General features: G+C 61.7%; 52 protein-coding genes, 3 tRNA genes and 1 pseudogene (1 of these 56 running past the window's edge). 37 read left to right on the forward strand and 19 right to left on the reverse strand.

Annotated elements, in window-relative coordinates; genetic code table 11:
• Positions 1–264: 264 nt before the first annotated feature.
• Positions 265–510: a DUF3302 domain-containing protein gene (locus AC1RT2_RS27755; RefSeq protein WP_493107332.1), complete on the forward strand. Its 246-nt coding sequence runs from the start codon at positions 265–267 to the stop codon at positions 508–510.
• Positions 507–1448, forward strand: coding sequence for an HlyD family secretion protein (locus AC1RT2_RS27760; protein WP_493107186.1), 942 nt, complete (start codon positions 507–509; stop codon positions 1446–1448). The genes AC1RT2_RS27755 and AC1RT2_RS27760 overlap by 4 nt, the downstream gene beginning before the upstream one ends.
• Before the next feature lie 135 nt (positions 1449–1583).
• Here AC1RT2_RS27760 and AC1RT2_RS27765 read toward each other — a convergent pair whose 3' ends face one another.
• Entirely contained in the window at positions 1584–1799 is a 216-nt protein-coding gene (locus AC1RT2_RS27765) for a hypothetical protein (protein WP_493107188.1), read from the reverse strand.
• 547 nt (positions 1800–2346) lie between these two features.
• Here AC1RT2_RS27765 and AC1RT2_RS27770 point away from each other — a divergent pair.
• Positions 2347–2589: a hypothetical protein gene (locus AC1RT2_RS27770; RefSeq protein WP_150129847.1), complete on the forward strand. Its 243-nt coding sequence runs from the start codon at positions 2347–2349 to the stop codon at positions 2587–2589.
• Between the two features lie 73 nt (positions 2590–2662).
• On the opposite strand, the pseudogene AC1RT2_RS27775 reads toward AC1RT2_RS27770, so the two are convergent.
• A pseudogene (locus AC1RT2_RS27775) lies at positions 2663–2761 on the reverse strand (DUF982 domain-containing protein); the annotation flags it as partial.
• 591 nt (positions 2762–3352) lie between these two features.
• Between AC1RT2_RS27775 and AC1RT2_RS27780 the strand changes: the two are divergent.
• Together AC1RT2_RS27780 and AC1RT2_RS27785 are read left to right on the forward strand one after the other, a co-directional pair.
• Positions 3353–3547: a hypothetical protein gene (locus tag AC1RT2_RS27780; RefSeq protein WP_493107334.1), complete on the forward strand. Its 195-nt coding sequence runs from the start codon at positions 3353–3355 to the stop codon at positions 3545–3547.
• A 158-nt stretch (positions 3548–3705) separates the two neighbouring features.
• Positions 3706–4047 carry a hypothetical protein gene (locus AC1RT2_RS27785; RefSeq protein ID WP_493107190.1) on the forward strand — a complete coding sequence of 114 codons (342 nt, stop codon included), beginning with the start codon at positions 3706–3708 and terminating at the stop codon, positions 4045–4047.
• A 161-nt stretch (positions 4048–4208) separates the two neighbouring features.
• On the opposite strand, the gene AC1RT2_RS27790 is transcribed toward AC1RT2_RS27785, so the two are convergent.
• Positions 4209–4463 carry a hypothetical protein gene (locus tag AC1RT2_RS27790; RefSeq protein WP_493107192.1) on the reverse strand — a complete coding sequence of 85 codons (255 nt, stop codon included), beginning with the start codon at positions 4461–4463 and terminating at the stop codon, positions 4209–4211.
• A gap of 887 nt (positions 4464–5350) precedes the next feature.
• A tRNA-Val gene (locus tag AC1RT2_RS27795) sits at positions 5351–5426 on the reverse strand.
• 243 nt (positions 5427–5669) lie between these two features.
• Between AC1RT2_RS27795 and AC1RT2_RS27800 the strand changes: the two genes are divergently transcribed.
• The 27 genes from AC1RT2_RS27800 (at position 5670) to AC1RT2_RS27930 (ending at position 31274) form a co-directional block, all read left to right on the forward strand.
• Positions 5670–5746: transfer RNA gene (locus AC1RT2_RS27800), tRNA-Asp, on the forward strand.
• Positions 5747–5793: 47 nt separating this feature from the next.
• Positions 5794–5870 (forward strand) — tRNA-Asp (locus tag AC1RT2_RS27805).
• Positions 5871–6028: 158 nt separating this feature from the next.
• A complete protein-coding gene (locus AC1RT2_RS27810) occupies positions 6029–6916 on the forward strand; it encodes a prohibitin family protein (protein ID WP_493107194.1) in 888 nt (295 codons plus the stop codon).
• Positions 6917–7182: 266 nt separating this feature from the next.
• On the forward strand, positions 7183–7548 hold the full coding sequence (locus AC1RT2_RS27815) for an NADH-quinone oxidoreductase subunit A (protein WP_069059123.1): 366 nt from the start codon (positions 7183–7185) through the stop codon (positions 7546–7548).
• Positions 7539–8120, forward strand: a complete 582-nt coding sequence (locus AC1RT2_RS27820; RefSeq protein ID WP_069059122.1) for a NuoB/complex I 20 kDa subunit family protein — start codon at positions 7539–7541, stop codon at positions 8118–8120. Before AC1RT2_RS27815 ends, AC1RT2_RS27820 begins: the two co-directional genes overlap by 10 nt.
• Positions 8121–8138: 18 nt before the next feature.
• Positions 8139–8744, forward strand: a complete 606-nt coding sequence (locus AC1RT2_RS27825) for an NADH-quinone oxidoreductase subunit C (RefSeq protein ID WP_069059121.1) — start codon at positions 8139–8141, stop codon at positions 8742–8744.
• A gap of 48 nt (positions 8745–8792) precedes the next feature.
• Positions 8793–9983, forward strand: coding sequence for an NADH-quinone oxidoreductase subunit D (locus AC1RT2_RS27830; RefSeq protein ID WP_493107198.1), 1191 nt, complete (start codon positions 8793–8795; stop codon positions 9981–9983).
• The gene (locus AC1RT2_RS27835; RefSeq protein ID WP_493107200.1) at positions 9983–10225 is read left to right on the forward strand and encodes a hypothetical protein; all 243 of its coding nucleotides are present in this window, start codon (positions 9983–9985) and stop codon (positions 10223–10225) included. Before AC1RT2_RS27830 ends, AC1RT2_RS27835 begins: the two co-directional genes overlap by 1 nt.
• Before the next feature lie 16 nt (positions 10226–10241).
• Positions 10242–11378 carry an NADH-quinone oxidoreductase subunit E gene (locus tag AC1RT2_RS27840; protein WP_493107202.1) on the forward strand — a complete coding sequence of 379 codons (1137 nt, stop codon included), beginning with the start codon at positions 10242–10244 and terminating at the stop codon, positions 11376–11378.
• Positions 11379–11390: 12 nt separating this feature from the next.
• Complete coding sequence (locus AC1RT2_RS27845) at positions 11391–12017, forward strand: hypothetical protein (protein WP_493107204.1); 627 nt, start codon at positions 11391–11393, stop codon at positions 12015–12017.
• Positions 12018–12022: 5 nt separating this feature from the next.
• The gene (gene nuoF / locus AC1RT2_RS27850; RefSeq protein WP_493107206.1) at positions 12023–13327 is read left to right on the forward strand and encodes an NADH-quinone oxidoreductase subunit NuoF; all 1305 of its coding nucleotides are present in this window, start codon (positions 12023–12025) and stop codon (positions 13325–13327) included.
• 4 nt (positions 13328–13331) lie between these two features.
• Positions 13332–13979, forward strand: coding sequence for a helix-hairpin-helix domain-containing protein (locus AC1RT2_RS27855; RefSeq protein WP_493107208.1), 648 nt, complete (start codon positions 13332–13334; stop codon positions 13977–13979).
• A gap of 123 nt (positions 13980–14102) precedes the next feature.
• Positions 14103–16181, forward strand: a complete 2079-nt coding sequence (nuoG, locus tag AC1RT2_RS27860; RefSeq protein WP_493107210.1) for an NADH-quinone oxidoreductase subunit NuoG — start codon at positions 14103–14105, stop codon at positions 16179–16181.
• 20 nt (positions 16182–16201) lie between these two features.
• On the forward strand, positions 16202–17248 hold the full coding sequence (nuoH, locus tag AC1RT2_RS27865; RefSeq protein WP_069059114.1) for an NADH-quinone oxidoreductase subunit NuoH: 1047 nt from the start codon (positions 16202–16204) through the stop codon (positions 17246–17248).
• 36 nt (positions 17249–17284) lie between these two features.
• Positions 17285–17776, forward strand: coding sequence for an NADH-quinone oxidoreductase subunit NuoI (nuoI, locus tag AC1RT2_RS27870; protein ID WP_069059113.1), 492 nt, complete (start codon positions 17285–17287; stop codon positions 17774–17776).
• Between the two features lie 101 nt (positions 17777–17877).
• Positions 17878–18492, forward strand: coding sequence for an NADH-quinone oxidoreductase subunit J (locus AC1RT2_RS27875; protein ID WP_069059112.1), 615 nt, complete (start codon positions 17878–17880; stop codon positions 18490–18492).
• A gap of 27 nt (positions 18493–18519) precedes the next feature.
• Positions 18520–18828, forward strand: coding sequence for an NADH-quinone oxidoreductase subunit NuoK (gene nuoK / locus AC1RT2_RS27880; RefSeq protein ID WP_069059111.1), 309 nt, complete (start codon positions 18520–18522; stop codon positions 18826–18828).
• Positions 18829–18835: 7 nt separating this feature from the next.
• Positions 18836–20833, forward strand: coding sequence for an NADH-quinone oxidoreductase subunit L (gene nuoL, locus AC1RT2_RS27885; protein WP_493107213.1), 1998 nt, complete (start codon positions 18836–18838; stop codon positions 20831–20833).
• The gene (locus AC1RT2_RS27890) at positions 20833–22344 is read left to right on the forward strand and encodes an NADH-quinone oxidoreductase subunit M (protein WP_069059109.1); all 1512 of its coding nucleotides are present in this window, start codon (positions 20833–20835) and stop codon (positions 22342–22344) included. Before nuoL ends, AC1RT2_RS27890 begins: the two co-directional genes overlap by 1 nt.
• A 16-nt stretch (positions 22345–22360) precedes the next feature.
• Positions 22361–23803, forward strand: coding sequence for an NADH-quinone oxidoreductase subunit NuoN (gene nuoN / locus AC1RT2_RS27895; RefSeq protein ID WP_069059108.1), 1443 nt, complete (start codon positions 22361–22363; stop codon positions 23801–23803).
• 23 nt (positions 23804–23826) lie between these two features.
• Positions 23827–24567, forward strand: a complete 741-nt coding sequence (locus AC1RT2_RS27900; RefSeq protein WP_493107215.1) for a biotin--[acetyl-CoA-carboxylase] ligase — start codon at positions 23827–23829, stop codon at positions 24565–24567.
• Between the two features lie 15 nt (positions 24568–24582).
• Positions 24583–26250, forward strand: coding sequence for a ribonuclease J (locus tag AC1RT2_RS27905; protein WP_069059106.1), 1668 nt, complete (start codon positions 24583–24585; stop codon positions 26248–26250).
• Positions 26251–26445: 195 nt separating this feature from the next.
• A complete protein-coding gene (gene mce, locus AC1RT2_RS27910) occupies positions 26446–26850 on the forward strand; it encodes a methylmalonyl-CoA epimerase (protein WP_069059105.1) in 405 nt (134 codons plus the stop codon).
• A gap of 77 nt (positions 26851–26927) precedes the next feature.
• A complete protein-coding gene (locus AC1RT2_RS27915; protein ID WP_069059104.1) occupies positions 26928–27197 on the forward strand; it encodes a DUF1467 family protein in 270 nt (89 codons plus the stop codon).
• Between the two features lie 716 nt (positions 27198–27913).
• Positions 27914–29242 (forward strand): proline--tRNA ligase, encoded by a 1329-nt coding sequence (gene proS / locus AC1RT2_RS27920; RefSeq protein WP_493107218.1) that lies wholly within the window; start codon positions 27914–27916, stop codon positions 29240–29242.
• 30 nt (positions 29243–29272) lie between these two features.
• Positions 29273–30574: a lipoprotein-releasing ABC transporter permease subunit gene (locus AC1RT2_RS27925; RefSeq protein ID WP_069059102.1), complete on the forward strand. Its 1302-nt coding sequence runs from the start codon at positions 29273–29275 to the stop codon at positions 30572–30574.
• Between the two features lie 13 nt (positions 30575–30587).
• Positions 30588–31274, forward strand: coding sequence for an ABC transporter ATP-binding protein (locus AC1RT2_RS27930; RefSeq protein ID WP_069059101.1), 687 nt, complete (start codon positions 30588–30590; stop codon positions 31272–31274).
• A 49-nt stretch (positions 31275–31323) separates the two neighbouring features.
• Here the strand turns inward: AC1RT2_RS27930 and AC1RT2_RS27935 are convergent, their stop codons facing one another.
• Positions 31324–31914, reverse strand: coding sequence for a hypothetical protein (locus AC1RT2_RS27935; protein WP_493107221.1), 591 nt, complete (start codon positions 31912–31914; stop codon positions 31324–31326).
• Between the two features lie 345 nt (positions 31915–32259).
• Here AC1RT2_RS27935 and dnaE point away from each other — a divergent pair, with 345 nt between their 5' ends.
• Entirely contained in the window at positions 32260–35757 is a 3498-nt protein-coding gene (dnaE, locus tag AC1RT2_RS27940; RefSeq protein ID WP_493107223.1) for a DNA polymerase III subunit alpha, read from the forward strand.
• Positions 35758–35856: 99 nt separating this feature from the next.
• On the opposite strand, the gene AC1RT2_RS27945 is transcribed toward dnaE, so the two are convergent.
• Both AC1RT2_RS27945 and AC1RT2_RS27950 read right to left on the reverse strand, forming a co-directional pair.
• Positions 35857–37008, reverse strand: a complete 1152-nt coding sequence (locus AC1RT2_RS27945; protein ID WP_493107225.1) for a DMP19 family protein — start codon at positions 37006–37008, stop codon at positions 35857–35859.
• 75 nt (positions 37009–37083) lie between these two features.
• Positions 37084–38397, reverse strand: coding sequence for a L,D-transpeptidase family protein (locus tag AC1RT2_RS27950; protein WP_493107227.1), 1314 nt, complete (start codon positions 38395–38397; stop codon positions 37084–37086).
• Between the two features lie 517 nt (positions 38398–38914).
• Here AC1RT2_RS27950 and AC1RT2_RS27955 point away from each other — a divergent pair.
• A complete protein-coding gene (locus AC1RT2_RS27955; RefSeq protein ID WP_493107229.1) occupies positions 38915–40141 on the forward strand; it encodes a hypothetical protein in 1227 nt (408 codons plus the stop codon).
• 9 nt (positions 40142–40150) lie between these two features.
• Here AC1RT2_RS27955 and AC1RT2_RS27960 read toward each other — a convergent pair whose 3' ends face one another.
• Complete coding sequence (locus tag AC1RT2_RS27960; RefSeq protein WP_493107231.1) at positions 40151–41437, reverse strand: DNA polymerase IV; 1287 nt, start codon at positions 41435–41437, stop codon at positions 40151–40153.
• Positions 41438–41560: 123 nt separating this feature from the next.
• Positions 41561–41860 (reverse strand): DUF3572 domain-containing protein, encoded by a 300-nt coding sequence (locus AC1RT2_RS27965; protein ID WP_493107233.1) that lies wholly within the window; start codon positions 41858–41860, stop codon positions 41561–41563.
• Between the two features lie 141 nt (positions 41861–42001).
• On the opposite strand from AC1RT2_RS27965, the gene AC1RT2_RS27970 reads away from it, so the two are divergent.
• Both AC1RT2_RS27970 and AC1RT2_RS27975 read left to right on the forward strand, forming a co-directional pair.
• Positions 42002–42373, forward strand: a complete 372-nt coding sequence (locus AC1RT2_RS27970) for a response regulator (protein ID WP_493107234.1) — start codon at positions 42002–42004, stop codon at positions 42371–42373.
• Between the two features lie 9 nt (positions 42374–42382).
• Positions 42383–43750: a PleD family two-component system response regulator gene (locus AC1RT2_RS27975; RefSeq protein ID WP_069059093.1), complete on the forward strand. Its 1368-nt coding sequence runs from the start codon at positions 42383–42385 to the stop codon at positions 43748–43750.
• A 692-nt stretch (positions 43751–44442) separates the two neighbouring features.
• On the opposite strand, the gene rpmG is transcribed toward AC1RT2_RS27975, so the two are convergent.
• From rpmG to topA, 6 genes are all read right to left on the reverse strand, one after another.
• Positions 44443–44610, reverse strand: coding sequence for a 50S ribosomal protein L33 (gene rpmG / locus AC1RT2_RS27980; protein ID WP_069059092.1), 168 nt, complete (start codon positions 44608–44610; stop codon positions 44443–44445).
• Between the two features lie 94 nt (positions 44611–44704).
• Entirely contained in the window at positions 44705–45889 is a 1185-nt protein-coding gene (locus AC1RT2_RS27985; protein WP_069059091.1) for an MFS transporter, read from the reverse strand.
• Positions 45890–45902: 13 nt separating this feature from the next.
• Positions 45903–46565 carry an NUDIX hydrolase gene (locus tag AC1RT2_RS27990; protein WP_493107237.1) on the reverse strand — a complete coding sequence of 221 codons (663 nt, stop codon included), beginning with the start codon at positions 46563–46565 and terminating at the stop codon, positions 45903–45905.
• Entirely contained in the window at positions 46562–47038 is a 477-nt protein-coding gene (locus AC1RT2_RS27995; protein ID WP_069061434.1) for a DUF983 domain-containing protein, read from the reverse strand. The genes AC1RT2_RS27990 and AC1RT2_RS27995 overlap by 4 nt, the downstream gene beginning before the upstream one ends.
• Positions 47039–47072: 34 nt before the next feature.
• A complete protein-coding gene (rnr, locus tag AC1RT2_RS28000) occupies positions 47073–49424 on the reverse strand; it encodes a ribonuclease R (RefSeq protein ID WP_493107239.1) in 2352 nt (783 codons plus the stop codon).
• 4 nt (positions 49425–49428) lie between these two features.
• Positions 49429–52080 carry a type I DNA topoisomerase gene (gene topA / locus AC1RT2_RS28005; protein ID WP_069061433.1) on the reverse strand — a complete coding sequence of 884 codons (2652 nt, stop codon included), beginning with the start codon at positions 52078–52080 and terminating at the stop codon, positions 49429–49431.
• A 257-nt stretch (positions 52081–52337) separates the two neighbouring features.
• Between topA and AC1RT2_RS28010 the strand changes: the two genes are divergently transcribed.
• Entirely contained in the window at positions 52338–52592 is a 255-nt protein-coding gene (locus AC1RT2_RS28010; protein WP_069059088.1) for a hypothetical protein, read from the forward strand.
• Here AC1RT2_RS28010 and dprA read toward each other — a convergent pair.
• The 4 genes from dprA to AC1RT2_RS28030 form a co-directional block, all read right to left on the reverse strand.
• Positions 52524–53675 (reverse strand): DNA-processing protein DprA, encoded by a 1152-nt coding sequence (gene dprA / locus AC1RT2_RS28015; protein WP_493107242.1) that lies wholly within the window; start codon positions 53673–53675, stop codon positions 52524–52526. The genes AC1RT2_RS28010 and dprA overlap by 69 nt on opposite strands.
• 2 nt (positions 53676–53677) lie before the next feature.
• Positions 53678–54283, reverse strand: coding sequence for a glycerol-3-phosphate 1-O-acyltransferase PlsY (gene plsY / locus AC1RT2_RS28020; RefSeq protein WP_150130035.1), 606 nt, complete (start codon positions 54281–54283; stop codon positions 53678–53680).
• Between the two features lie 99 nt (positions 54284–54382).
• Positions 54383–55675 carry a dihydroorotase gene (locus AC1RT2_RS28025; RefSeq protein ID WP_493107244.1) on the reverse strand — a complete coding sequence of 431 codons (1293 nt, stop codon included), beginning with the start codon at positions 55673–55675 and terminating at the stop codon, positions 54383–54385.
• Positions 55672–56291 carry the 3' portion of an aspartate carbamoyltransferase catalytic subunit gene (locus AC1RT2_RS28030; protein WP_493107246.1) on the reverse strand. Its footprint extends 322 nt past the window's final position, so 620 of the gene's 942 nt are visible here — the last part of the coding sequence; its start codon lies beyond the right edge, outside the window; its stop codon occupies positions 55672–55674. The genes AC1RT2_RS28025 and AC1RT2_RS28030 overlap by 4 nt, the downstream gene beginning before the upstream one ends.

Raw genomic sequence — 56291 nt, forward strand, 5'->3', positions numbered from 1 at the left:
CCCGCACAAAAACTGAAGAGGGCTGCGTGAATTCTACCGTAGAGCCCCGTTAAAAACGGGAGGATTACCAGAGCCCGTGCAGATTTTCGTAAATCCGTACTTTGTTACCGTAACGTACTTTCGCCCGGCGAGACTTTGGTGCCTGCTCCCGTTCACCACATCCGGAGTGACACTTATGAATTACGGCGGCCCAACTTTTCCGAGGACGCGCTGGGAGATAAGGTGCTCCCCTCCTGGCTCAGCATCGGCGATGAGCGCAACGTCATGAGCGGCCTTGATATATTTGCCTGGATCGTCCTGATCGTACTCGTCCTCAGCACGGCGGCGGTCGTCGTTTTCCTAGCCATGCTGCCCGGCATGATCGCGCAGCGGCGCAATCATCCTTGGGCCCAGGCAATAACCGTGGCTGGGTGGGTGACGTTGTTTCTCGGTTTCGCGCTTTGGCCGATCATTTTGATCTGGGCCTATGTCGACGTCCCTCGGGTCGAGAGCGCGGAGAACGCCCAATGATCGTCGTCCTTCTGAACGTCTATCTCGTTATCCTCTTCTGCCTGGTCAAGTTTAGGGTCGTGCGGTTCAATCTGTTCTGGAAAGTCTCGCCGGTGCTTGTCCTCTTGTTGCTTTTGATCGGTCTGTTCATTCCGATGGGCTGGGGAGCACCTCAAGGAACGGCCCTGGCCGTCCGCAACTCCGTTGCCATCGTTCCTGAAGTCGCGGGCGAAGTCATAGAGGTACCCGTCACCGCGAACACGCCGCTCAAGGCAGGTGATGTCCTTTTCAAAATCGACCCCGTACCGTTTAAGGCGAAGGTGGACGCTCTGGAGGCGCAACTGGACCTCGCACAGCTTCGGTTGTCCGAAACGTCAAGTCTGTCGTCAACAGGAGCTGGCCGACGGTTCGATGCCGAACAAAGCCAGGCCGCAGTCGAGCAACTGCAGGCCGAACTTGTGGGTGCCAAGTGGGATCTGGAGAAAACGGTGGTTCGCGCTCCGGCGGACGGCTATGTTACAAATCTCGCTCTTCGGAAGGGCGCTCGTGTGAGCAGCCTGCCGCTTTCTCCGGTAATGGCGTTCATCGACACGGCGGACACGATCATCGGTATTGAGGTACCGCAGATCAATGCCCGCTATGTCGAACCCGGCCAGCCGGTCGAGGCCACCTTCAAGTTCATGCCGGGCAAGGTTTTTCCGGGAAAGGTCGAGAGCGTGCTGCAGGCGGTGGCTTCTGGTCAGGCGAGGGTTTCCGGCAACGCCGTGACACCTGAGTTGATCCAGAGTCTTCCCATCGTCGTGAGGATTAAACTGGACGATGTCGAGCTTGCCGACAGCCTGCCGGCTGGAAGCACTGGTACAGCCGCAATCTTCACAGACCACGTCCAGGCGGCCCACGTGATACGCAAAGTCCTTCTGCGGCAGGTGGCCATCACGAACTACGTCAACCCGTTCTGACCGCACATCACAAGCCGATGGCCTGCCGGAAGGAAGGGTTTTGCCATGATGGCAACACCCTCACTTCATCCCCGGTCGCCCGCTCACCTGAGGGCCTACCGCCACGGACTGAAACAGTTCGCGCCGGACGATGGGCTAACGTTTAGATACGATGGCTTTCATGAGTTTGCCGATGTAGCCAGCATCCTCACGAACGGTTGCTGTCCTAAGGGATGGCTTGCCTTCCTGGTTTTCGGCGCTGATCGTGAGGGTGATGTGTGCCCCCACAACGTGTGGTTTGATGAGCAGTATTTTCTCGGAATCAAGCAACATGGGGGAGTTGTTCTGCGTCGTTAACTGCAACCAGGCCATGCATCGGTCTCCGTAATGAGTTTCTAGCGGTTTCGCAAGATGATTTTCACTTCGCGATGCCGATTGACGATACTCTTACGGTTAAGGCGGGGAATATATTCGAGGGCTAATAATTTTTTGTTAGAAGACTAGTGCGTTATTGTTCAGGACGTGCCGCTGCGCACGGATTTGTTTCGGCATGCAACAGATGCTCATGAGGGTGGGAGCCCTTGACGTTATCGGCCTTGTCGCCGTGACGCTGGGTGTGACGTTCAGCGAGGCCCGAAGCGCTTAGGAATGGTGCTGATTAGCAAGGGAAGAGGCGAGTAAGGAATCTTGGAGGGTTGTGTCAAAGTTAATAGACGCGCTCGCTGTATCCCGCGAAGGTGTCGAGTGTCATCCGGGGGTGGATAGGACTCGGCTCAGAAATGGGCCGGGTCCTTTGGGCATGTCGTTGCTTTGATTGTTGAGCCATCCCTCTAATATTATTGCATTTATTGATAACGCAGCCGGAACCCTAGAAGCACTCCATCCGTTTTCAAGAATATATGAAACAGTGGAGGGTGAGATGTTCCAAGCATCTCTCGGCGGCGGCTTCGGCGCACAAGGGTACGGCCTGCGCGCGTCCATAAATGCTGCGGTCGCATATGATGCACTCTGCGCTCAATATCAGATCGATATCCGATACGAGCCGCAGGCGATCATCATCCAGGGGCGGGTTCCGCCGGCAGTGGTTCAGCGCGTTCGCACCATCATTTTCGAGGTTGCTGGGTCGGTCCCGGTCTGGGATCGAACGTTCTGGCTGGGGTGACTGCTTCAGTCTCTGATAAATTCCCCGGCTTCTTTCGCCGTCTTCATAAAGGCCTTGCTCGCCGCCCCTCTCCCTACAGTACAGCCAGACACGTTTCCCGCCCTTTTATGAGCGCCTCGCCGGTGTTTACGGGCCATCTATCCATTAAAGCTCCTGCAGCTTCAGTAGTGCTGGTTACGACTAGCGCTTCCCGAGCTTGCTAGTCTCAAGAGTGATCGGCTCGTCCAATCCCAGATCCTGCCCCTACAAGCGATCACTCATCCAGGAGATGTAGCAGCATACAGTTGTAAGTCACTTGTAATTGTAGCCAGCAGCGCTCAACGTCATCCTGACGAAGTCTGCAGGGAGTGCAAGAAGGGCAATTTCGTGGTAAATGACGCAGTAAACAGGCGAAATATTGGCATACAAACGCTTCGGCCATCTGAGGATAGCTCATTTTGGGGAGTCGAGAGAACCGACATCGACAAAATACACAACGATTTTTGAGTTTGCGTTGACCTATGGCTGGAAGTATGAAGCCTATAGTCGCCAATTAATTCACGTGGGAACCACCACTTCCGGAATAGTGACTGGTTTTAGCCATACGTCTATTGGAGCATCTCTCAGCGGTGAGCTCTGCCCGGCGACTGGCTCATCACCAAGATCGATCGACGTATAGGTGTTCGCGAAGACAAAAGCCGAAACATTGGCCACTATCTTCGTCGGCGACGACACGATCAAAGGCTTCGGGTAACAATGATGCTCTTATGTTTCGCCGGGGACGATCTACTACGGGAATGGTGGAAAGGACCTCATCGACGGAGGTGCCGGATCCGACATCATGATCGGCGGCAGGGAAGACACCACCTACTACGTGGATAACGCTTACGATGTGACGATCGAGTTTGCGGGTGGCGGGACCGATATCGTTTACAGTTCAGTGAACCATGTGCTCGGCCAGTACGTCGAGAATCTCTAGCTTACGGGGAATGCGACATCAGGCACGGGGAACCGCTTCGGTAACGTCATTCGCGGTACGGGCAGCAAGAACATTCCAGTTGGGGCGGAGGGCGGCGACACGCTTGATGGCGGGGCGGGAGACGACATACTCTACGGTGGGTATGGCGTGGACTTGACGTGTTGCTTGGTATCAATGGAAAAGGTGGTGTGTCGGGTGGCATGGGTGCCGACGCTTTCAGCGGTGGAGCCGGAACGGACGTAGTGACCTATGTCGGCGCATCGAAGCGGGTGACCGCCAGGCTAGGCAATCTCTCGCTACGAGCCGGCGAGGCAGTTGGCGAGACATTCGTTTCGATCGAGAACCTCATCGGGTCTGATTTTGCCGACTACCTGGCCGGCAATTCTTCGGCCAACAACATTTCTACCGGAAGAGGGAACGATCGGCTCAAGGGCGGGGCCGGGAACGAGAGGCTTTCCGGGGGATCTGCGAGCATTTCGAACTTGCAGATCCTGCCGTGACGTTCCACCGACGGAAGCATGGTGCGCAACTAACTTTGGACCCGAGAAAGGCACCACTTGTGATGGCGAACCTATGATGGGAGCCATTCGGTGAAGCATCTTGTCCTGTCAGCGGCTCAAGACCGAACAGCCCATATTACGCGCGTTCGCACACAGAGGTGCTAGGAGGGGTCTTCCTCGTGGTGATCTGCCAAAAGGTCGAGCATTGTCAATCCATCGTGTTCGTTTATTGGGGCATCGACCGAGGGCGTCTTGAAGTGGTCGAACTCGCGAATAGGAGCAGTAAGAAAGTGGCGTGCTTCCGCCTCGATATTCTCGATAAACAATTTGCCCTCTAAAACTGTAAGGCACATCGTCGAAATCACTTCGTCGCGCACAAACGGTGGCAAGGCTTTTGATGAGGCCTTGTCGATCATCGCGAATATCGCGACAGGAGAACGGGTTATTGTTCTCTTCGCCCTGTTTGCTTTATAGGAGCGAATCTTGCGTGCTCGTTCCTTGTCGCGGTTCCATTGATGTTTCTCGCGGTCCCGAGCCCTAGTGGCCTCTACATCGCGCCAATATCGTTCGCGTGCTTTTGCTCGGAACGGCTCGGGCTCTCATCGAAGCGCTCGCTCAATCGTTCTCGGGTTTTGACTTCTCTCTCTTTGTGGTGCGTGAGTAGTACTGGATTGGTCTTCATTCTGCGGTACAGGCCCCGAAGGCGTATCCGCTACCGGCCCTTTTCCGGCATGGATGTCGACGCGTCAACTGGAACGCTAAACTCGTTTATTGCACCGGATATGCCGCTTTCTCCGCGGGCACTTCGGAACGCTTCCAGCCAGTGTTTCTGTCCAGCGCTCGGGCTCTCTCCGGTCCTCTCGCGGGCGATATTTAGTAGGATCGCTGTGGTGATCTTCTCCAGTTGCTGGTGGTTGAGAGCGGTCACGTCCATACCTGTTTGCTGGGGTCGAGCGCTAAAGCCACGAATAACGCTATCTCCAACACCGGCAGGAATGGGTCCACGGGACCAGTCTCTGCGAGGCAAATAGAGACTGTCATGTCTTTTTTGGCTATCGCTGGCCAAGCATGTGGCATTGCTGCGGCAATCAGTTTGGGGGCGTCAGATCCGCGAAGCGTGTTCAACTGGATCGCTTGCGAGAACAAGCAAGCCCGTATCCAAGCGACTCTATATGCATGCCGCGAGCCTTGGAGCCGTCAGAAGGTGAGGGGGGAGCGTACCGGGTTTCCCAATAGAATCAACGGTTTTGAACCGTAGGAAAGCAAAAAGCCCCGCCTGAACAGGGCTTTGCAAGAAATAGTATGGTGGGCGATGACGGACTCGAACCGCCGACATCCTCGGTGTAAACGAGGCGCTCTACCAACTGAGCTAATCGCCCGCCGGGTTGGTGGCCGTGATCTATGCGGAACCGGATCAATCCGCAAGAGGCTATCGCAAAGTTTTTGCATTTTTTTGAATGGACCCATGGAGATGCGGCGGGCTGTGGAAACATTTCGCCGTGCGTCATTCTTTTGTCTTGAAAGCTGCTTGACACCCACAGGCGAACCCCTTAGTTAGCCGCTCATCGAACGGCGCAGGCCGCTCGGTACGGATGCTTCGCCATCCGGTTGCTTTCGAGGATGCGGGTGTAGCTCAGTTGGTTAGAGTGCCGGCCTGTCACGCCGGAGGTCGCGGGTTCGAGCCCCGTCACTCGCGCCACTCGAAAGGCCGGACGAACATTCGGGTCCGCAAGGAAAAAAAGATGCGCGGGTGTAGCTCAGTTGGTTAGAGTGCCGGCCTGTCACGCCGGAGGTCGCGGGTTCGAGCCCCGTCACTCGCGCCATTTCTTTTTCCTTCCTGCATTTAGTGCCGTTTTCTCATTCGGCACTTGATGCGCGCTTCGGCGCTATATCTTCCAGGATTTTTACCACCCACGCTGAATGTTTGCCGCCTTCGCTCCGTCTTCGTTATAGTTTTGCCTGATCGAAGAGGGGGATTCGCATGCGTTACGTCACCATGGTTCTGAGCGGTTTTGCCGTGCTCGTCGCGCTGAGCGTCGTCTTCGGCTCGTGGTTCACCGTCGACCAGGGCGAGCGTGGCGTGATTCTACGCTATGGCGCGGTGGTGGGCACCGCCGAACCCGGGCTCGGCTTCAAGCTGCCGCTGATCGATTCGATCGTGCGGGTCTCCGTGCAATCCAAGGCGGCCGTCTACGACAAGATGGAGGCCTATAGCCGCGACCAGCAGCCGGCCGATATCCGCCTGTCCGTGAACTACCGCATTCCCGCCGACCGCGTGCAGGAAGTCTATGCCAATTATGGTGGCGAGGACGGCCTGTTGTCACGCCTGATCGAGCGCAAGGTTTTCGAGGAAACCAAGACGGTTTTCGGCCGCTTCAACGCGGTCACCGCCATCCAGGAGCGCGGGCGACTCAACGCCGAGGTCGCCACCGCGATCCAGGAAGGCATTTCCGGACCCGTCACCATCGACAGCGTGCAGATCGAGAACATCGATTTCTCCGAAGCTTACGAGGCGAGCATCGAACAGCGCATGCTGGCGGAGGTCGAGGTGCAGCGCCTGCGGCAGAATGCCGAGCGCGAAAAGGTGCAGGCCGAGATCACCGTGACGCAGGCCCGTGCGCAGGCTGATGCCCGCCGCGCGGATGCGCAGGCGCAGGCCGATGCCGTGCGTCTGGCGGCGCAGGCTGAGTCGGAGGCGATCACGCTGCGCGGCGAGGCGGAAGCTGGTGCGATCAAGCTGCGCGGTGATGCGCTGAAGGACAATCCGGGCCTGGTTTCGCTGACGCAGGCGGAAAAATGGGACGGCCAGCTGCCGCGCACCATGCTGCCCGGTGGTTCTGTCCCGATGCTCAACCTCAATGCGAACTAGGCGGGAAAAGGCTTTCGCTTTGGTACTGCGGCGAAACGTCCCGCACCCTGTCATCCCTGAAATCGTAACGATTTAAATGGCTTTGCCGCTGGGCTTTCCGAGTGATCGCGAAAAGAACACAATGATTGCGGCGAAAGCCGGACAAAGCCTTGCGCAGGGACGCTCACTGCGCTAACCACTTTGGCGTTGCAACATACTTTTTCGGCTTGCAGGTCTTGGACCAACAGGCGTCTCTCCGGCGCCGTTAGCAGGCAGGATGGACGCCAATGACTGAACTTCTCGGTTCCTATATTCCGATCGCCATCTTCATCGGTATCGCGCTCGTGATCGGCATTGCACTGCTGGTCGCGCCGTTTGCCGTCGCACACAAGGCACCGGATTCGGAAAAGCTCTCTGCTTACGAATGCGGCTTCAATGCGTTTGACGATGCGCGCATGAAATTCGACATCCGCTTCTATCTGGTGTCGATCCTCTTCATCATCTTCGATCTTGAAGTGGCCTTCCTCTTCCCGTGGGCCGTTTCGTTCGGCGACATGGGCTGGTTCGGCTTCTGGTCGATGATGGTCTTCCTCGGTGTCCTGACCATCGGCTTTATCTACGAATGGAAGAAGGGAGCACTCGAATGGGAGTAGCTCATACCAGCACCACGCTCGTTGCGCAGCAGCCGAAGGGGATCATCGATCCCTCGACCGGCAAGCCCATCGGCAGCAACGATGCCTATTTCGGCGAGATCAACAACGAACTCGCCGACAAGGGTTTTCTCGTCACGTCGACGGACGAGCTCATTACCTGGGCCCGTACCGGCTCGCTGATGTGGATGACCTTCGGTCTCGCCTGCTGTGCGGTCGAGATGATGCAGCTTTCGATGCCGCGTTATGACGTCGAGCGTTTCGGCTTCGCACCGCGCGCCTCTCCGCGGCAGTCCGACGTCATGATCGTCGCCGGCACGTTGACCAACAAGATGGCGCCCGCGCTCCGCAAGGTCTACGACCAGATGCCGGAGCCGCGTTACGTCATCTCGATGGGCTCCTGCGCCAATGGCGGCGGATACTATCACTATTCCTATTCGGTGGTGCGCGGCTGTGACCGCGTGGTACCGGTCGACATCTATGTACCAGGCTGTCCTCCCACGGCGGAAGCGCTCCTTTACGGTGTGCTCCTGCTGCAGAAGAAGATCCGCCGGACCGGTACGATCGAGCGTTAAGGGTAGGGGACTTTACACATGAGCGAAGCCCTCCAGGAGCTTTCTTCCCATATCGGCGAAGCGGCAGGCCACCTTATAGCCTCCGCCGACATCGCCTATGGCGAACTCACCCTGAAGACGGACGGTGCGCGCATCATCGGTCTTCTGACCTTCCTGCGCGATGACGTGCAGTGCGGGTTCATCAACTTCGTCGATATCTGCGGCGTGGACTGGCCGGCGCGCGCCGACCGCTTCGACGTGGTCTATCACCTGCTGTCGCCGCGCCAGAACCTGCGCGTGCGCATCAAGGTTGCGACCGGCGAGGACGTTCCGGTCCCGTCCGCCTGCGCGGTCTATCCGGGCGCGGACTGGTTCGAGCGCGAAGCCTACGACATGTATGGCATCTTGTTCACCGGCCATCCGGACCTGCGCCGCATCCTCACCGATTATGGTTTCGAGGGGCATCCGCTGCGCAAGGACTTCCCGACGACCGGCTTCGTGGAAGTGCGGTACGACGACGAGGTCAAGCGCGTCGTGTACGAGCCCGTCGAACTGAAGCAGGAATTCCGCAACTTCGATTTTCTCTCGCCGTGGGAGGGCACGGATTACGTGCTGCCGGGCGACGAGAAGGCGAAGCAGAACTGATTTTGGGTCAGGCGGCCCGCCAGGGCGCCGACCTCTGGAGCAAGCGGTATGAACGAGCACAACGTTCGCAATTTCAACATCAACTTCGGGCCGCAGCACCCGGCGGCACACGGGGTGTTGCGCCTCGTGCTGGAGCTCGACGGTGAAATCGTCGAGCGCGTCGATCCGCATATCGGCCTGCTGCATCGCGGCACCGAGAAACTGATCGAGACGAAGACCTATCTTCAGGCCGTGCCCTATTTCGACCGCCTCGACTACGTGGCGCCGATGAACCAGGAGCATGCCTTCGCGCTCGCCGTCGAGCGCCTGACGGGCACCGAAGTTCCGATCCGCGGCCAGTTGATCCGCGTGCTCTATTCCGAAATCGGCCGCATTCTCTCGCATCTCCTCAACGTGACGACCCAGGCCATGGACGTCGGCGCACTGACACCGCCGCTCTGGGGCTTCGAGGAACGCGAAAAGCTGATGGTGTTCTACGAGCGTGCCTGCGGCGCGCGCATGCACTCGGCCTATATCCGTCCGGGCGGCGTGCACCAGGACCTGCCGCACGAGCTGGTGGAAGACATCGGCAAGTGGATCGACCCGTTCCTCAAGACCGTCGACGACATCGACGAACTCTTGACCGGCAACCGCATCTTCAAGCAGCGCAACGTCGATATCGGCGTCGTGAAGCTGGAAGATTGCTGGGCCTGGGGTTTTTCGGGCGTCATGGTGCGCGGTTCGGGCGCTGCCTGGGACCTCCGCCGCTCGCAGCCCTATGAGTGCTATTCCGACCTCGACTTCGACATTCCGATCGGCAAGAACGGCGACTGCTACGACCGCTACGTGATCCGCATGATCGAAATGCGCGAATCGGCCAAGATCATGCGGCAGTGCGTCGATCGCCTGCTCGGTGTTGCCAAGGTCGGCCCGGTCTCCTCGATCGATGGCAAGATGGTTCCGCCGAAGCGTGGCCAGATGAAGCGCTCAATGGAAGGGCTCATCCACCATTTCAAGCTCTACACCGAAGGCTACCATGTGCCGGCCGGCGAAGTGTACGCAGCCGTCGAGGCGCCGAAGGGCGAGTTCGGCGTCTATGTCGTCGCCGACGGCACCAACAAGCCCTACCGCTGCAAGATCCGCGCCCCGGGCTACGCCCATCTCCAGGCGATGGATTTCATCTGTCGCGGCCACCAGCTCGCCGACGTGTCGGCAATCCTCGGCTCCCTCGACATCGTGTTCGGAGAGGTTGACCGTTGATGCTGAAACTGGTCCCAGCCATCGCCGCCGTGCTTTTGACCGCCGCTGCCGCAAACGCGCAGCAGGCGGAGGAGCCGCCGATCGTGTCGTCCACCATGGGCGAACTGGCGAGCCAGGGTTACGAGATCAAGGCGGCGGCGCCGAACGGCAGCCGCTACGTCATCTTCATGCAGAATGACAAGTCGGCCTATGCCTGCGAGTTCGTCAACACGACGGAAACGCAGTGCCGACAGATTAACTGACACAAGGCGTTACAGAATGTCCGTTCGTCGACTAGCCGAAGACAATGTCCAGCCCGCAAGCTTCGCCTTCTCCAAGGAGAATGCGACCTGGGCCAAGGCAACGATCAACAAGTACCCGAAGGGCCGCCAGCAGTCGGCGGTCATCCCGCTTCTCATGCGGGCGCAGGAGCAGGATGGCTGGGTCACCAAGGCGGCGATCGAATCCGTCGCCGACATGCTCGACATGGCCTATATCCGCGTGCTCGAGGTCGCGACCTTCTACACGCAATTCCAGCTGCTGCCGGTCGGTACGCGCGCCCATGTCCAGGTTTGCGGCACGACGCCCTGCATGCTGCGCGGCGCGGAAGACCTGATCAACGTCTGCAAGAAGCGCATCCATCCCGAGCCCTTCCATCTCAACGAGAGCGGCACGCTGTCCTGGGAAGAGGTCGAGTGTCAGGGCGCCTGCGTCAACGCGCCGATGATCATGATCTTCAAGGACAGTTTCGAGGATCTGACGCCGACGCAGCTCGAGCACATCATCGACCGTTTCGATGCCGGCAAAGGCTCGACCGTCGAGACCGGCACGCAGATCGACCGCATCTATTCCGCGCCGGCCGGTGGTCTTACCAGCCTCACGGAGCCGGATCCGGCTGTAAAGAAGACGACGACCCGCGCCAAGAAGGCGGACGAGGACAGCGTCAGCGTTCCTCCGTCGAATGCCGCAAAGCCGAAGACGGACGCCGTCGAAACCGACCCCGCGCTGAAGACGCCGGCAAACGCCAAGGCCGAGGCCGCCGCGAACAGCAAGGTCAAGGGCGACACGCGCGCCGAAGGTGGCGATGCCGCTGCCAAGCAGCCGGTTGCGGCAGCCGTCGGCAAGCCGTCGCTGGAAGATAAGAACCGTCCGGCCGGCATCGCTCGTCCCGAGACCCCGGACGACCTGGAGCTCATCTCCGGCGTCGGCCCGAAGATCGAGGGCATCCTGCACGAACTCGGCATCTTCACCTTCGCGCAAGTCGCCGGGTGGAAGAAGGCGGAGCGCGACTGGGTCGATGGTTATTTGAATTTCAAGGGCCGCATCGATCGCGACGACTGGGTCAAGCAGGCCAAGGCGCTCGCCAAGGGCGGCGAAGCGGAATACATCCGCGTCTTCGGCAAGAAGCCGCGGTAAGGCAGGAAACGGATGGCAGCGTTCGGCAAGAAAGGCGTGGAGAGCGATGTCGGGGTTAAAACCCCGATGGCGTCCGTGCGTCTGCCGCAGGCCGCCAGCCCGCACCAGGTATCGGGGGACCGCAGCCGGGTAATGGTGCGTGGCGATGAGCCGCGCGAGGCCAACCCGACGATCGTCTTCATCGAAAAGCACTGGCCGAAGGCCGTCGGCGTCGGCATGGCGCTGTTTGCGGCCTACTTCAACGTGGTGATGAGCGGCCGGACGGATCCAGTCCGCGTCGTGCTGACCTCGCTGCTGGCCGGCCTGTTCTTCTACTGGGTGGCCAACAAGTTTCGCAAGTCGCTGGACGACCTTCATGCCGTTCGCACCAATCCCTTCAAGTCGCCGGCCTATCTGGCGGGCGCGCTTGTCGGGTTCGGCTACTTTGTCTATTCAACATTCCTGGCGCCTTCCGAGGTTCTGGGCGTGGAAGTCGGCGAGCAGACAGCGTTCAAGGACGGCCTGCAGGCGGCCGACATGGGCGCCGTAGCGCTGCTGCTGCTGAAGGCGGCGGGTAGTGCGGTTGCCGGCGGCGTAGCATTTCAATTCATTGCGCGACGCGTTTTCGGCGCCGGCAATGCCACGGAAAATGGCGGGTAAGAACCATGCTTAAGGACCAGGATCGTATCTTCACCAATATCTACGGCACCAAGGACAAGTCGCTGAAAGGCGCCATGGCCCGGGGGCATTGGGACGGCACGAAGCAGCTGCTCGAAAAGGGCCGCGACTGGATCGTCAACGAAGTCAAGGCGTCAGGCCTGCGCGGCCGCGGCGGCGCCGGCTTCCCGACCGGCCTCAAGTGGTCCTTCATGCCGAAGGAATCCGACGGTCGTCCGCACTATCTCGTCGTCAATGCCGATGAATCCGAGCCCGGCACCTGCAAGGACCGCGACATCCTGCGCCACGATCCGCATACGCTGATCGAAGGCTGCGTGATCGCGTCCTTCGCCATGGGCGCCCATGCGGCCTATATCTACGTGCGCGGTGAGTTCATCCGCGAGCGCGAGGCGCTGCAGGCGGCGATCGACGAGTGCTATGACGCCGGCCTGCTCGGCAAGAACAACAAGCTCGGCTACGACATCGACGTCTATGTCCATCACGGCGCCGGCGCCTATATCTGCGGCGAAGAAACCGCGTTGCTCGAAAGCCTGGAAGGCAAGAAGGGCCAGCCGCGCCTCAAGCCGCCGTTCCCGGCGAACATGGGCCTCTATGGCTGCCCGACCACCGTCAACAACGTCGAATCGATCGCCGTCACGCCGACGATCCTGCGCCGTGGCGCCGCCTGGTTCTCCTCGTTCGGCCGTCCGAACAATGTCGGCACCAAGCTGTTCATGATGTCGGGCCACGTCAACACGCCCTGCACGATCGAAGAGAGCATGAGCATCTCCTTCAAGGAGATGGTCGAAAAGCATGGCGGCGGTATTCGCGGTGGCTGGGACAACCTGCTGGCCGTCATCCCCGGCGGCGCATCCTGCCCGGTCGTCAAGGCCGAGGACATGATGAACGTCACGCTCGACTTCGACGGCCTGCGCGAGGTCAAGTCCTCCTTCGGCACCGGCGGCATGATCATTATGGATCGCTCGACCGACATCATCAAGGCGATCTGGCGCATCTCGGCCTTCTTCAAGCACGAGAGCTGCGGCCAGTGCACGCCGTGCCGCGAAGGCACCGGCTGGATGATGCGCGTCATGCAGCGCATGGTCACGGGCAACGCCCAGAAGCGCGAAATCGACATGCTGTTCGACGTCACCAAGCAGATCGAAGGTCACACGATCTGCGCGCTCGGCGACGCGGCGGCCTGGCCGATCCAGGGCCTCATTCGCAACTTCCGCCCCGAAATCGAGGCGCGGATCGACCAATACACGGCCAACGCCATGGACCATGGCGCGGTGCTGGAAGCAGCGGAGTAAGGCGATGACGAAGCCGGCAGGACAGGATGCGAATGCAACCAGAGTTCCGCCGGCAACAGCCGCCGGCGACGATCCGTTCGGCCTGGCGCCATGGCTGAAGCAGATGCCGGGCATGCCGGTTATGGCTGATCCCGTGGCGGCGATGGCTGCAACGACGGCGATCGGGTTTGGCATTGCGGGCCAGATGGCCGGGATGATGCTGGGCCTGATGCAGAATGCGACGCAGCGGGCCAGGGTGGTGTTCGACGAGACGGTCGACGTCACGGCCAAGGCGGCGGAACCGGTCGAGGCCAGGCCGGTATTGACGGTGGTTCCGCAGGAACCGGTGGCGAAGGCGCAAGAGCCGGCTGCTGACGAGAAGGCAAAGGTGGCGCGCGAAAAAAGCGCGACGCCGAAGACGGCGGAAGCAAAGCCGGCGCGCAAGGCGCCGGTGGCGAAAGCCGCCAAGGCCGATGACCTGAAAGCGATTTCGGGTATCGGGCCGAAGCTGGAGCAGGTGCTGAACGGCATGGGCATCCGGCGTTATGCCGACATCGCGGCGTTGAAGGCAGCGGATGTGGCAAGGATTGAAGCCGAACTCGGTTTTGGCGGACGGATCGTCCGCGACAGCTGGGTGGAGCAGGCAAAGGCGCTGGCGAAGGGCAGGGGCTAAGGCTCCACCGGAACTGGCGAATAGGAACAAAGGCCGAAGGGACGGGCAAAGACCCGAAACGAAAGCCGGAGAGAATGGCGCTGGCGAGACGCGGGGTTCCACGTCAAAAGCGGGAAAGCAGATATGGCAAAGCTGAAAGTCGACGGAAAAGAAATCGAAGTCCCGGATCACTTCACGCTGCTTCAGGCGTGTGAGGAGGCGGGCGCCGAGGTTCCGCGCTTCTGTTTCCACGAGCGGCTGTCGGTTGCCGGCAACTGCCGCATGTGTCTCGTCGAGGTGAAGGGCGGTCCGCCGAAGCCGGCAGCCTCCTGCGCCATGAGCGTGCGCGACCTGCGCCCCGGCCCGAACGGCGAAGCGCCGGAAGTCTTCACGACCACGCCGATGGTCAAGAAGGCGCGCGAAGGTGTGATGGAGTTCCTGCTCATCAACCATCCGCTCGATTGCCCGATCTGCGACCAGGGCGGCGAATGCGACCTGCAGGACCAGGCGATGGCCTTCGGCATCGACAGTTCGCGCTACTCGGAAAACAAGCGCGCCGTCGAGGACAAGTATATCGGCCCGCTCGTCAAGACGATCATGAACCGCTGCATTCACTGCACGCGCTGCGTTCGCTTCACGACGGAAGTCGCCGGCATCACCGAGCTTGGCCTGATCGGCCGCGGCGAGGATGCCGAGATCACCACCTATCTCGAACAGGCCATGACATCCGAGCTTCAGGGCAACGTGGTCGACCTTTGCCCGGTCGGCGCTTTGACCTCCAAGCCCTTCGCCTTCACGGCCCGTCCGTGGGAACTGAACAAGACCGAATCGATCGACGTCATGGACGCCGTCGGCTCGGCAATCCGCGTCGATACGCGCGGCCGCGAAGTCATGCGCATCCTGCCGCGCGTCAATGAAGAGATCAACGAAGAGTGGATTTCCGACAAGACCCGCTTCATCTGGGATGGCCTGAAGACCCAGCGTCTCGACCGCCCCTATGTCCGCAAGGACGGCCGTCTCCAGCCGGCAAGCTGGGCGGACGCCTTTAGCGCCATCAAGATGGCCGTTGCCGGCACCTCCGGTGACCGCATCGGTGCGATCGCCGGCGACCTCGCCTCCGTCGAGGAGATGTATGCGCTGCGCGAGCTGATGGCCGCGCTCGGCTCGACCAACATCGACTGCCGCCAGGACGGTTCGCAGCTCGACCCGTCGCTCGGCCGCGCCAGCTATCTCTTCAACCCGACCATCGAAGGCATCGAGCAGGCGGACGCCCTGCTGATTGTCGGTTCCAACCCGCGCCTTGAGGCTGCCGTGCTCAACGCGCGCATCCGCAAGCGCTGGCGCATGGACAACTTCCCGATCGGCGTGATCGGCGAACAGGGCGAGCTGCGCTACGGCTACGAGTATCTCGGCGCCGGCACGGAAACGCTCTCCGGCCTCGTCGACGGTTCGGTCAAGTTCGCCGCCAAGCTGAAGAAGGCCGAGCGTCCGATGATCATCGTCGGCCAGGGTGCGCTGTCGCGTGCCGATGGCCTGGCGGTTCTCTCGGCTGTCACGGCGCTGGCAGAAAAAGTCGGTGCGGTGAAGGCGGACTGGAACGGTCTTGCCGTTCTGCACACCGCAGCGTCCCGCGTCGGCGGCCTCGACCTCGGCTTCGTGCCGGGTGAGGGCGGCAAGACGGCGGCCGACATGCTTGATGGCACCGACGTGCTCTTCCTGCTCGGCGCTGACGAAATGGATTTTGCCAAGAAGACCGCCTTCACGGTCTATATCGGCTCGCACGGCGACAATGCGGCGCATGTCGCCGACGTCATCCTGCCGGGCGCGACCTACACCGAGAAGTCGGGCACGTGGGTCAACACCGAAGGCCGCGTCCAGATGGGCAGCCGCGCCGGCTTCGCACCGGGCGATGCCCGCGAAGACTGGGCGATCCTGCGTGCGCTTTCCGACGTGCTCGGACACAAGCTGCCGTTCGATTCGCTCGTGCAGCTGCGTGCAAAACTCCATGCCGCACACCCGCATTTCGCCGCGATCGACGAGATTGCGCGCGGTGAAATCGCCGATCTTTCCGCACTTGCGAAAAAAGGCGGGACGATGGCGAATTCCGGGTTTGCGTCTCCGATCAAAGACTTCTATTTGACGAACCCAATAGCGCGCGCCTCGGCAGTCATGGCCGAATGCTCGGCGCTTGCCCGCAATAATTTCAAAGCCGCGGCGGAATGAGCGCGAAGGAATAAGACGTTATGGACGCTTTCATTTCGACCTACGTTTGGCCTGGCCTGATCATGGTGGCCCAGTCGCTTCTGCTGCTGGTCGCGCTGCTGGTTTTCATCGCCTATGTGCTTCTCGCCGACCGCAAGATCTGGGCCGCCGTGCAGCTGCGTCGCGGCCCGAACGTCGTCGGCCCGTGGGGTCTGTTCCAGTCCTTCGCCGACCTCTTGAAGTTCGTCTTCAAAGAGCCGGTGATCCCGGCAACCGCCAACAAGGTGATTTTCCTTCTGGCGCCGCTCGTCTCCGTGACGCTGGCGCTCGCTACCTGGGCGGTCGTGCCGCTCAACGACGGCTGGGTGATCGCCAACATCAATGTCGGCATCCTCTACATCTTCGCGATCTCGTCGCTTGAAGTGTATGGCATCATCATGGGCGGCTGGGCTTCGAACTCGAAGTACCCGTTCCTCGGTGCACTCCGTTCCGCAGCGCAGATGGTCTCCTACGAAGTCTCGATCGGCTTCGTTATCGTCACCGTTCTGCTCTGCGTCGGTTCGCTGAATCTGACGGACATCGTCAACTCGCAGCGTGACGGCGTCGGCACGATGATCGGTCTGCCGGGCTCGTTCCTCGATTGGCATTGGCTCGCGCTGTTCCCGATGTTCGTGGTGTTCTTCATCTCGGCGCTGGCCGAAACGAACCGCCCGCCCTTCGACCTTCCGGAAGCGGAATCCGAACTCGTCGCCGGCTTCATGGTCGAGTACGGCTCGACCCCGTACATGATGTTCATGCTTGGCGAATATGCCGCCATCTGCCTGATGTGCGCGCTGACGACGATCCTCTTCCTTGGCGGCTGGTTGCCTCCGGTCGACGTCTGGTTCCTCAACTGGGTCCCGGGCATCATCTGGTTCGTTCTGAAGGCATCCTTCGTCTTCTTCATGTTCGCGATGGTGAAGGCCTTCGTGCCGCGCTACCGCTACGACCAGCTCATGCGTCTTGGCTGGAAGGTTTTTCTTCCGATCTCGCTCGCCATGGTCGTTATCGTTGCATTCGTGCTGAAGCTCACGGGCTGGTCCGCATGAGGACCACCCTGACCATCAGCAGCATTGGAGCTTGAAATGGCTAGTCTCTCACAAGCCGTCAATTCGCTGTTCCTCAAGGAATTCGTCGGCGCGTTCTTCCTGTCGATGCGCTACTTCTTCCGCCCGAAGGCGACGGTGAACTATCCCTTCGAAAAGGGGCCGGTTTCTCCGCGCTTCCGCGGCGAACACGCGCTGCGCCGTTACCCGAACGGCGAAGAGCGCTGCATCGCCTGCAAGCTCTGCGAAGCGATCTGTCCCGCTCAGGCCATCACCATCGAGGCGGGTCCGCGCCGTAATGACGGCACGCGCCGCACGGTGCGTTACGACATCGACATGGTGAAGTGCATCTATTGCGGCTTCTGCCAGGAAGCCTGCCCGGTCGACGCCATCGTCGAAGGCCCGAACTTCGAGTTCGCGACCGAGACGCGCGAAGAGCTTTACTACGACAAGCAGAAGCTGCTCGAGAACGGCGATCGCTGGGAGCGGGAAATTGCCCGCAACATCGCTATCGACTCGCCTTACCGCTGATCGGCGGAAAGGCAAAATGAACTTGAAGTGCCTGACGAGAGGATCGTCAGGCTTCGACGGGGGAGGGGGACCTTCTCCGGGGAAGACGAAAAGGCACCAAAATGGGTCTGCAGGCTCTATTCTTCTATCTCTTCGCCTTCGTGGCGGTGGCGTCCGCCTTCATGGTGATTGCGTCGAGGAACCCGGTTTATTCCGTGTTGTTCCTGATCCTCACCTTCTTCAATTCGGCGGGCCTGTTCCTGCTGACGGGCGCCGAGTTCCTGGCGATGATCCTGCTCGTCGTCTATGTCGGCGCGGTCGCGGTTCTCTTCCTCTTCGTCGTGATGATGCTCGACATCGATTTCGCCGAGCTACGGTCGGGCGCGCTTGAATATGCCCCGGTCGGCGCGCTGATCGGTCTCATCCTTGCGGCCGAACTCGTCATCGTCGTCGGCGGCTCGACCTTCTCGCCGGAAATCGCTAGCAACATTTCGATGCCGATCCCGCCGGTCTCCGAGCGGACGAACACGGCAGCCCTCGGCGACGTGCTCTATACGCATTACATCTACTTCTTCCAGATCGCCGGCCTCGTGCTGCTCGTCGCGATGATCGGTGCGATCGTGCTGACGCTGCGCCACAAGCCACATATCAAACGCCAGAACATCTCGCAGCAGGTTGCCCGCACGCCGGAAACCGCTGTCGAGGTCGTCAAGGTGAAGCCCGGCCAGGGCATCTGAGGCAGCGCGGGACCAAGGAAAAACATCATGGAAATCGGTATTTCCCACTATCTCACCGTCAGCGCCATCCTCTTCACCCTGGGCGTCTTCGGCATCTTCCTGAACCGGAAGAACGTCATCGTCATCCTGATGTCGATCGAGCTCATCCTGCTGTCGGTCAACATCAACATGGTCGCGTTCTCGGCCTTCCTGAACGATATCGTCGGCCAGGTCTTCGCGCTGTTCATTCTGACCGTTGCGGCTGCGGAAGCGGCCATCGGTCTTGCAATTCTCGTCGTCTTCTACCGCAACCGCGGTTCGATCGCCGTCGAAGACGTCAATATGATGAAGGGCTGATCGGGTCATGGATACCATCATCAAGGCAATCGTCTTCCTTCCTTTGACCGGCTTCCTGATCGCTGGCATCGGCGGCAATGCCATCGGCGCCAAGGCGTCCGAATACGTCACTTCCGGCTTCATGATCCTGGCGGCAGTCCTGTCGTGGATCGTCTTCTTCGACGTCGCGATGGGCGAGACGGAGATGGTCAAGGTCAGCGTGCTGCGCTGGATCCAGTCCGGCGGCTTCGATGTCGAATGGGCGTTCCGCGTCGATACGCTGACGGCCGTCATGCTCGTCGTCGTGAACTCGGTCTCGACGCTCGTGCACGTCTATTCGATCGGCTACATGCACCACGATCCGCATCGGCCGCGCTTCTTCGCCTATCTCTCGCTCTTCACCTTCGCCATGTTGATGCTGGTGACGTCGGACAATCTTCTCCAGATGTTCTTCGGCTGGGAAGGCGTGGGCCTGGCATCGTATCTGCTGATCGGCTTCTGGTACAAGAAGCCGTCGGCCTGCGCTGCCGCCATGAAGGCCTTCATCGTCAACCGCGTCGGCGACTTCGGTTTCATCCTGGGCATTTCCAGCGTCTTCGTGCTGTTCGGCTCGATCAACCTGGAGACGATCTTCGCAACCGCCGCGACCTACCTGCCGGCCGAAGGTGCAGCGGATGCGACAGCGCCCGTCATCAACCTCTTCGGCATGACGCTCGACAAGTCGCATGCGCTGACCGCCACCTGCCTGCTGCTCTTCATGGGCGCGATGGGCAAGTCGGCACAGTTCCTGCTGCACACTTGGCTGCCGGACGCCATGGAAGGCCCGACCCCGGTGTCAGCCCTCATCCATGCCGCTACCATGGTCACCGCCGGCGTCTTCCTCGTCGCTCGTATGTCGCCGCTGTTCGAACTGTCGCACACCGCCCTCATGGTCGTGACGCTCGTCGGTGCTATCACCGCTTTCTTCGCGGCGACGGTCGGCCTCGTGCAGAACGACATTAAGCGCGTCATCGCCTATTCGACCTGCTCGCAGCTCGGCTACATGTTCGTCGCGCTCGGCATCGGCGCTTATGGCGCGGCGATCTTCCACCTCTTCACGCACGCCTTCTTCAAGGCGCTCCTGTTCCTTGGCGCCGGCTCGGTCATCCACGCCGTCGATGGCGAGCAGGACATGCGCTACATGGGCGGCTTGCGCAAACACATCCCGATCACCTTCTGGATGATGACGATCGGCACGCTGGCGCTGACCGGCGTCGGCATCCCGGGCACGGTCATCGGCTTCGCCGGCTTCTTCTCGAAGGACGCGATCATCGAATCGACCTTCGCCTCGCATAGCCCGGTCGCCGGCTTCGCCTTCGTGATGCTGGTCATCGCGGCGCTCTTCACGAGCTTCTACTCCTGGCGCCTGGCCTTCATGACCTTCTTCGGTAAGCCCCGCGCCTCCGCAGACGTCATGCACCATGTGCACGAATCGCCTGCCGTCATGCTGATCCCGCTCTATCTGCTGGCCGCCGGTGCGGTTGTGGCGGGCGTGATCTTCGTCGAGTATTTCTTCGGGCATCACTATGCCGAATTCTGGCAGGGCGCCCTGTTCACGCTGCCGGAAAACGAGCTGGTCAACGAGTATCACCACGTCCCGCTCTGGGTGAAGTGGAGCCCGTTTGCTGCCATGGCACTGGGCTTCGTCACCGCCTGGTACATGTACATCCGCTCGCCGGAAACGCCGAAATACCTCGCCGAGCAGCATCGCGGCCTCTACCAGTTCCTGCTCAACAAGTGGTACTTCGACGAGCTGTACGACTTCCTCTTCGTCCGTCCCGCCATGCGGATCGGCAAGTTCCTCTGGAAGAAGGGTGACGGCTCCGTCATCGACGGTCTCGGCCCGAACGGCATCGCCGCCCGCGTTATGGACGTCACGGATCGTGTCGTGCGCCTCCAGACCGGTTACCTCTATCACTACGCATTCGCGATGCTGCTGGGTATTGCAGCACTCGTCACCTGGATGATGCTCGGGAGCTCCCTCTGATGACCGATTGGCCCATTCTTTCAGCGGTCACCTTTCTCCCGCTCGTCGGCGTGGCGCTTCTGCTGCTGACGCGGGAAGACAGCCCGTATGGCCGCCGCAACATCCTGAACGTGTCGCTGCTGACGACGGTCTTCACCTTCGTGCTCTCGCTGTTCATCTGGATCGGTTTCGACAACGCGAATCCCGGCTTCCAGATGGTCGAGAAGGCCGAATGGCTGGGCACCGGCATTTCCTACCATCTCGGCGTCGACGGCATTTCCATGCTGTTCGTCATCCTGTCGACCTTCCTGATGCCGTTCTGCGTGCTCGCAAGCTGGCATTCGGTCGAAAAGCGCCTGCGCGAATACATGATCGCCTTCCTGCTTCTGGAAGTGTTCATGGTCGGCGTCTTCGTGTCGCTCGACATCGTGCTGTTCTACGTGTTCTTCGAAGCCGGCCTCATTCCGATGTTCATCATCATCGGCGTGTGGGGCGGCAAGGATCGCGTCTACGCCTCCTACAAGTTCTTCCTCTACACGCTGCTCGGCTCGGTGCTGATGCTGCTCGCCATCATGGCGATGTACTGGCAGGCCGGCACGACGGACATCACGGAACTGCTCGCCTATAACTTCCCGGCCCATATGCAGACCTGGCTGTGGCTCGCCTTCTTCGCCTCCTTCGCGGTGAAGATGCCGATGTGGCCGGTCCACACCTGGCTTCCGGACGCGCACGTCCAGGCGCCGACGGCGGGTTCGGTCATCCTGGCCGGTGTCCTCCTGAAGCTCGGCGGCTACGGTTTCATCCGTTTCTCGCTCGCCATGTTCCCGCTCGCTTCGGACTACTTTGCACCCTTCGTCTTCGCGCTGTCGGTCATCGCCATCATCTACACCTCGCTGGTGGCGCTGATGCAGGACGACATCAAGAAGCTGATCGCCTATTCGTCGGTCGCCCATATGGGCTACGTCACCATGGGCATCTTCGCGGCGAATGCGCAGGGTCTTCAGGGCGCCATCTTCCAGATGCTGTCGCACGGCATCGTCTCCGGCGCGCTCTTCCTTTGCGTCGGCGTCGTCTATGACCGGCTGCACACCCGCGAGATCGCGGCCTATGGCGGCCTCGTCAATAACATGCCGAAGTACGCCGTCGCCTTCATGATCTTCACCATGGCAAACGTGGGCCTTCCGGGCACTTCGGGTTTCGTCGGCGAATTCATGACGCTGATCGGCATCTTCCGCGCCAACACCTGGGTGGCGCTGTTCGCTACCACGGGCGTCATCCTCTCTGCCTCCTATGCGCTCTGGCTCTATCGCCGGGTGATCTTCGGTGCGCTCGAGAAGGAAAGCCTGAAGTCGCTTCTCGATCTCGATGCGCGCGAAAAACTGCTGCTCTATCCGCTCCTGATCCTCACGATCTTCTACGGTGTCTATCCGGCGCCGGTATTCGATGCGACGGCGGCCTCGGTCGACGCGCTGCTCAATAACTACTCCGCGGCTCTGCAGGCGGCGCAATCCGTTGCGCTGACGGCGAACTGACGACGGGACCCAAGACATGACTGCTGATACAATCCTCGCCAGCCTTCAGCTCTCGACCCCGGAGATCATTCTCGCCATCGGCGCGCTTGCCTTGCTGATGATCGGTGTTTTTTCCGGCGAACGCTCGGGCACGACCGTCACCGGCCTTGCCGTCGCGCTGCTGATCATCTCCGGTCTCTGGCTGGTGCTCGCTACGGGCGAGGGCCAGGCCTATGGCGGCGCCTTCGTCTCCGATGCCTTCGCCAAGTTCATGAAGGTGCTGGCGCTGATCGGTTCCATCACCGCCATGGTGATGACCGTCGGCCATGCCCGTTCGGAACAACTCGACCGTTTCGAGTTCCCGGTTCTTATCGTCTTGTCGACGCTCGGCATGTTGCTGATGATTTCGGCCAATAGCCTGCTGTCGCTCTATCTCGCGCTGGAACTCCAGTCGCTGGCGCTCTACGTCGTCGCCGCGATCAACCGCGATAGCCTGCGCTCGACGGAAGCCGGCCTGAAGTACTTCGTGCTCGGCGCCCTTTCCTCGGGCATGCTGCTCTACGGCATGTCGCTGGTTTATGGCTTCACCGGCCAGATCGGCTTCCAGGAAATTGCAGCTGCCCTGACGGCAGAAGGCCGCTCGCTCGGCCTCGTCTTCGGCCTGGTGTTCATCCTTGCCGGCCTCGCCTTCAAGATCTCGGCCGTGCCGTTCCACATGTGGACGCCGGACGTCTACGAAGGCGCGCCGACCCCGGTTACGGCGTTCTTTGCCGCTGCCCCCAAGGTCGCCGCCATGGCCATGCTGGTGCGTATCGTCATCGAGGCTTTCGAGCCCGTCGTTGCCGACTGGCAGCAGGTCATCGTGTTCATCTCGATTGCCTCCATGCTGCTCGGCTCCTTCGCGGCGATCGGCCAGCGCAACATCAAGCGCCTGATGGCCTATTCCTCGATCGGCCACATGGGCTATGCGCTCGTCGGCCTTGCCTCCGGCTCCATGGCCGGTGTGCGCGGCGTCGCGCTCTACATGCTCATCTACATGGTCATGACGCTCGGCACCTTTGCCTGCATCCTCGCCATGCGCCGCAAGGAAGGCGGCAATGTCGAGAACATCGACGATCTTGCCGGTCTGTCCTCGACCAATCCGTTCATGGCGACCGTGCTGACGATCCTGATGTTTTCGCTCGCCGGCATCCCGCCGATGGCAGGCTTCTTCGCCAAGTACTTCGTGTTCATGGCGGCGATTGAAGCGCATCTCTATGCGCTTGCCATCATCGGCGTGCTCGCCTCGGTCGTCGGCGCCTACTACTATCTGCGCATCATCAAGGTGATGTGGTTCGACGAGGCGACCGGCGAATTCGCCCGCACGGCCGGCGAATTGAAACTGGTCTTCGGCCTCTCCGGCCTGTTCGTCCTCGGCTATGTGCTGATCGGTGGCCCGATCGGCGCCGCCGCTGAAACCGCGGCACGGACCTTCTTTTGAGCGGGTCTGGCACTCCTCGGCGGATGTCACTCGATGACTTTTGCCATGAGGCGCTCGGCGATGTGGGCTCGACCAATACGGAATGCCTGGAGCGCGCCCGAAAGGGCGCGCTTTCCGGTCTCTGGATTACCGCGCAACGGCAGACGGGCGGCCGCGGCCGGCGCGGCCGGGCATGGTTTTCCGAGCCCGGCAATCTCTATGCCTCTCTGCTGCTGATAGACGCCGCGCCCCTGGAGCGGTTGGGTTCCTTGCCGTTGGCGGTTGCCGTGGCCGTGCAGGGGGCGGTGAGCCGCATCATGCCGCTCGATGCCCCCGATGTGGTGATCAAGTGGCCGAACGATATTCTCGTCGACCGCCGCAAGGTCTGCGGCATCCTGATCGAAGGCGAAACGTTGCCGGATGGCCGGCATGGGCTGGTGATCGGTATCGGTATCAACGTGTCGGTGGCGCCGGATGCCGGGCTCTACCCCGTGGCGACGCTGCGTGATTTCGGCGCCTTCGCGTCCCCGGATGAATTGTTCGCCCATCTCTTCCAGTCGATGGCCGAAACGCTGTCGCTGTGGGACAGCGGACACGGGATTTCGGCCATCATGGAACGCTGGAAACAGGTGGCTGGCGGCATCGGCGAAAACATAACGGTCAATCTTCCCGACCGTTCTATTTCCGGGCGCTTTTCTGGAATTGATGATACAGGTCTCCTGAAACTGGAGACGGATGATGGCGGCACGCGACTGATCGCGGCCGGCGACGTGTTTTTTGGATAGGACTTTCTGAACCCGATGGCAAAAGAAGACGAACTGGTATTCCTGCCGCTTGGCGGCGTCGGCGAAATCGGCATGAACCTGGCGCTCTACGGCTATGGCCCGAAGGCGAACCGTCAGTGGATCATGGTCGATTGCGGCGTCACCTTTCCCGGGCCGGACCTGCCGGGCGTCGACCTGGTGCTGCCCGATATCCGCTTCCTCGCGAAGGAACGTGAGAAGCTCAAGGGCATCATCATCACCCATGCGCATGAAGACCATTATGGCGCGCTGAACGATCTCTGGCCGGGCCTCAACGTCCCGGTCTATGCCTCGCCCTTCACGGCGGGCATGCTGGAAGCCAAGCGCAACTACGAGCGCAGCCGCACCGAAATCCCGGTCACCATCTTCAAGCAGGGCGACCGCATCAATGTCGGCCCGTTCGAAATCGAGGCGATCGGCGTCAACCACTCCATTCCCGAGCCGATGTCGCTGGCGATCAAGACGCCGCTCGGCACTGTCATCCATACGGGTGACTGGAAGATCGACCTCGACCCGTCGCTTGGGCCGCTGACCGACGAGGCCCGCTTCCGCAAGCTTGGCGACGAGGGTGTGCTGGCGCTGATCTGCGACAGCACGAACGCGCTTCGCGACGGCGTTTCGCCGTCGGAGCGCGAAGTCTCGGAGAGCCTCACCAAGATCATCGAGTCGTCCGAGGGCAGGGTGGGCATCACCACCTTCTCCTCGAATGTCGGCCGTATCCGTTCGATCGCGCAGGCTGCCGAAGCCGCCGGGCGCGAGGTGCTGCTGCTCGGCAGTTCCATGAAGCGCGTGACCGAGGTTGCGCGCGATATCGGCCTGATGGAAGGGCTGAAGCCGTTCATCGCGGAAGACGAGTTTGGCTACATTCCGCGCGACAAGGTCGTCGTCATCCTGACGGGCAGCCAGGGCGAACCGCGTGCAGCGCTCGCCAAGATCGCCCGCGACGAGATGCGCAACGTCGCCTTCACGGATGGCGACACGATCATCTTTTCCTCGCGCGCTATTCCGGGCAACGAGAAGGCGATCAACGACATCAAGAATGGCCTGGTCGAACAGGGCATCAACGTGATTACCGATAGCGAGGCACTGGTGCACGTGTCCGGCCATCCGCGCCGGACGGAACTGCAGCAGATGTACACATGGACGCGCCCCAAGATGGTCGTGCCGGTGCATGGCGAGGCGGTGCACCTGACGGCGCATGCCGAGCTTGCCGAACAGTCCGGCATTGCCAAGGTCCCGCGTGTGCGCAACGGCGATGTGCTCAAGCTTGCACCGGGCGAGCCCGAGGTCGTCGACCACGCGCCGTTCGGCCGCATCTTCAAGGATGGCAGCCTGATCGGCGACTATGAGGAAATGGGCATCGGCGATCGCCGGAAGCTCGCTTTCGTCGGCCACGTCGCCGTCAGCATCCTGCTCGACAGCCGCTTCGACTTCATGGGTGATCCCGAAGTCGAGCCCTTCGGCCTGCCGCAGTTCGATGACGAGGGCGAGGATATGGGCGACACGCTCTATGACGCCGTGCTCGGCGCCGTCGAAAGCATTCCGCGCGCCCGCCGCAAGGACCTGGAAATGGTGCGCGAGGCCGTGCGTCGCGCCGTCCGCTCCACGGCAAACGAGATCTGGGGCAAGAAGCCCGTCGTGACGGTCTTCCTGACGAAAGTCTGATTCCCGATTTTGCGGCTGGATGATGCCGGGGATGCGAATTCCCCCTCATTCGGCCCTTCGGGCCACCGTCTCCCTCAGGGGAGAAGGGGAGATTGCAGACGTCTCGTTTTCTCCCTTCTCCCCAGCGGGGAGAAGGTGCCGGCAGGCGGATGAGGGGGCCTGTTCCAACGCCTAGCCCCATAAGAGGAGACAGCCATGCTCGGTAAGGTCAACCACATCGCCATCGCCGTGCCGGATCTTGCTGCCGCCACCGCGACCTATCGTGACACACTGGGCGCCAGGGTTTCCGAACCGCAGGCCCTGCCGGAGCATGGTGTGACGGTGGTGTTCGTCGAACTGCCGAACACCAAGGTAGAATTGCTGGCGCCGCTCGGCGACGCCTCGCCGATTGCCGCCTTTCTCGAAAAAGCGCCCGCAGGCGGCATGCACCATATTTGCTACGAGGTGGATGACATTCTCGCTGCCCGCGACCGGCTGGTGGCCAGCGGCGCCCGTGTGCTTGGCGACGGCAATCCGAAGACGGGCGCGCATGGCAAGCCGGTGCTCTTTCTCCACCCCAAGGATTTTTTCGGCACGTTGGTCGAACTCGAAGAGGTGTGACAGCACGCCGCCCTTTGGCCATTTGAACTTCACCCGCGACCGGCGTACAAGACCGCCTGTCGCACGAGGGCTCGTCCATGCAGTGGTTTTCCTTTTTCGCCGTCTACTTCATCGTCTGGTGGTTGACGCTTTTTGCCGTCCTGCCCTTCGGAATGAAGACCCAGGGCGAGGCGCAAGAGATTGTGCCTGGCACGGTGGAAAGCGCGCCTGCGCGATTCCGTGGCGGGCGGGTGATGCTCATCACGACGCTGATCTCCGCCATCATCTATGGCTGTTGGTATGTCGTGTCGGTGCGCCTCGGCTATGGCATCGATTCCATCCCGCAATTCATGCCGAATTTCAAATAAGCGGTCGCCGCAAAGGTTAACGGCCGTTCACCTGGCGAAAGCAAGCCATTCCCCGTCTTCGGGGTCGGGGAGAATAGTCTTCCGTTTGGCGATCGTCAGATTGCGCCGGAAAAAGCCCGCTTGCAGCCCGTGCCTGCCCTTGAGTCATGCAAACCGGTCCGGATTTTCTCACCATGCGTGAGGCGGAGTGTCGCAGCGCGCGACGGTGTGCGTCTTTGACGCATGGACCCCAGGCGAGAAATTGATAAAGCGAAAGTCTAATGGGAAAAAGGCAAAAAAAAACAAGGCTAAAAGCCTTGTTTTACAGGTATCGCGTGATCTCTATCCGTTGTGCGGTGGCAGCGTCTACGCGCGCCTAAGATCTGATCCTCCCAAGACTTGACCGCGAAATGGCAGGAATTTGTACTTCCTGCCTGTTTTGTGACCTGAAACTAGCCCAAAGCTTAGGCGTTGTCATCCGCTTTTTTTGCATTTTTGCTACAGTGGAATAAAATTTTTCCGTTGACAACCTATGCGCAATTTCTGTTATTGACGCCCCCATTTTTCCGCCACATTTCTCGGAACGGCACTGCGCCTGTGCGTCGTGCTTCGGCCTTGCATGCCTGCTTGGCCTGCCGGGTTCCCTTCCTGCGGCGAAGCGGTTATGAACGCGTGAAAATCAACGTCATTTTGCCCGATTCCCCGAATAGGGCGGATCAGTCCCGCTGGAAACCGATATGCGCCTTTCACGCTTCTTCCTGCCCATCCTCAAGGAAAACCCCAAAGAGGCCGAGATCGTCTCGCACCGGCTCATGCTGCGTGCCGGCATGGTCAAGCAACAGTCCCAGGGCATCTATACCTGGCTGCCGCTGGGCAAGCGCGTGCTGGACAAGGTGAACGCCATCATCCGCGAGGAGCAGAACCGCGCCGGCGCCGTCGAGCTTTTGATGCCGACGCTGCAATCCGCCGAACTTTGGCAGGAGAGCGGTCGCTACGACGCCTACGGCAAGGAGATGCTGCGCATCAAGGACCGCCAGGAGCGCCCGATGCTCTATGGTCCCACCAACGAGGAAATGATCACGGACGTCTTCCGTTCGTACGTGAAGTCCTACAAGGACCTGCCGCTCAACCTCTACCATATCCAGCTGAAATTCCGCGACGAGATGCGCCCGCGTTTCGGCACCATGCGCTCGCGCGAATTCCTGATGAAGGACGCCTATTCCTTCGACCTGACGCGTGAAGGCGCCGAGCATGCCTATAACCGTATGTTCGCGGCCTATCTGCGCACCTTCTCGCGCATGGGTCTGCGCGCCATTCCGATGCGTGCCGATACCGGCCCGATCGGCGGCAATCTCAGCCACGAGTTCATCATCCTTGCCGACACCGGCGAGTCGGAAGTCTTCTGCCACAAGGATTTTCTGAACTTCGACGTTCCCGGCCTCGACACCAATTTCGAGGATGTCGCCGGTCTGCGCGCCATCTTCGAAAAGTGGACCTCGCGCTACGCGGCGACCTCCGAAATGCATGACGCGCCCGCTTTCGATGCAATCGCGGAAGGCGAACGCCTGTCGGCCCGCGGCATCGAAGTCGGCCACATCTTCTATTTCGGCACGAAGTATTCCGACGTCATGGGCGCCAAGGTCCAGGGTCCCGACGGCAAGGAACATGCCGTGCATATGGGCTCCTACGGCATAGGCCCGACGCGCCTCGTGCCCGCGATCATCGAAGCCTCGCATGACGAGAACGGCATCATCTGGCCGAAGGCCGTGGCGCCCTTCGAGGCGATCGTCATCAACATGAAGTCGGGCGATGCGGCCTGCGACGCCGCCTGCGAGACGATCTACGGCGCGCTCTCGAATGCCGGCATCGACACGCTCTATGACGACAAGGACGAGCGCGCCGGCGCCAAGTTTGCGACAGCCGACCTGATCGGCGCACCCGTGCAGGTCATTGCCGGCCCGCGCGGCGTTGCCACGGGCGAAGTCGAGATCAAGGACCGCAAGACCGGCGAACGCGAGACGCTGACCATCGAGGCGGCGATCAACCGCCTGACGTCCGGCAATTGATGCGCCGCGCCGGGGCAACGGGAGGGGACCATGGCTGACGCAGCGAGCGGGACAACCGAGGCTCAGGCCTACAAGAAGAACCGCCCCTTCTCCGCTTTCGAGCGGATGGTCGCCTGGCGCTACCTGCGCTCCCGGCGCAAGGAAGCCTTCATCTCGGTCATCGCCGGCTTTTCCTTCATCGGCATCATGCTGGGGGTCGCGACGCTCATCATCGTCATGGCCGTCATGAACGGCTTTCGCACGGAGCTGATCTCGCGCATCCTCGGCATCAACGGCCACATGATCGTCCAGCCGATCGATACGCCGCTGAACGATTTCGCCAAGCTGGCAGAGCGTCTTTCCGCCGTTCCGGGCGTCACCATGGCGATCCCGCTTGTCGAGGGCCAGACGCTGGCGCAGGGCACGGCGGGCGGCGGCACGGGCGCGCTGGTGCGCGGCATCCGCGCTGACGACCTCGCCAAGATGAAGGCCGTTTCGGATCATTTCAAGGAAGGTGACCTCGTCGGCTTTGCCGCCGGCGGCGGCGTGGCGATCGGCTCGCGCATGGCCGAACAGCTCGGCCTCAGCGCCGGCGGCCAGATCACGCTGGTTGCTCCCGAAGGGGATGTCACGCCGCTTGGCGTCAATCCGCGCGTGAAAACCTACACGGTCTCCGCGATTTTCGAGATCGGCATGTCGGAATACGACTCGTCGATCATCTACATGCCCTTGGAAGAAGCGCAGCTCTATTTCAACTCCGAAGGCGTCGTGCAGTCGATCGAGCTGTTCGTTTCAAATCCGGATGCCATCGACGATCTGCGCCAGCCGATCGAGGCGGCGGCCGAACGGCAGATCTTCATCACCGACTGGCGCCAGCGCAACCAGACTTTCTTCTCGGCCCTGCAGGTCGAGCGCAACGTGATGTTCATGATCCTGACGCTGATCGTGCTCGTCGCCGCGCTCAACATCATTTCCGGCCTTATCATGCTGGTGAAGGACAAGGGCAGCGACATCGCGATCCTGCGCACCATGGGCGCCACGTCCGGCGCGGTCATGCGCATCTTCTTCATGACCGGCGCGGCGATCGGCACGGTGGGCACGTTTGCCGGCGTTCTGCTCGGTGTCATCGTCTGCCTCAACGTCGAATCGATCCGCCAGTTCTTCTCCTGGATTTCCGGTACGACGTTGTTCAATCCTGAACTCTATTTCCTGAGCCAGCTTCCGGCCGACATGAACGCCGGCGAGACGGTTTCGGTCATCCTGATGGCGCTGGTGCTCTCGTTCCTCGCGACGATCTTCCCCGCCTGGCGTGCCTCCAAGCTCGATCCGGTCCAGGCCCTGCGGTACGAATAGGAACAAGAACGCCATGAATGCGCGCCTCGCTTTGGAACTCAAGGGCATCGAACGGCACTACGGCCAGGGCGAAACCCTGCTGTCGATCCTCAGGGGCGCGGATTTTGCGCTGAGGAGCGGCGAGACGGTCGCGCTCGTCGCACCGTCCGGCACCGGCAAGTCGACCCTGCTGCACATTGCCGGCCTGCTTGAAAAACCGGATGCCGGCGAGGTCTTCGTCAACGGTCATTCCTGTGCCACGCTGTCCGACGACCAGCGCACGACGATCCGTCGCAACGAGATCGGCTTCGTCTACCAGTTCCATCACCTGCTGCCGGAATTCACCGCGCTGGAAAACATCATGATGCCGCAGCTGATCGGCGGCCTCACAAAGGTAGAGGCGCGGGAACGCGCCGCCCAGCTGCTCGACTACATGCGTATCGGCCACCGTGCCGATCACCGCCCGTCGGAGCTGTCCGGCGGCGAACAGCAGCGCGTGGCGATCGCCCGCGCCGTCGCCAATGCGCCCCTGCTGCTGCTTGCCGACGAGCCGACGGGAAATCTTGATCCGGAAACCGCCGGCTACGTCTTCGAGGCGCTCGAAGCGCTGGCGCGCCAGTCCGGCCTGGCGGCCCTCATCGCCACCCATAACCACCAGCTCGCCAGCCTGATGGATCGCCGCGTGACGATCGAGGACGGGCTCGTGCGCGAGCTCGCCTGAACGGACGGCCTGATATTTTGGCCGTCCTGCGTGTCATGCATTGCCGGCGTTAGTTGTCCAATCCGCAAACCGACCGCGGTATGCTGTTGCTCCAATCCTTGAGCAGGACGAATTGCGCCTTGTCCGCGACGGCCTGGCCATTTCGCTTGCCCTTGCCCGTCAGCACGTTGAGGTCGCAGTCGTTCGTGCGGTTTTCTCCACCGTCCTCTGCAATGGTGTCGTAGGCTGAATACGTGTAGCCGGCGACGATGAAGTCGAAATTGCGATAGGCGATGGTGAGCGTCTCGCGCCAGCGCTCCCGGCCGATCGAATCGTTCTTCGTCGTCAGCGTGAACGATCCGTTGCCAAGGGCGGCCAGCTCCGGCTCCTGGCCATACATCGTCAGATTGCCCCAGACCGTGTTCGGCAGGGATAGTGCCAGCGTCAGCCGGTTCTCTTCCGGCTTGGCGACGTAGACATAGAGCCCGTTGTCATCGCCGCTGTCGTCGCCCGGCGTCGCCACCACGGCGAGATCCGGCGTACCGTCCTTGTTCCAGTCGCCGCTCGCCATGGCGATGATGCGGTCCGCCGGAAAATCTGCGGCAGCCGAAAGAGCGGGCAGGGCAGCCGATAGCATGAGGGCGGCAATCAACAACTTCATCTTTATTCCTCCATTGGTCGAGGCGACCTTATTGCGCTGGCGAACGCCGGTCCAGTGGGCCTGTGAAAAGCTGTTGACATGAGAACAAGAATAGAACAAACTGGAAACATAAAAGGAAAAGGAGCCACAATGACCGATTTCTTTCGTGACCTTGCTGCATTCGCCTCCATGGCCATGTTCGTCGCCAGCTTCTCCGTCATCCTCTTCGGAATTTGATATTTCCGGGTTCGTCGTCTGAATACCGGGCCACGCGACGTGGAAACCGGGTGCAATGCAAAGAACCGTCTGGACGAGACGGGTGCGAATCCGCTTAAGCTTCTTTCCTAGATATGAAGGAAGATGCCGATGGCGAGTGAAGCCCCAAAGACGGAGAGCGGAACAACCGCGCAGACACCGCAATTTGTGCATCTGCGCGTGCATTCCGCCTTTTCGCTGCTGGAAGGCGCCTTGCCGATCAAGAAGATCATCGGCAAGGCAACGTCGGACCAGCAGCCGGCCATCGCCATTACCGATACGAACAACCTGTTCGCAGCGCTGGAATTTTCGCAGAAGGCGATCGGCGACGGCATCCAGCCGCTGATCGGCTGCCAGCTGTCGATCGACATGGAAGACGAGGGCGAAGGCGAGCGCCGCGGAGGGCAGGCGCAACTTCAAAAGCTGCCGTCGATCGTTCTCCTTGCCGCAACCGACGCGGGTTATGTCCGCCTCGTCGACATTGTCAGCCGTGCCTATCTCGGCGGCGAGGGCAGTCAGGCGGTCCGCATCGCCTATAGCTGGCTGGAAGAGGAAGGCGCCGAGGGGCTGATTGCGCTCACCGGCGCGCGCGGCGGTCCGATCGATATGGCCTTCCTGTCCGGGCAGCCTCCCGTGGCGCGGGCGCGGCTGGATGCGCTGAAGCGGGTGTTCGGCGACCGGCTTTATATCGAACTGCAACGCCACGGGCGTTACGACAAGCAGCATGAACGGCGCATAGTCGAACTGGCCTATGCGGAGGATGTGCCGCTGGTCGCGACCAACGAACCCTTCTTCCCGGCACCGGACGATTACGACGCCCACGATGCGCTGATGGCGGTGGCGCACAACGCGATGGTCTCGGACGACAACCGCTTCCGCCTGACGCCCGACCACTACCTCAAGAGCCGCAAGGACATGGCAAAGCTCTTTGCCGACCTGCCCGAGGCCTTGGAAAACACGGTCGAGATCGCGAAGCGCTGCTCCTTCGTGCTGAAGACACGCAACCCCATCCTGCCGCGCTTCACCGGGGCGACGGATGATCCGGACGAGGCGGACCGTGCCGAATCGGCAGAACTTCGCCGCCAGTCCGTGGAAGGTCTCGAGAGCCGTATGGCACTGCTCGGCCTGACACCCGGCTATAGCGAGCAGGATTATCGGGAGCGGCTGGACTTCGAGCTGGGCGTCATCGAGCGCATGAAGTTTCCCGGCTACTTCCTGATCGTTGCCGACTTCATCAAATGGGCCAAGCAGCAGAACATTCCCGTCGGCCCCGGCCGCGGTTCGGGCGCGGGCTCGCTCGTCGCCTATGCGCTGACCATCACCGACGTCGATCCGCTGCGCTTCTCGCTGCTCTTCGAACGCTTCCTCAACCCGGAACGCGTCTCGATGCCCGACTTCGACATCGACTTCTGCCAGGATCGCCGCGAAGAGGTGATCCGCTACGTGCAGCAGAAATACGGCCGCGAGCAGGTGGCGCAGATTATCACCTTCGGTTCGCTGCAGGCGCGCGCGGCACTGCGCGACGTCGGCCGCGTGCTGGAAATGCCCTATGGCCAGGTCGACAAGATCTGCAAGCTCGTGCCGAACAACCCGGCCAACCCGACGCCGCTCTCCAAGGCAATCGAGGAGGAGCCGAAGCTGCAGGAGGAGGCGGACAAGGAGCCGGTCGTCGCGCGCCTGCTCGACATCGCCCAGAAGATCGAAGGCCTCTACCGCCACGCCTCGACCCACGCCGCCGGCATCGTGATCGGCGACCGGCCGCTGTCGCAGCTCGTGCCGATGTACCGCGATCCGCGTTCCGACATGCCGGTCACCCAGTTCAACATGAAATGGGTGGAGCAGGCGGGGCTCGTAAAATTCGACTTCCTCGGCCTGAAGACACTGACAGTCTTGAAGACCGCCGTGGATTTCATCCGCAAGCGCGACATCGAGGTGAATCTCGAAAGCCTGCCGCTTGACGATCAGCTGACTTACGAGATGCTGTCGCGCGGCGAGACGGTCGGCGTGTTCCAGGTGGAAAGTGCCGGCATGCGCAAGGCGCTGATCGGCATGCGGCCCGACTGCATCGAGGACATCATCGCCCTCGTGGCACTCTACCGCCCGGGCCCGATGGAAAACATCCCCGTCTACAATGCCCGCAAGCATGGCGAGGAGGAGATCGAGTCGATCCACCCGACGATCGACCATCTGCTCAAGGAAACGCAGGGCGTTATCGTCTACCAGGAGCAGGTGATGCAGATCGCCCAGGTCCTGTCGGGCTACTCGCTCGGCGAGGCCGACCTGCTGCGCCGCGCCATGGGCAAGAAGATCAAGGAGGAGATGGACAAGCAGCGCGCCCGCTTCGTCGATGGTGCCGTCAAGAATGGCGTGTCCAAGCCGCAGTCCGACCTGATCTTCGACCTGCTCGCCAAGTTCGCCAATTACGGCTTCAACAAGTCGCACGCCGCCGCCTACGCCATCGTTTCCTACCAGACGGCCTATCTGAAGGCGCATTACCCGGTCGAGTTCCTCGCCGCGTCGATGACCTACGATATGTCCAACACGGACAAGCTGAACGACTTCCGACAGGACGCCGGCCGTCTCGGCATCGCGGTCATCCCGCCCTCCGTGCAGACGTCTTTCGCGCATTTCGAGACCGGCGAGAACCGCATCTATTATGCGCTCGCCGCCATCAAGGGTGTGGGCGAAGCGGCGGTGCAGCACATCGTCCAGATCCGCGGCGACACGCCGTTCAAGAGCCTTGAGGATTTCTGCACGCGCATCGATCCGAAATTCGTCAACCGCCGCGTTTTCGAAAGCCTGATCATTGCCGGCGCCTTCGATTGCTTCGGGCATGACCGCGCCGCCATGATCGCCGGCCTTGACCGGTTGCTGGGTGCTGCCCAGCGCGCCCAAGAGAACAAGACGAGCGGGCAGGGCGACATTTTCGGCATGGGTGCTGCCACGGGGCCGGAGGTCATCACGCTGCCGTCCTATACGCCCTGGCTGGCCTCCGAAAAACTGCACCGCGAATTCCAGGTGCTCGGCTTCTTCCTGTCCGCCCACCCGCTCGACACCTACGCGCCCATCCTCTCGAAGATGCGGGTGCAGACCTTTGCCGACTTTGCCGTGGCGGTGAAGCGCGGGGCGACGGCCGGCCGCCTTGCCGGCACGGTGACATCGAAGCAGGAGCGCAAGACGCGCACCGGCAACAAGATGGGCATCGTCGCCTTTTCGGATTCATCCGGCCAGTTCGAGGCGGTGCTGTTTTCCGAGATGCTCAATCAGTACCGGGACCTGCTGGAGGCCGGCAAATCGCTGGTCATGACCGTGCAGGCGGAAGAGCGCCCGGAAGGCATCGGCCTGCGCATCCAGACGCTGCGTTCTCTGGAGGAGGAATCGCTCCAGACGCAGAAGGCCCTGCGTGTCTACGTTCGCGATTCCGGCCCGCTGCGCTCTATCGCCGCCCACCTGAACACCAAGGGCGACGGCCTCGTTTCCTTCATCGTCATCAAGGAGAATGGCCAGCGCGAAATCGAAGTGGAGTTGAACGACCGCTTCCGCATTTCCGCCGAAATCGCCGCCGCCATGCGCTCGACACCCGGCGTGCTGGATGTGGAGCTGGTCTAGATTCTTGTTTTGCCGCATAATCCGACGCCGAAGCGATGTCGCTTCGGCTGGACATGCCCTAGGCCGCCAGGGGGGAAGCAGGATTTCCCAAGGCGCGCTTCAGGTGTCGCGCAACTCTTGTTCGTGCGCCGCGATCTGCGCGTAGGGAACGGGTCCGTAGATTTCTCCCGGCTTCTGTCCCGCCAGGATGTACCCGGTTTTCGCTTTCGCCAGTATCAGGATTTCATCGCCTGCGGTCACTCGGAAGGCCGGATGGGGAATGCCGTCGTAGCCGCCGCAGGGCTGGATTGTGCAGTGGATTGCCAAGGGGCGGGCGCGGCTGAGCAGGAGATCGGCCGCTGCTGCAACGGGCTCCCCTGCAATGAAGGCGACGAAGCGGTCTATGTCGACTTTTCTCGCCGACCCGATAAGCACGGTCGCCGTCACGTTGACATCCCCGCCTTCAAATCGAAGCTCGTACAGGCGAACGTCGCCACCGTTGTAAACCGCGCCGCGCAGCCCGAAACTTGTCTGGATGATCCGGGCATCCTGATAACGCCCGTCAAGTGCGATCGTCTGCACGTTCCCGTCGTCGAGCAGCGTTTCATCTGCATCGTCAGCGGCCAAGCCTAGGGCGAGATGGGGGCGATCGGAAAGAGATTGCCGGAATGTCTCGACACGCGCCTTTGACAGGCGGGAGGATCGTTTGGGGTTCGACAGGGCGCTTTGATCCCAAGCCGCGTTGAAATCAACGTGCTCAAGGATGCGAATATCCGGCCATGTCCTCACCCAGGCTGCGGCGAGATCTGTTGCGGGGTCGTTCTCATCGGCCGTCCGGAAGCGTGCATCCAACCGGTCAAGCGCAGGGTCCCGTCCACCCGTAAAGCCGGTCTGAGCGGATGCGCTCTCCGGATTGGCGGCAACCCACAGGGCGAGTTCGTGCACCAGGGCGGCCTGCGAATGTGCACCCATCGCCATCAGACCCGCTTCGGCATTTGCGGAAATGGCTTGCACCCGTGCCCCGCAGTTATGAACGAATTGGCTATGCCCGCCGTTGCAAACCTGCGCGACGTAGAAATCTGCATGATAGAGATCGACAAGATGAGGTGGCAGCTCTTCAGGGCGATAGAAGCCTTGGGTGAAGAGGTGATTGACGAAATCCACCACGGCCGCAACGAGCTCACCGGCATCCGCTGCACGTTCGCTGGAAACCGGAACGATTCGCGACGGCTGGGGCGCGGTTGCACGCCTGCCGAACACCTTGCCGAACATGATACCTCCCTCAAACCTTGCGCACGACACCACTTCAGGCGTGAGACCGCGCCAAAGCCGGTCTCACTGCCCGCGTCAGTTCACGACCGTGATTGACGATTGCTTCTTTTTCTTCGTCTTCCTGCCGCTTTGAACAGCCGAGGCCTCCGCCTTCTGCACCTTCCGGGTCACGGTGATGAAGTCCGTACCGTTACCGGTCTCTCCGCCAGTGTCGATGTCGGAGATGGAGAGGGAGACGCCTTCGCCCATCAGACCGGAAATGCGCATGCGCGTGTCGTCCGGGATATCGAGACGGTCGAGTGTCCTGGCGAGCGCGTCCGGTGCGGATGCATCCGCTTCCGTCGCAATGCCGAGGCGTTTCAGGGTTGCCTTCGGGAGCTGGTTGTCCATGCTCACGCCGTACCATTCCGCCGTGCCCTTGTCGGCATCGACCGCGCGGGCGATGAGGAAATGCGTGCCGAGCGCGATTTCGGGATTGCGGATGGTGATCGGCGCTTCCAGCAGGGGTTTGAATTTCTGGCGCACGAGGATCTGGCCGTTCGGCGGCGTGCCCTTGCCGGCCTTGGCATAGACGGCGGCGATGAGTTCCGGTGTGACGGTGCCATCGTCCGTGAGGCCTTCCGTAAGCTGGAAGGCACGAATGGCGGCCACGGTCTGTTTGCCGTGCAGCCCGTCGGGCACACCGGCGTCATAACCGAGCGACGTCAGCAGGCTTTGGAGATCCATCATCATTTCGCGCTCGCCGCGGCGGGTGATGAGAATGCGGATCGGGTCGCGCTCCGTCCGTTCGATGACGGGGGTGATGACCTCCGGCTTCGGATCGGTCATCGCAACTTCGACGCTCTTGTCGCCGGCTTCGATCAGGCTGGGGCGCAAGCCCGCCTCCGAGAGCAGCGGTGTATCCGGCAGGACGACGACAGGCTTGAACAGCGCCGCGTGCAGGATGCGCTGCGGTACGATCTCGCGGTCGGTGATCAGAACGTGACCGCCGCGGCGTGTGGTGCTGAACAGCGTCTTGGCAAAATCGTTCGGCAGGCGCACGCAGCCATGCGAGGCTGGGTAGGACGGCACGCTGTTGGAGGCGTGCAACGCGATACCCGACCATGTCAGCCGCTGCATGAAGGGCATCGGTGCGCTGTCATAGAGGTTGGAAAAGTGCGTACGCTTCTTCTCGATGATGGAGAAGATGCCGGTCGGCGTCGAATGGCCGGCCTTGCCGGTGGAAACGCGCGACGTGGCGATCACCACCCCGCCGTCATAGATTTTCAACTCCTGCAGGTCCTTCGATACGATGATCTGGAGCGGACCTTCGAGCGTGCCGCCGAGCGCGGTTCCGCAGCTCAGCACTAGACCTAGAATGCTCATGCCAGCGGCGATACGAAACTTCATGTGACCCATCCGTACGCAATACAAACCGCCGGGAAGCGTAAGGCATCCGGTTTAAGGAAGATTTATGCTTCCGGCAGCCGGGGTTTGTTAGCCATGCCAATGCTGGGGAAAACGTGGGGCTGGCGCCGCTTATTCGGCCGATACGCGCCATTTTCAGAGCAAACCGGCCTCACATTTTCGTGACTTCTGATTTGCGTGGCCGGCGCATCAGTTCTTCGGCATCACGCGGGCGAGAGGTGACATGCGAATAGTCTTCGACCTGCCGCATAGAGTGACCGTGCATTCTCCTGTCGCGCAGCACCGTGTTTTCTTTCGCATTCGAATAAAACGTGCCGAAACTCTTGCTGAGCGATATTTACTTTAGTAGGGTATTGTTAACGAAGTCGAGGTTGCGCTTTTCTATGGTATTTGGGAGCGTTGTTTCCAGTATTCTCATGCCTGCCATCATTGCATTGATCGGTTCTGCGCTTCTGGCGTGGAAGGCGCTGGCGTGAGAGCGATCTTAGGGGGAAAATAAATGGCCACTGTAACCTATACAAAGTTTGCGACGGAATATTTTTGGGACGTCCTGTCCGAATGGCATGATTATAATCTTGCCGTCAGCAGCGACAAGAAAACCGTTACTTTCACCTTCTCGGATACAGAGGCCGGCTGGACCAAGAAACTGGTGTTGACCGGCACCGGCCTGACGATCGCCGATGGCCTGATCACCGGCGGCACGATCAGCGGCGTCAGCGCACGCAACGAACTGGGCCAGGAAATCTACAAGGTCGTCGGCCTTGCGATCAGGGGCTATGCCTTCCGCGCCGATAATCTCTACGAGGCGAAGGGGCTCCTGCTTGCCGGCAACGACACCATAACGGGCACTGCCAAGGGCGATGATATCGAGACCGGTGCGGGCAACGACAAAGTCACGGCTGGCGCTGGAGACGACTATATCAAGGATTTCATGGGAGCCGATACCTACGACGGTGGCGCTGACTGGGACGAGGTCGATTATTCGGAGGGTGCTCGCCAACACGGTTGGCTGCCGAGCAAGGGCATTTCGGTGAACATGGTCACCGGCAAGGTGGTCGATGCGTTCGGCTTCACGGACACGCTCAAGAACGTTGAGGGTATTTACGGCACGAACTACGTGGACAAGTTTGTCGGATCGAATGGAGACAACGAATTCGCCGGCTTGGCGGGCAACGATATCATCGATGGCGGCGGCGGCGATTTTGACGGTGTCATGTATCAGCGCGATTACGACCAGGGCGGTAAAGGCAAGGTGCTTGTCGATCTGGTGAAAGGCTACGCGATCGATGGTTTCGGCGACCGGGACACACTCAAGAACATTGAGGAGGTTTCCGGTGGCAGGTCCCACGACACCATTATCGGCAACACGAAGAACAACAATCTGCGTGGCGGCGATGGCAATGACGTCATCAGGGGCGGCGGCGGCGTACAGGACCGGCTGGAGGGGCAGGTTGGCAACGATACGCTCTACGGTACGAAGGGCACCAAGGATTTCTTCGTCTTCCGTGATCGTAGCGACAGGAATCTCGGCACGGACACGGTGAATGCTTTCACGGACGGTGAGGACAAGATCCATTTCCGCAACTTCAGCAAGATCGACTCCCTCTCCGACCTGAAGATCACCCAGTCGGGTGACGACGTGCTCATCACCTTCAGCCATGGCAAGATCATCGTCGACAACATCACGGTGTCGAAGTTTACGGCGGCGGATTTCCTGTTCGAGTAACGAAAGCGCTCAGGACCGGCCTTTACCAAAAGTATAGCCGGTCTCGACGCTTGCCTTGCCGAATTTGTCGCGCAGCGTGTTCATCGCGGCCTCTGCCGCCGCGCGGCGTGTGGCGGCGGGGTCGACGAGGTCCGGCGGGTCGGCGCGGCCGGGATCGGCAAGGTCGCTGACGCCGATGCCGATCAGGCGGTATTTTGTGCCATCGGTCTCCTTGCGCAAAAGCTCCATGCCGGTGCGGAAAATTTTGTCGGCGAGCATGGTCGGATCTTCGAGCTTGCGGTTGCGCGTTCGGCTCTTGAAGTCGGCGGTTTTCAGCTTGAGCACGACCGTATGGCCGGCAATGCCGGATTTGCGCAGGCGTGCGGCGACCTTCTCGCTGAGGTGGCGCAGATGCGCGACCAGTGCGTCGTAGCCGGAAATGTCGTCGAAGAAGGTGGTCTCGGCCGAAACGCTTTTCGCCGGATCGTTGAGATGCACCTCGCGCTCGTCCTGGCCGCGGGAGAGATTGAACAACCGCTTGCCCATCACGCCATAGCGGCGCATCAGGTCGGTTTCCTCCATGGTCTGGAGTTGGCCGACGGTGCGGATGCCGTCGCGCTCCAGCGTCTCGGCAAAGGCCTTTCCGACGCCCCAGATCAGGCGCACCGGTTTTTCGCGCAGAAATTCCAATGCCTCGGCTTCGCCGATGACCGAAAAGCCGCGCGGCTTGTTGAGATCAGAGGCGACCTTGGCGAGGAACTTGCAATAGGAAAGCCCGATCGAGATGGTGATGCCGACTTCCTTCTCGACGCGTTGGGCGAATTTCGCGAGCACGCGGGCAGGGGGATCGTGATGCAGGCGCTCGGTCCCCTTCAGCTCCAGGAAGGCCTCGTCGATGGAGAGCGGCTGTACGAGCGGTGTCAGTTCCTGCATCATCGTGCGGATTTCGCGACCGACGCGCACGTATTTTTCCATGTCCGGCCTGACGACGACCGCATTGGGACAGGCTTCCAGCGCCTTGAACATCGGCATGGCGGAGCGAACCCCATGGACGCGCGCGATATAACAGGCCGTCGAGACGACGCCTCGTTTGCCGCCGCCGATGATGACGGGCTTGTCTGCAAGGTCCGGATTGTCGCGTTTCTCGATCGACGCATAGAAGGCGTCGCAGTCGATATGGGCGAGCGTCAGGTCGTAGAGTTCGTCATGATAGACGAGACGCGGGCTGCCACAGCCCCGGCAACGGCGCAGTCCGGCGGGCTGCCCGGTCAGGCAGTCGCGGCAGAAGCCCGGAAAATGCATGGTCGCGGTGCTCATGATCGGGAACAAATATTGAACATCGCGACATTACTGCTTAAGTTCACGAGTCTCAACAGTCGCCGAGGCTGAATGCATGACAACGCACAGGCATACGCACATCGGCCTTTTCGGGCCGGGTGGTCAGAAATCGTTGCTGCCATACGGGCCCGAAAGGATCGCGTGGGCACGCACGACCGCTTCCGGCTGCACACCCGTCGCTGCGCTGAACGCCAGCAATGTCGGCTCGTGCTCCATCAGGAAATCGACGATGCCGGCGAGGAAAGCGGGATCGTTCACGGCGTTGCGGACCTCGGCGGGCGCGACACCGGTCAGGGCCAGGAAACGAGAGAGCAATTCGGGCTCGCCAGCAAGCCAACCGAGGATGGCGACGGCGGTAGCCTCCGCGTCTTCTGTCGCGGGTGTATCTTTTTGGCTTTTCATCGTTTTTCCTCGGGAAATTTACCTTTTAATCAACCAAGTGACGCTAACGTACTCGCAGTCGGGCTGGGCGATTTCGGCTTTGCCGCAACTTATCGATCTCCCAAAAGGTTGCAAGGCCGGCGAGAGGAACAGGGACGCACGATGCCCAAACAGGTGATGATTGTCGAGGACAACGAGCTGAACATGAAGCTCTTCCGGGACCTCATCGAGGCATCCGGATATACCACGATCCAGACCAGGAATGGTATGGAAGCCCTTGATCTTGCGCGAAAATACCGACCTGATCTGATCCTGATGGACATTCAGCTTCCAGAAGTTTCCGGCCTTGAGGTCACCAAGTGGCTGAAGGAAGACGATGAGCTGCACGTCATTCCGGTGATTGCCGTCACGGCCTTCGCCATGAAGGGCGACGAGGAGCGTATTCGCCAGGGCGGCTGCGAGGCCTATGTCTCCAAGCCTATTTCGGTGCCGAAGTTCATCGAGACCATCAAAATCTATCTCGGCGACGCGTGAGGCCGGCCAATGACAGCGCGCATTCTCGTCGTCGATGATATTCCCGCCAATGTGAAGCTGCTCGAAGCGCGGCTGCTTGCGGAATATTTCGACGTGCTGACTGCCGACAACGGCTACGATGCGCTGGCGATGTGCGAGCGCACGCAGGTCGATCTCATCCTGCTCGATATCATGATGCCGGGCATCGACGGTTTTCAGGTCTGCGAGCGCCTGAAGGCCAATCCGCGCACTGCCCATATTCCCGTCGTCATGGTGACGGCGCTCGACCAGCCATCCGACCGCGTCCGCGGCCTGAAAGCCGGTGCCGACGATTTTCTCACCAAGCCGGTCAACGACCTCCAGCTGATGTCGCGGGTGAAAAGCCTCGTGCGTCTGAAGACGCTGACGGACGAGCTGCGCATGCGCGCGGCCACCGCACGCGCCATTTCCATGGAAGAGGGGCTGGATGATTCCCTGGGCGACGAGCCGGGCGATGTTCTCCTCGTCGACGGGCGCGCCAGCTCGCAGGAGCGGATTGCCCGCACGCTGAAGCCGATTGCCGATGTCACCTCCATTTCGGATCCGCAGGCAGCGCTCTTCCAGGCGGCTGAAAGCAATTTCGAGCTGGTGATCGTCAATGCCAATTTCGACTCGTACGATCCGTTGCGCCTGTGCTCGCAGCTGCGCTCGTTGGAGCGCACGCGCTTCCTGCCGATCCTGCTGGTCGCCGAGCAGGGCGATGACGAACTGGTGGTGCGCGCGCTCGATCTCGGCGTGACGGACTATCTGATGCGGCCGATCGATCCGAACGAACTGATTGCCCGCAGCCTCACGCAGATCCGCCGCAAGCGCTGCAACGACCGTCTGCGCGCCAGCGTGCGCCAAACCATCGAACTTGCGGTGACGGACGGGCTGACCGGCCTGCACAACCGCCGCTACCTCGATACGCATATGAAGCTCTTGATCGACCGCGCCACCGCGCGCGGCCGCCCGCTGTCGGTCTGCATCACCGATATCGACCGCTTCAAGCTGGTCAACGACACCTATGGTCATGATGCCGGCGACGCCGTGCTGCGCGAGTTCGCCAATCGTGTCCGGTCCGCCGTGCGCGGCGCCGATCTCGCCTGCCGCTACGGCGGCGAGGAGTTCGTGCTGGTGATGCCGGATACATCCGCGGAAATGGCCGTGGGCGTGGCAGAGCGCCTTCGCACGATCGTCGAGCGCGAACCGTTCCGTATTCCCGGTACGGATGTCTCCCTGGCCATAACGGCGTCGCTCGGACTTGCCTCGCTCCTGCCTGCGGGGGATACGCCGGAGACCTTGCTCAAGCGGGCGGATGCAGCAATGTACGAGGCGAAGCGTTCAGGGCGAAACCGCGTCGTGGCGGCCGCGGCCTGAGTGGATTTTTTGGCTCTGCCGTGAGTTTGTCCACAGGCCCGTTCGCAGCCTAGGCGTTTGCCTTTAAATTCGGACAGTTGCCCCAAAGCGTTCTTGCTACGGCCATGGAGCGCTTTCCCCATCGCTCGCGGCAGGGCAAGTGGCGAAATCTGGCTATAATCCTACTATTTTCTTTTGGCGAACTTTATCAATGGGTTGTGTTTCGTACAATCTACCCGTGTGACACCGCGGCATTTTGCTTAGGTTGCAAGACATTCGCTCCAAGGTTGACGTAGCGTCGGCCGGCAGTGTTGTGATCCGGAACGCAACTGATACCCGCTGAAACAATCACAACCGCCGCGGTTAACTATGAGACAACGACACGCCGTTTGAGCGTTAATAATTCGTTGATTTTTTTTCCTTTTCGCGCGATGCTCAACTCATGGGCGGCAAACAAGCCCGCACAACCGGTTACCCCATGATGCTAGGTCCGCCGCATCTCCTGGGTCGTGGGGTCGGTCGGTCAGCTGCGACAAATACGGAATCCTCGTGCCGTCGTCGTGTCTGACCGACCCCCATTCAACGCCGCTCCCGTCAAGGGGGCGGCGTTTTTGATTCGGCCCGCCGGAAAAAGGTTGCAGACATCGGGCGCAAAAGAAAAGGCGCCGGATGTTTCCATCCAGCGCCTTTGCGAACCTGATCGGCTCCCAAGATTACTTGATCTTGGTTTCCTTGAATTCGACGTGCTTGCGGACGACCGGGTCGTACTTCGTCTTGGTCATCTTGTCCGTCATCGTACGGCTGTTCTTCGTGGTAACGTAGAAGAAACCGGTGTCGGCCGTCGACAGCAGCTTGATCTTGATGGTGGTAGCCTTGGCCATGGTCGTCCTGCCTTTATAAAAAAACGAAGCCGCGGACAGCCAGTCTGCTCTGCGGCTTAAATCTGGGCGGAAACTACAAATCGCGCCCGAAAAGTCAACCCCGTTTCGGTCTGAAAACGATCCGACCAAGCGAAAGTGCCAGGTAAAAGCCGAAGAATGCGGCAATTACCCAGGCAAAACCGTCATTACCCGAGACATCCATCGCCGCGCCGATCGCCTGTGGACCAACAACCGTGCCGACCGCGTAACAGAAGATGAAGGCGGCATTGGCTGCGGCGAGGTCCGCACCGACGAGTCGCGAACCGAGATGGCTGAGACCCACCGTATAGAGGCCGGCGACGCAGCCGCCCCACACCAGGAGCACCATGGCCATCAATAGCCAGTTCTGTGACACCAGAGGCAGCGAGAGCGCGCCGACAAGGCCGATGACGGCCATGATCGTCAGCAGGCTGCGGCGATCCTTCATTCGGTCTGAGAGCATTCCCAGCGGGATCTGGAACGCCATGTTGCCGATCCCCATGATGGTGAGTAGCAGGGCCGCCTGCGGCTCTGTGAAGCCCGCGCGAATGCCGTAGATCGGGAAGAGCGAGAGCCCGCCGACTTCCACCGCGCCGAAGATGAAGACGGCCGCCGTCGCCGTCGGCACGAGGAGCACGTAGCGCATGAAATGCAGTTCCGGCTTCTCGTCGATGACCGGGCTTTCCCCACGCGCGATGTAGATCGGGATCGCCGCAAGCAGGATGATGCCTGCGCCGGCAGCAAAGGGCAGGACGCCGTCGCTGCCGAGAATCGAGAAGAGCAGGGGACCCATGGCGAAGCCGAGCGACAGCACGGTCGCGTAGATACCGAGCACGAGCCCGCGCCGGCGCGGCGGGGCGGCGGCATTGATCCAGAACTCGGACAGGATGAACAGCGTGGTGATCGCGCCGTGGAACACCAGGCGCAACGGGAACCACAGCCAGAAATTCTCGATATAGTAGAAGCCGAGGCCGCTGATGGCGGAGAGCAGGATCGCCAATAGCATCGTCGTCGACGTGCCCCAGGCATGCGCAAGCCGGGTGGTGAAGGGCGCAGCAGCCATGGCGGCAATACCGGCCATGGCGGAGTTGATGCCGATCAACGTCGAGGAAATGCCGCGCTTTTCCATGATGATGGAGAGCAGTGGAAGCCCGAGGCCGATGGCGATACCGACTGCGGAAATGGCGGCGACGGCAGCAATGAGAGACCGCCAGTGGATGCTTTCCACTGGGCCGGAGGTGCCGGATTGCGGCTGCGTCATATGCGATCGATCCTCAAAGAAGGTCCCGCAGGAAGCGTCCGTGCCGGTTGCGATACAACGGCGCGGCTCTTCCGAAGGGTAGAGACTTGTCTTCCTGAATGCTTTTTTGAAGCTCTTCAAGGATCAATACGGTTATGTCGGGCATCTCAATGCCCTTGTGGTCAAAAATATCGACCCAGCGCAGGTCTTCGAGTTCATGGCTTGCCGTGGCGCCAGCCGGGTCGACATCGGCCTCGTCGGTGAAGAGCGTGAAGAATCGCGTATCGAACCGCCGCACCATGCCGGCAGGCGTGATGGCGCGCGCAAGGAACCGCAGGTTCGAGAGGTCCGGCCGAAACGGCAGCGCGCCCCCGGGCTGTTCGCCAAGCGACATGCCGACCGCAATACCGGCTTCTTCGTAGAGTTCCCGCAGCGCCGCAACGCCAATGGCGCGCAGGCGCGAATCGGAACATCGCGCGCCGGCGCGCAGGGCGAGCCGCTCGTTGGCGAGCGGGTTGAGCGGGTTCGAAACGGCAACGAGGTGATCGCCCGCATCGCGCCGGCCGCCGGGGAAGACGTAGACATCCGGCATGAAGACATGTTTGCTGCTGCGCCGGCCGACAAGCACGCGAACACGTCCGCCCGACCGGTCGAGAAGCAGGATGGACGCTGCATCGACGGGCCGGACAGCCGTCATGCGGTTCGGTCGCCGTAGGCGGGTGCGACGACTGCGTCGGTCTCTGCCGGCTTGTCGTTGAAGCCGTGCATTTTCATCGCCCATTGCAGGCCGATGACGCCGCCTTTGACGGGCTGCATCATCAAGATCGACATGACGAGCGCGATGGGCGTCCAGATTGCGAGGTGCTGCCAGGTGGTGAGCGACCACACGAGATCCGTCGCCATGTAACCGCCGACCACGACGTGGCCGACGATGGTGATGACGAGATAGGGCGGCAGGTCGTCGGCGCGCTGGTGCGTATAGTCCTGACCACAGGCGGCACAGTTCTCGACCGGCTTGAGGAATGCGCGGAAGAGGCGGCCGGTGCCGCAGGCCGGGCAACGGTTCAGCATGCCACGCTTGATGGCGCGGCCGAGCGGGCGTTCAGCGGGCGTGGCCGTTGCCGTGTCACCAAAATGCAGCGCACTGCCGGTGGTCTCGTTCGCCTGCATGATCAAGTCCTTCCTGCCGGCGGTCTGCACCGGCCTAGCGTCTCCCGCGGGGAGGGCGGGTCCCTGGCTGGCGCCGTGGTTCGCTGCCCTTGCGCCGGCCCGACTTGTGGAAGGAGCGCACTGCCGTCGGCATCTTGCGTCCTTCGCTCAACATGTCGAACCGGAGCGATCCGGCGAGCGGCACCGCTTCCGCGAGCCTCACGCGCACCGTATCTCCGAGGCGGTAGCCAAGCCCGGTTTTTTCACCGGACAGCGCCTGATGGGCCTCGTCGTAGATAAAGTAATCGCGTCCCAGCATAGATATAGGCACGAACCCGTCGGCGCCATACTCCGGCAGGGTGACAAATAGTCCCGCCTTGGTGACGCCCGAAACCCGGCCGTCGAACTCTTCGCCGATGCGGCCGGCGAGGTGGTGGGCGATCAGCCGGTCGACCGTGTCACGCTCGGCCGCCATGGCACGGCGCTCGAAGGTCGAGATTTCGGCGGCAATGTCGTCGAGCACGGCTTCTTCATCCGGCGTGATGCCGCCTTCGCCGAACCCGAGCGAGCCCACCAGCGCCCGGTGCACGATCAGGTCCGCATAGCGGCGGATCGGCGAGGTGAAGTGGGCGTATTTCAGCAGGTTCAGGCCGAAATGGCCGATATTCTCCGGGCTGTAGATCGCCTGGCTCTGCGAGCGCAGCACCATCTGGTTGACCATCTGCTGGAACGGCTTGTCCTGAGCCTTGGCAAGGATGCCGTTGAAATGGTTGGAGCGCAGGTTGCCGCCCTTGACCAGCGAGATGTCGAGCGTCTGCAGGAACTCGCGCAGTGCCTCCTGCTTGGCGAGCGACGGCGTGTCGTGCACGCGGTAGATCAGGACCTGCTTCTTCTTCTCCAGCGTCTCGGCGGCGGCGACATTCGCCTGGATCATCATCTCTTCGATGAGCTTGTGCGCATCGAGCCGCGGCGGCACGAAGACCCGATCCACGGTGCCGTCGTCTTTCAGCAGGATCTTGCGCTCCGGCATGTCGAGTTCGAGTGGCTGGCGGCGGTTCCGGCCAACCGTCATGATGCGGTAGGCTTCCCAGAGCGGCTTGAGGATCGTGTCGAGGATGGGGCCGGTCTTGTCGTCCGGTGCGCCGTCGATGGCCGCCTGCGCCTGCTGGTAGGAGAGTTTGGCCGCACTCTTCATCATGATGCGGTGGAAGGTGTGGCTCGCCTTGCGGCCCTCGTGGGAAAAGACCATGCGCACGGCAAGTGCGGGACGGTCGACGCCTTCCTTCAGCGAGCAGAGGTCGTTGGAGATGCGCTCCGGCAGCATGGGTACGACGCGGTCGGGGAAATAGACCGAATTGCCGCGCTTCAGCGCCTCGCGGTCGAGCGCCGACTTCGGGCGCACATAATAGCTGACATCGGCAATCGCCACGGTGACGATGACGCCGCCCGGATTGTCCGGCGACGGATCCGGCTCGGCATAGACCGCGTCGTCATGGTCCTTGGCATCGGCCGGGTCGATGGTGATGAGGGGGAGGCTGCGCCAGTCCTCGCGGTGCGCCATCGTCGCCGGGCCGGCATTCTCCGCCTCGCGGATGACCGCATCGGGGAAGATGTGCGGAATGCCGTGAGCGTGGATGGCGATCATCGAGATCGCCTTTTCCGAGGCGACCGAGCCGATCACACTCTTGATCTGTGCGCGCGCCAGGCCGAAACGGCCCATGCGCACGACATCGAGCTCCACGAGGTCGCCATCCTTGGCGCCCGCCGTGAACTCGGCATCGACATCCATCTCCTCGCCGCGGCGATCGATCGGCATGATGCGCCCGCCGCCGCCCGGCATGGCGCGGAACACGCCCATGCCGGAGTTCTTCCTTTTGTCGAGAACCTTGATGATCCGCGCCGTATAGGCCGGGCCGCCACGCTCCTTCGCCGGGAAAATTTTGGCGAGCACGCGGTCGCCGAGGCCGGCGACCGGCGCCTTGTCCTTGCGAGCGCCGCTCGACTGGCGGATCAGCACGGCGGGTGCGACGCCGGCATCGTCGAGCCACTCTGCCGGGCGACCGATCAACTCGCCGTCCACGTCGCGCGTGGTGATGTCGAGTACGGCGACGGGGGGCAGGGCGCCGGGCCGCACCAGCGACTTGCGGCGCTTTTCCAGAAAACCGTCTTCCTCGAAGGACTTGAGGAGCGCCTTCAGCTCGACGCGCGCCTCGCCCTTCAGCCCGAAGGCCTTGGCGATCTCGCGCTTGGACGCCTGTTCCGGGTGATCCGCGATGAAGCGCAGCAGCACGTCGCGCGGCGGAATGACGCCGTGGATGATCGGCGTATTGTCTGCCGGCGGCACGTCACGGCCCGCGCGACCGGGCCGCTTGACGTGTCCTGCCCGGCTGCGTGGGTCCCTGGTCATGTCGTCAGGCCTTCTTTGCCTTGGCTGCAGTTTTGGGCTTGGCGGCTGCCTTTGCCTTCGGCTTTGCAGCCTTGGCACCGTCGGCCTTCGCCTTCGTGGTCTTGGCCGCCTTGGCCTTGCCCTTGGCTGGCGTCTTGCCGGCCTTTTCGGCGATCAGCACCAGCGCCTCTTCCATCGTGACGCTGTCGGCTTCCTTGCCCTTCGGCAGGGTGGCATTCACCTTGCCCCAGTTCACATAGGGGCCGTACTTGCCGTCGCGAACCGTTATGGGGCCGCCATCCGGATGGTCGCCCAGCGTCTTAAGCGCCGCCGGCGTGCCGCGCGAACGCCCGCCGGGGCCCTTCGATGCCTTGTCGGCAATAACGGTCACGGCGCGGTTGAGGCCGATCGAGAACACGTCCTCGACGGTTTCCAGGTTGGCATAGCCGCCGTCATGCAGCAGGAACGGGCCGTAGCGGCCGAGCCCTGCGGAAATCATCTTGCCGCTCTCGGGATGCTGGCCGATATCGCGCGGCAGCGAGAGCAAAGCGAGCGCCTTCTCATGGTCGATGCTCGCCGGCGTCCAGCCCTTGGGCAGGCTCGAACGCTTCGCCTCCTTGCCATCGCCGCGCTGCACGTAAGGGCCAAAGCGGCCGGAGCGCAGCGTGATCTCTTCCCCGGTATGCGGGTCTTTGCCGAGGCTCTGCGGCTCGTTGGAGGCGTTCGCCTCCGCATCCGAACCGTTATCGGCGGAAAGCTGGCGGGTGAAGTTGCAGTCCGGATAGTTCGAGCAGCCGACGAAGGCGCCGAATTTTCCAAGCTTCAGCGAGAGTTTGCCGGTGCCGCAGACCTGGCAGATGCGCGGATCGCTGCCGTCCTCGCGCTTCGGGAAGACGAGCGGTGCCAGTTCCTCGTTCAGCGCGTCGAGAACATTGGTGACGCGCAGTTCCTTGGTTTCCTCGATCTGGGCAAAGAAATCCTTCCAGAAATCGCGGAGAACCTGCTTCCAATCGAGTTCGCCGGCCGAGATCTTGTCAAGCTTTTCTTCGAGATCCGCCGTGAAGTCATATTCGACATAGCGCGTGAAGAAGCTTTCCAGGAAGGCCGTGACGAGGCGGCCCTTGGTTTCCGGGATCAGCTTGCGCTTGTCGATGAGGATGTATTCTCGGTCACGCAGCGTGGCCAGCGTCGCGGCATAGGTCGACGGGCGACCGATGCCGAGCTCTTCCATCTTCTTGATCAGCGTCGCTTCGGAGTAGCGTGGCGGCGGTTCGGTGAAGTGCTGCGTGGCATTCACCTTCTGCTTGGCGACGATCTCCTGGGCGTTGATCTCCGGCAGGCGGCTATCTTCGTCACCGTCGTCCGACTGTTCGCCGTCTTCCTTCTGGTCGGTATAGGCGGCAATAAAGCCGTCGAAACGGATGACCGAGCCGGTGGCGCGCAGGCCCGCCTTGCGGCCGCCATTGTCGGCCTCGATCTCGACCGTCGTGCGCTCGATCTCGGCGGATGCCATCTGGCTGGCGATGCCGCGCTTCCAGACGAGGTCGTAGAGCCGCAGCTGGTCGGGATCGAGGAAGCGCTTCACCTGGTCCGGCGTGCGGTCGAAGGAGGTCGGGCGGATCGCTTCGTGCGCTTCCTGGGCGTTCTTCGCCTTTGTGGAATAGAAACGGGCTTTTTCCGGCACATAGCGCGCGCCGAACTGCTCGCCGACGGCGCGCCGGGCGGCATCGATCGCTTCCGGCGCCATCTGGACGCCGTCGGTACGCATATAGGTGATGAGACCGACCGTCTCGCCGCCGATGTCGATACCTTCATAAAGCTTCTGCGCCACCTGCATGGTGCGCGAGGCCGAGAAGCCAAGCTTGGACGATGCGGCCTGCTGCAGGGTGGAGGTCGTGAAGGGCGGACCCGGGTTGCGCTTGGTCGGCTTCGCCTCGACGCTTTCGACGCGGTAGGCAGCACCGTCGAGCAGTGCCTTGAGATTGTTCGCCTCTTCGCCGTTGCCGATCGATCGCGCCTGCAGGCGCTTGCCCTCGGCGGAAACGAGGCGGGCTTCGAACTCGTCGCCGCGCGGTGTCTTCAGGAGGGCAGAGAGGTTCCAGTATTCTTCCGAGACGAAACGCTCGATTTCGGATTCGCGGTCACAGACCAGGCGAAGTGCCACCGACTGCACCCGGCCGGCCGACCGCGCGCCGGGCAGCTTGCGCCAGAGGATCGGCGACAGGTTGAAGCCGACGAGATAGTCGAGTGCACGGCGGGCGAGATAGGCATCCACGAGAGGCGTGTCGATATCGCGCGGGTTGCGCATGGCTTCGAGCACGGCCGACTTGGTGATGGCGTTGAAGACGACGCGCTTGACCGGCTTGTCGCCGAGCACCTTCTTCTTCTTGAGAACATCGAGCACATGCCAGGAGATCGCTTCACCTTCGCGATCCGGGTCGGTCGCGAGGATGAGGCCGTCGGAGGCTTTCACCGCGTCGGCGATGTCCTTCATGCGCTTGGCCGAGGCGCTGTCCACTTCCCAGGACATTTCGAAGTCCTCGTCGGGGCGCACGGAGCCGTCCTTGGCGGGCAGGTCGCGCACGTGGCCGAAGGAGGCGAGCACGGTGTAGCCAGGGCCAAGATACTTGTTGATCGTCTTGGCCTTCGCAGGCGATTCCACAACTACAACTGTCATCGTCATTTCTCTGGTATCGGGCGCCGCACGCTTGGAAGTGCGGCGAAACGGGCGCATTGCGCCGGAAAGTCGTGCTTCGACATGAACAGGGAAAGCGTTCGGGTCAAGAGGCGGAACGGAAATTAGTGGGATACAACGCGATGCAACCAAAGGGAGCGCAATCGGTTGTTGCAATTCTAAATAATCGTTGTATCGTTTCCTAGGTGTAGGAATTACAACCTATCGGCGATTCTCCTCATGGACGCAACGGACAAGCCATGAACCCGAAACCAGCCCGACCCGCCTTGCCGCCCCACACGGCAGAAGAGAACATCGCCTACATCCGGCAGATGCTGGGCGAACTGCGCACCGTCGCAAACAACGAAGGCGCGGACATGCTGCGCTACATGATCGAGATGGCCTATGTCGAAGCCGGCGACATCCTGGCCGGCTTGCGGCCGATGTCAATCCGGGGCCATCGAGACCCGGCCATCGGCATGCCGCTCAAGTCGACCGGCAAGATCAAGTTCTAGAAGAACGAGGTAGACGGCCGACGCTCCGACACCGGTGTGCCGGATGATTTCGTCGATCTCGGCCGGCACCTGGCTCAAAGCCTCCGCAATCCGCTCCCGTTCGCCATCGCTCGGCGGCAACCGCAGGCCGGGTGACCCTTCGTCCGCAGGCTCGCCGGCGCCAGACTGTTGCGTGAAGAGGTCCGGCTCCGAGAGCGGCCGCAGGCCTTCCAGCACATCCTCCGGCGTTGTTATGATCGTCGCGCCGTCCTTTAGCAGGCCGTTCGTGCCCTCGCAGCGCGGGTCGAGCGGCGAGCCGGGCACTGCAAACACCAGTCGGCCGAAATCCGCAGCATTGCGCGCCGTGATCAGCGAGCCAGAGCGCACCGCCGCCTCCACCACGACGAGACCGAGCGACATGCCGGCGATCAGCCGGTTGCGGCGCGGGAAATCCCGCGCGCGAGGTTCCCAGCCAAACGGCATTTCGCTCACCGCAAGACCGGCCCCGGCCGTGAGTTCATCAAGCAGCCCGATGTTTTCCGGCGGATAGGGTTTGTCGAGGCCGCCGGCCATGGCGGCGATGGTGCCGGTGTCGAGGCTTGCGCGATGGGCGGCCGTATCGATGCCGCGGGCAAGGCCAGAGACGATCGTATAACCCACGCGGCCGATCTCCCGCGCCAGCATGCCGGCGAACTTCATGCCGGAGATCGAGGCGTTGCGCGCGCCGACAATGCCAACGGCCGGTGCCGTCGCGACCTTGCGGTTGCCTTTGACAGCCAGCAACGGCGGGGCTCCGGCAATCTGGCGCAGCAGCGGTGGGTAGTCCGGTTCACCGATGCCGATGAAGACCGCACCGTGCCGGTCGGCAATTTCCAGTTCGCGTTCGGCTTCGGCCTTGCTGGCAACGCGGATGACGCGCGATGCGCCGCCGCGGCGCGACAGTTCCGGCAGCATGTCCAGCGCAGTTTCGGCGCTGCCGAAGTTGTTGATCAGGTCACGAAAGGTGGCTGGACCGACATTGTCGCTGCGGATCAGCCGCAGCCAGGCGATCCTCTGTCTTTCCGTCAGCGCAATTCCCCGTGTGCCTGCGCTGCGGTCGTCCATGGCTATCCCTTGCTGCCGATCTTGCTCTCAGTGCCGCTCATCAGGCGGCTGATGTTGGCGCGGTGTTTCCACCAGGTGATGACGGTCAGCACGAGGAAGAGCAGCGCCACCTTCTCGTGACCGAGAAACCACAATACAACCGGCGATACCGCAGTTGCAACCAGAGCCGAGAGCGATGAATAGCGCGTGAGATAAGCAAGGCCGATCCAGACTGCGGCGAACACGGCGAGCATGACGGGCACGAGCCCAAGCAGCAGGCCGACATAGGTCGCAACGCCCTTGCCGCCCTTGAAGCCGAGCCAGACGGGGAAGAGGTGCCCCATGAAGGCCGCAAAGCCGGCGGCGATGCCCGCATCGAGCCCCCAGCGCGAGGCGATGGCGGCAGCGGCCGTGCCTTTCAGCGCGTCAAGCAGCAGGGTTGCCGCTGCGAGCTTCTTGTTGCCGGTGCGCAGCACGTTCGTCGCGCCGATATTGCCGGAGCCAATCTGGCGCACGTCGCCGAGCCCAGCCATGCGGGTGAGGATCAGGCCGAAGGGGATGGAGCCGAGCAGATAACCGAAGGCAAGGGCGGCTAACGTCGGCAACGTGCCGAGCTGCCAGGTGAAGATGTCGGACACGTCAGTTCTCCCCCGAGACGTCTTTTCAATGCGACGAGTGCGCAGCAGGCTAGATAGGGGCGGCGTCCCTTCCGCCCCGGACCATCCCGGTCAGTCCAACGAATGCACCCGTTTTCCGGCAACATAGGTGCTAACCGCGCGCCCCGTAAAGCGGGCATCTTCGAACGGCGTGTTCTTCGAGCGCGAAACGAAGCGGTCCTTGGTGGCAAGCCAGGGCTCGTCGGGATCGATGATCACGATGTCGGCGCGTGCACCCGGGGCAAGTGTCCCGGCGTCGAGCCCGAAGGTCTTTGCCGGACGGGTCGATAGCGCATCGATCAGCCGCATCAGCGGCACTTCACCGCTGTGATGCAGCCTCAGCGCCGCCGCCAGCATGGTCTCGAGCCCGATCGCGCCATCCGCCGCATCCGCGAAGGGCAGGCGCTTGGTATCGACGTCCTGCGGGTCGTGCGAGGAGACGATGATGTCGATATCGCCGCGCGCCAGCGCATCCACCATGGCCTTGCGGTCGTCCTCGCCGCGCAATGGCGGAGAGAGCTTGAAGAAGGTGCGGTATTCGCCGATGTCATTCTCGTTCAGCGTCAGATGGTTGATCGAGATGCCGCAGGTGACGTTCGCGCCACGCTCGCGGGCGGTTTTCACCGCTTCCGCCGATTCCGGCACGGAGATTTGCGCCGCATGGTATTTTCCGCGCGTCAGGCCGGCAATGCGCAGATCCCGTTCGAGCGGGATCAATTCTGCCTCGCGCGGTGTGCCGGAAAGGCCGAGCCAGCTTGCCAGCAGGCCCTCGTTCATGACGCCGCCGGCACCGAGATATTTGTCGCGGGTTTCGAGCGCGATGACGCTGCCGAATTCGCGCGCATAGGTCAACGCACGGCGCAGCACCTGCGCATTGTGCATCGGGTTGCGGCCATTGGTGAAGGCGACGGCGCCGGCAGCCTGGAGCAGGCCGAATTCGGTCATCTCCTCGCCGTGCAGCCCCTTGGTGAGCGCCGCAGCAGGATGAATGTTGACGATCGCCTTGTCGCGGGCGTTTTTCAGCACGAACTCGACCAGCGCGATATCGTCGATGACGGGATCGGTATCCGGCATGGTGATGAAGGTCGTCACGCCACCGGCGGCCGCGGCGCGCGACGCGGATTCGATCGTCTCGCGGTGTTCGCCGCCCGGTTCGCCGACGAAGACGCGCGCATCGACCAGGCCGGGGGCCGCGATCAGGCCGCGGCCATCGACAACCGCAGCACCTTCCGGCGCGCCCTGGTTCAGCGCGCCGCTGCCGATGGCGGCGATCCGACCGTTCTCGATGACGATCGAGCCGTTTTCGTCGATGTTGCGCGACGGGTCGAGGATGCGGAGGTTCTTGAGGACGGTCGTGCGGGTCATGCGCGGGGTCCGTGGTTCTGTGAAAGAAGGAGTGTTTCCATCACGGCCATGCGAACGGCAACACCCATCTCCACCTGCTGCTCGATGACGCTCTGCGGCCCGTCGGCGATTTCCGAGGCGATCTCGACGCCGCGGTTCATGGGGCCTGGATGCATGACGAGCGCGTCGTCTTTCGCGGCCTTCAGCTTTTCTGCATCAAGGCCGTAGTAGTGGAAGTATTCGCGCACCGACGGCACGAAGGCGCCGGACATGCGCTCCCGCTGCAGGCGCAGCATCATCACGACATCCGCATCCTTGAGGCCTTCCGCCATGGAATGGTAGACCTCGCAGCCCATGTCGGCGATGCCGGAGGGCAAAAGCGTTGCGGGGGCGACGACGCGCACGCGCGCGCCCATGGCGTTGAGCAGCAGGATGTTCGAGCGCGCGACACGCGAGTGCAGCACGTCGCCGCAGATCGCCACGATGATGCGCGAGAGCTTACCCTTGGCCCGGCGGATGGTGAGCGCGTCGAGCAGAGCCTGCGTCGGGTGCTCGTGCTGGCCGTCGCCGGCATTCACCACCGCGCAGGAGACCTTTTGCGCCAGAAGGGCCGCCGCACCGGCTGAAGAATGGCGCA

Source organism: Shinella sp. GW821-FHT11G07 (assembly GCF_058808115.1).

What these genes read in the sequence shown, in the direction of transcription:
- AC1RT2_RS27755 (WP_493107332.1), top strand. Translation starts at nt 265, where the DNA reads ATGAGCGGCCTTGATATATTTGCCTGGATCGTCCTGATCGTACTCGTC.
- AC1RT2_RS27760 (WP_493107186.1), top strand. Translation starts at nt 507, where the DNA reads ATGATCGTCGTCCTTCTGAACGTCTATCTCGTTATCCTCTTCTGCCTG.
- AC1RT2_RS27765 (WP_493107188.1), bottom strand. Translation starts at nt 1,799, where the DNA reads ATGGCCTGGTTGCAGTTAACGACGCAGAACAACTCCCCCATGTTGCTT.
- AC1RT2_RS27770 (WP_150129847.1), top strand. Translation starts at nt 2,347, where the DNA reads ATGTTCCAAGCATCTCTCGGCGGCGGCTTCGGCGCACAAGGGTACGGC.
- AC1RT2_RS27790 (WP_493107192.1), bottom strand. Translation starts at nt 4,463, where the DNA reads ATGATCGACAAGGCCTCATCAAAAGCCTTGCCACCGTTTGTGCGCGAC.
- AC1RT2_RS27810 (WP_493107194.1), top strand. Translation starts at nt 6,029, where the DNA reads ATGCGTTACGTCACCATGGTTCTGAGCGGTTTTGCCGTGCTCGTCGCG.
- AC1RT2_RS27815 (WP_069059123.1), top strand. Translation starts at nt 7,183, where the DNA reads ATGACTGAACTTCTCGGTTCCTATATTCCGATCGCCATCTTCATCGGT.
- AC1RT2_RS27820 (WP_069059122.1), top strand. Translation starts at nt 7,539, where the DNA reads ATGGGAGTAGCTCATACCAGCACCACGCTCGTTGCGCAGCAGCCGAAG.
- AC1RT2_RS27825 (WP_069059121.1), top strand. Translation starts at nt 8,139, where the DNA reads ATGAGCGAAGCCCTCCAGGAGCTTTCTTCCCATATCGGCGAAGCGGCA.
- AC1RT2_RS27830 (WP_493107198.1), top strand. Translation starts at nt 8,793, where the DNA reads ATGAACGAGCACAACGTTCGCAATTTCAACATCAACTTCGGGCCGCAG.
- AC1RT2_RS27835 (WP_493107200.1), top strand. Translation starts at nt 9,983, where the DNA reads ATGCTGAAACTGGTCCCAGCCATCGCCGCCGTGCTTTTGACCGCCGCT.
- AC1RT2_RS27840 (WP_493107202.1), top strand. Translation starts at nt 10,242, where the DNA reads ATGTCCGTTCGTCGACTAGCCGAAGACAATGTCCAGCCCGCAAGCTTC.
- AC1RT2_RS27845 (WP_493107204.1), top strand. Translation starts at nt 11,391, where the DNA reads ATGGCAGCGTTCGGCAAGAAAGGCGTGGAGAGCGATGTCGGGGTTAAA.
- nuoF (WP_493107206.1), top strand. Translation starts at nt 12,023, where the DNA reads ATGCTTAAGGACCAGGATCGTATCTTCACCAATATCTACGGCACCAAG.
- AC1RT2_RS27855 (WP_493107208.1), top strand. Translation starts at nt 13,332, where the DNA reads ATGACGAAGCCGGCAGGACAGGATGCGAATGCAACCAGAGTTCCGCCG.
- nuoG (WP_493107210.1), top strand. Translation starts at nt 14,103, where the DNA reads ATGGCAAAGCTGAAAGTCGACGGAAAAGAAATCGAAGTCCCGGATCAC.
- nuoH (WP_069059114.1), top strand. Translation starts at nt 16,202, where the DNA reads ATGGACGCTTTCATTTCGACCTACGTTTGGCCTGGCCTGATCATGGTG.
- nuoI (WP_069059113.1), top strand. Translation starts at nt 17,285, where the DNA reads ATGGCTAGTCTCTCACAAGCCGTCAATTCGCTGTTCCTCAAGGAATTC.
- AC1RT2_RS27875 (WP_069059112.1), top strand. Translation starts at nt 17,878, where the DNA reads ATGGGTCTGCAGGCTCTATTCTTCTATCTCTTCGCCTTCGTGGCGGTG.
- nuoK (WP_069059111.1), top strand. Translation starts at nt 18,520, where the DNA reads ATGGAAATCGGTATTTCCCACTATCTCACCGTCAGCGCCATCCTCTTC.
- nuoL (WP_493107213.1), top strand. Translation starts at nt 18,836, where the DNA reads ATGGATACCATCATCAAGGCAATCGTCTTCCTTCCTTTGACCGGCTTC.
- AC1RT2_RS27890 (WP_069059109.1), top strand. Translation starts at nt 20,833, where the DNA reads ATGACCGATTGGCCCATTCTTTCAGCGGTCACCTTTCTCCCGCTCGTC.
- nuoN (WP_069059108.1), top strand. Translation starts at nt 22,361, where the DNA reads ATGACTGCTGATACAATCCTCGCCAGCCTTCAGCTCTCGACCCCGGAG.
- AC1RT2_RS27900 (WP_493107215.1), top strand. Translation starts at nt 23,827, where the DNA reads ATGTCACTCGATGACTTTTGCCATGAGGCGCTCGGCGATGTGGGCTCG.
- AC1RT2_RS27905 (WP_069059106.1), top strand. Translation starts at nt 24,583, where the DNA reads ATGGCAAAAGAAGACGAACTGGTATTCCTGCCGCTTGGCGGCGTCGGC.
- mce (WP_069059105.1), top strand. Translation starts at nt 26,446, where the DNA reads ATGCTCGGTAAGGTCAACCACATCGCCATCGCCGTGCCGGATCTTGCT.
- AC1RT2_RS27915 (WP_069059104.1), top strand. Translation starts at nt 26,928, where the DNA reads ATGCAGTGGTTTTCCTTTTTCGCCGTCTACTTCATCGTCTGGTGGTTG.
- proS (WP_493107218.1), top strand. Translation starts at nt 27,914, where the DNA reads ATGCGCCTTTCACGCTTCTTCCTGCCCATCCTCAAGGAAAACCCCAAA.
- AC1RT2_RS27925 (WP_069059102.1), top strand. Translation starts at nt 29,273, where the DNA reads ATGGCTGACGCAGCGAGCGGGACAACCGAGGCTCAGGCCTACAAGAAG.
- AC1RT2_RS27930 (WP_069059101.1), top strand. Translation starts at nt 30,588, where the DNA reads ATGAATGCGCGCCTCGCTTTGGAACTCAAGGGCATCGAACGGCACTAC.
- AC1RT2_RS27935 (WP_493107221.1), bottom strand. Translation starts at nt 31,914, where the DNA reads ATGAAGTTGTTGATTGCCGCCCTCATGCTATCGGCTGCCCTGCCCGCT.
- dnaE (WP_493107223.1), top strand. Translation starts at nt 32,260, where the DNA reads ATGGCGAGTGAAGCCCCAAAGACGGAGAGCGGAACAACCGCGCAGACA.
- AC1RT2_RS27945 (WP_493107225.1), bottom strand. Translation starts at nt 37,008, where the DNA reads ATGTTCGGCAAGGTGTTCGGCAGGCGTGCAACCGCGCCCCAGCCGTCG.
- AC1RT2_RS27950 (WP_493107227.1), bottom strand. Translation starts at nt 38,397, where the DNA reads ATGAAGTTTCGTATCGCCGCTGGCATGAGCATTCTAGGTCTAGTGCTG.
- AC1RT2_RS27955 (WP_493107229.1), top strand. Translation starts at nt 38,915, where the DNA reads ATGGCCACTGTAACCTATACAAAGTTTGCGACGGAATATTTTTGGGAC.
- AC1RT2_RS27960 (WP_493107231.1), bottom strand. Translation starts at nt 41,437, where the DNA reads ATGAGCACCGCGACCATGCATTTTCCGGGCTTCTGCCGCGACTGCCTG.
- AC1RT2_RS27965 (WP_493107233.1), bottom strand. Translation starts at nt 41,860, where the DNA reads ATGAAAAGCCAAAAAGATACACCCGCGACAGAAGACGCGGAGGCTACC.
- AC1RT2_RS27970 (WP_493107234.1), top strand. Translation starts at nt 42,002, where the DNA reads ATGCCCAAACAGGTGATGATTGTCGAGGACAACGAGCTGAACATGAAG.
- AC1RT2_RS27975 (WP_069059093.1), top strand. Translation starts at nt 42,383, where the DNA reads ATGACAGCGCGCATTCTCGTCGTCGATGATATTCCCGCCAATGTGAAG.
- rpmG (WP_069059092.1), bottom strand. Translation starts at nt 44,610, where the DNA reads ATGGCCAAGGCTACCACCATCAAGATCAAGCTGCTGTCGACGGCCGAC.
- AC1RT2_RS27985 (WP_069059091.1), bottom strand. Translation starts at nt 45,889, where the DNA reads ATGACGCAGCCGCAATCCGGCACCTCCGGCCCAGTGGAAAGCATCCAC.
- AC1RT2_RS27990 (WP_493107237.1), bottom strand. Translation starts at nt 46,565, where the DNA reads ATGACGGCTGTCCGGCCCGTCGATGCAGCGTCCATCCTGCTTCTCGAC.
- AC1RT2_RS27995 (WP_069061434.1), bottom strand. Translation starts at nt 47,038, where the DNA reads ATGCAGGCGAACGAGACCACCGGCAGTGCGCTGCATTTTGGTGACACG.
- rnr (WP_493107239.1), bottom strand. Translation starts at nt 49,424, where the DNA reads ATGACCAGGGACCCACGCAGCCGGGCAGGACACGTCAAGCGGCCCGGT.
- topA (WP_069061433.1), bottom strand. Translation starts at nt 52,080, where the DNA reads ATGACAGTTGTAGTTGTGGAATCGCCTGCGAAGGCCAAGACGATCAAC.
- AC1RT2_RS28010 (WP_069059088.1), top strand. Translation starts at nt 52,338, where the DNA reads ATGAACCCGAAACCAGCCCGACCCGCCTTGCCGCCCCACACGGCAGAA.
- dprA (WP_493107242.1), bottom strand. Translation starts at nt 53,675, where the DNA reads ATGGACGACCGCAGCGCAGGCACACGGGGAATTGCGCTGACGGAAAGA.
- AC1RT2_RS28025 (WP_493107244.1), bottom strand. Translation starts at nt 55,675, where the DNA reads ATGACCCGCACGACCGTCCTCAAGAACCTCCGCATCCTCGACCCGTCG.